Below are 57,671 nucleotides of genomic sequence, written 5' to 3' on the forward strand. Positions count from 1 at the left end.
GGTGGTGATCAGCGTCGCCATGAAGGCGGCCCGATCGGCACCACGATCAGAACCTGCAAACAGCCAAGCTTTCCTGCCGAGAGCAAAACCACGCAGCGCACGTTCGGCGGCGTTGTTGGTGAGGCAGGTCCGGCCGTCGCTGAGGAGTAATCATCCGGTGAGGACCGCGGTACCTTAGATTTGGTGCAAGCGTCCGTGAAGGCGGAGTTGGCAATCCGGCTGCTAGGGGCTGTTCTGTTCCGCTCGCATCAGCAGGCGCAGCCAGTCTGCGAACGAGTTAGAAATCACTTCCGGAATCCGAGCGGTGCCTGCTTCGTGGTCCCAAAAACGATACGATGCTCGTTATCGATGACCACGCTGGTATCCGGGCAGTGCTGATTGCCGAAGCCGTCATTGTAAAAGGTCACGAGGTGCGGTGGCAGAGGAGGATGCATCTCCGTGCGTTCGGATAGCGTCATGTCTTTCAGGCGGCGCCAGGATTCGAGGCTAGCACCCAAGCCATAAAGCTCGCTCGACCCGACGGTGAGCCAGCCGTATCGTCGCAAGTACTGAGCAAAGCTTCCAATGAAGCGGACGCCAAGGTCGCTCTCGCAATCGGCAATCTCCTCAGCTGTCGCACCCTGACCGTGCTCGATCTCGCCTGAGAAGTCTCGCAATATGACGTCAATCACGTCTTCCATGGATCGCTCGACTTCCAGTTCCAGGGGAGTAGTTCGTCGATCCGCTGTGCGGGGTGGGCTGGGATGCGCGCGAGGACGTCGGCGAGCCAAGCCTAAGGGTCGATGTCGTTCAGCTTGGCAGAGGCGATCAGGCTGTAGAGGACGGCGGCGCGCTGTCCGCCGCGATCGGACCCACAGAACAGCCAGGACTTTCTCGGGCCCGCTCGGCCGCGTTGTTCGAGAGGCAGGTCCGGCCATCGTCGAGGAAGCGGGTGAAGGACGACCATCGGCGTAGCATGTAGTTGAAGGCCTTGCTCAGATCGTGTCCGCGCGAGAGCTTGTCGCGCGTCTCGATCATCCAGCGCTCGAGTTCGGTGACAGCGGCGGAATCCAAGTAAAGAAAATTCTAGTTTGGTTTCAGATGCTTATTGGAAGGCCAAAACAGCTGTTACCAACAGAAATACCAACAAAATATTTTTGTGGATAGGTTCGGTTTCAGGACCGTCAGTCCCATGCCACTCTGTGTTAGATGGCGCGGGTGGGTCGAGTCAGAGGACCGCTACATCGCAAGACCCACTCTCGAAGAAGCACTCTTCTGCTATCGGCGACGCTCAACATAGAGCGTAAACGTCGCCGAAGATCGCTCGGAATTAGGGTGGCTTGGCTCACGGTCTCGATTGGCTAACTGCCTCTGACGGCGCGCCCGAGGTTGACGCACCGACAGCTAGCCTTCACTAAGCCCTAGGCTTTCGTTTGGCAGGCACCTTTCGGGTAGGTTGCGGTTTGCGTCCGAGCCCCGCCGCCTTCGCGAGCGTAGATCTTTGGGCCGCGTAGTTCGGCGCAACCATCGGATAATCTGGCTTCAATCCCCACTTTTCGCGGTATTCGTTTGGAGTGAGCCCGTAGTGCACCGCGAGATGACGTTTTAGCGATTTGAATTTCTTCCCATCTTCCAGGCAGATGATGTAGTCCGGCGTTACCGACCTTTTCGGATTGATTGCGGGTTCATGCTTAGGCGGCTCGGCCGTATTCGGCTGACCAAGGCCGGCCAGCGACGAATGGATCGACGCGATGAGATCTGGCAACCCAGTGACGGGCAGGGGATTTTGGCTGACATAGGCAGAGACAATGTCTGCCGTCAGCCCGACGAGATCGGCCGTCACGGCTTCGTTTTGATCGCTCAAGTATTCGCTCCTAGCAGGGGTCAAATTCACTTCGCCCATTTGTCGTATATCGCAATTTTGAGCGATGCCGAGATAAATAGCACTGCGGAAGCTGTGAGACTGGGCTCTGGGCAAGCAGCCAATCCCGGAGGGCATCTAATCCGCCTGGGGCTCCTGGAAGCTTTTCGAACTTTTTGCATCGCTCGAGGCTGGCCGATCTCTCAGATCGACCAGCTCATGCCGTGGAACTTCAAGGCCTGAAAGGCCTAACCATTGGATCGCCGATGGAGAAGATCGACAGATCGTTGCCTGTCAGCGCTCAGGCCTGACCGCATCGATCAGTTCGGTGGTAGCGCCTCCGGAATCTCCTGCGCCTCGCTCGCGTCGGCAAAGACCTCATCGCGGATCACGCGCAGCGTCACCTGATGAAGATAGGCCTGCAGGGCCTGGTCAAGTTCGGAGAACTCCGGCCACAAGACTTGATCGAGAAATCGTTTGGGTGCGCGAACCATGACCGTGTTGCGCCGTTGCCGATAATAGCGATAGGGCTTCATGCCATAACGCCGGCACAAGGCGAGAAACAGATGGCGCGACCATTGATCCGGCATCGAGAATTGCATCTCAATTGAGGGATCTTGCCGCCCAAGTTCCGTCAAACGCTCCCGCACACGTTCCAGCGCCGCCTCCGCCGCGAGCCGCTCGCCGGCCGTTCCAGCACCCACGAAAAGGGCCTCGATCTTCCGCAACTTCTCACGCAACTGGGATTCGGTAGACATCGGCAGGGCTCGCGGCTGAGTTTAAAAAACCCACCATTCGGCGATATCGACGTCAATCGCCGGGCCATCGATATCCACGTCATTTACTCGCCGTGGGGCAAACGATCGCTATCCCCCCAACGGCCTCAGCTCGACGCTTACATCTATTCAAACTACCCGCTGTGATGACGCCCATGCGCTTGAAAGCGAAAGGCGAAAAGGCCATTTTTTGGCGGCGCACACATGTCGACTTTACGGGCACGGTCGACGGCAGCGGACGCTGATGGTGTTTCGCCAAATGTACTGGACTTATGGCAAGCGGTCTGGTGTCGGGTTCTCGGCAAGTGTGCCAGCGAAATGCTTCGATCAGGGAAACAGATATGAGGCGATCGTCGCATCGACCACGCGCGCAACTGGAAAGACCGACGGGTCGGTCGCGAATGGCTGATTCTGGAAGACGACGACGAATTGTCGTTGCGTCGTGTTCTCCTGAATAATCAGGGCCTCGGAAGCCACCGCGAACCCCGCATTGACCGGTCCCAGCCCTATCTTGCTATGCGTCGTGACGTACTGGACCGTCGTGTCCCGGTTGAGGAAAAGATGCAGCCGGACGACGGCCTGCTGCAAGAGGTTCAGCATCGCCGCGTCGCTGGCCGGATCCACCAGTTGCGCATCCAAGAGTAGGGTGAAAAGCTTGGCCATCTGATAGGCCGTCGCGCCCTGTGCCGTCGGCCCGTCATTGCTGCAGGAAATCCGCTGCGGCGGATACCCCAAGCCGAAATCGCCACAGAGCCACATGCCGAGATTCGTATCGGCATCGAAGAAATTCGCCTCCGACGCCGCAGTCGTGATGTAGCCGAAGCCCAAGCGTTGGATGCACCGACCGGCGGCGGCGTTGTTGCCATCGGCGATCGCCGAAAACAAGTCATCCCAGAATGCCTGTGAAAAGTTCACGGTATTGGACGCCGGGTCATAGGTGAAAATCTGATTGTATTTCGGCAGCAGATGGAGGTCGTCCAGGTCTGCAAGCTTCGGCAGGCGGTTAGCTCGGATCACGTCGTCGAAACTGCTACTCACCGTTTGAAAGACATCCCCTGCCACGCCGCCCGCCACCAGGTCGTTACAGGCCTTGCGCAGTTCGAAAGCGGCATACATGGCGGCAACCTTCAGCAGGCTGGCCGAATAGCACTCGATATATTCCAGACGCCCGGCATAGCTGCGGGTCCCGTCTGGGTTAATGGAAACGATCACGATCGGCGCGCCGTTGGGTGGATTGGGCGTCGATGCCATCGCGCCATCCAGCGCCGCCTGCAGCGCCTCATCATGGACAATGGGATCATCTTTGGCATTCGGAAAGGGTGTCATGCAATTCTCCCAAATCCTTCACAGGAATAGCCACATAGCTACTGAGATAACGTCGTCGGACCGCGCCGACCGATGGGATCGACCACAGCCAGTTCATAGCGTGCGCCCGGCGGAACCGGCGCGGCGTCTGTCCAGGTAAGTTCTGAAGCCACTATGTCGATCGTGTCCCGACGGACCGTAGCAACGCCCGGGTCCTTACGATAGACCTCCAACCTGTAGGGTGCACCGCCAGCATGGAAAATAGAGAGCTCGGCGATTGTGATCTTCACCGAGCCGTCTACCTCCCGGGTGATTGCCGGCTCCGGTGGAGCATCTGGCGCATGGGGTGGAACGAGCAGCGACCCCGCGGCGAGCGATGGTTCACTCCAAAGCCTTTCTGAGGCATCGCCCATCGCTCCCCAGAGGGGCCCGACACCCCCATCCGCCGGCAGCGGAGCCTCGCCCGGTGGAATGGCCGGCTCTGGCGGATAGCGAACTTCGGCATACCAGGACGCGCCGACAAAAGGCTCGAGTTGGTCGAGCGGCACCTCAACTGTGGCGGTCCAGTTCCCCGCGGCGTCCGGGCCGGCCATGTCGCCGGCGGTCCAGACCGGGGCAAATCGGCGGTCAACGTTGCGGCTGGTGCGACGTAGGCGGAACTGAGCCGGTCCACCCGGCGCGGCAGCAAGCAAATCGGGTCTCAGGCCTTGAGCCCGGATCGTCAAGGTAAGCCCCACAGCCGGTTCGGTGAACGCATCGAGCAGCGGTGGTGGCGGACGGTCGATCGTCGGGACAGCTACCGGCACAAGGCCGCAGGAGCCAAACGCGGACTCGGCGCCGCCTGCGCTGACTGGAACGACGCGGACAAACTGCACCGACCGCAGCCCTCCGGGGATGCGCGTCGAGAAATGGACCAAGCCGTCGGATGCGGTCGAGCCGGGGGTTTCACCAAGGAAAGTGAAGGCCGCTTTGTTCGTCAGCTGTAAGCTGGCGAGGTGGATCGGTTTCGCCTGCGCGGCACGGATCGGCGACTCTGGGAAAGGCGCGCCAAGTTCTCCGGCCAGGCGACGTGCATCGCCGAAGTAAACCCGGTAGCGGCTGGCTCCCTCGCGAGGCGGCCACCGCAGCGCGAGCTCGGCCTGTCCAGTAGCATCAATTTGACCGCTCCAGATGACCATGGGCGAGGTGGGGATGGCCTTTGGGGCACGCGCATCATAAGCAGCGCAGGATACCCGCCGCGCGGCAGACGGTGTACCTGAAGCATCGACGTAGGTGCCTACAATCGGAACGTCTCGCTGCTCCCCGACGCCAAAAGGCCTGGGCTCTGCCTCGACGATGATCGTGCCACCGGGTGCTGCCACCCTTTCTGGAAGGTCGACCCCGTCGACGCTCAGACGAAGCCTGGCCACGGGCAGGCCACCAGGCTCGGTGCGAGCAAGTTCCGGGACGTCGATCTTGAGGCGCAGGATACCGGGAATACGCGGACCCAGCGAGTCGTCGTCAGGCTTGGCGCGGTAAGTGGCCTCGACCACGGGCTCGGGCGGACTGGGTCGTGGCGGCGGAGGCTGCGAGAAACCGGCGCCATCGGACCACTGACCGAACTCGTCAGCCTGCCAGATCGTCCAGCTCGCTCCATTTGCATCCGCGGGGACATTTCGATCCTCGACGATGCGTCGGTTGTTGCTGGCCCAGTTGGGGACGATCGGAAGAGCGCGGGAAACGAAGCCCTCACCCGTCGGGGGTTCCAAGCGGTGGAGGGGCAAGGGACCATCGGGCTTGGTGCGGGCGAAGCCCACCATGCCGCGGGCCGGGCTGGATCCAAGTGAAATCACCTGCTGCCATGTCTCAGGACCCGGATTGGCGGGGTCGGCCTGCGGGTTCCAACTGCCGGCGCCCGCGGAGGCCAGTCGGAAGGGGTCGGGCGGATCCGGCGGCGCGTCGCCGGCAGCCACCGCGACGGCGAGCAAGGGAAGATGCGTCCACGGTCCGTGACCTTCTTCCGGACGGTTCGGCAAGTCGGCGATGATGTCGTCCGCCTCCGGAAAATAGCCGCCCATAATGCCGTCGAGCCAGCCGGCCGGCGCCAACGAACCCTTGAGCAGGTCGCCAACGGTTACAGGAACGCCGAAGGGATTGCTGGCTGGCTGGATCACGCGCTTGAGCTGTACGGCCCAGCGCGCCGCGATGATCCAGGTGTTTGCAGGATGAACAGGCTTCGTCTCTCCAAAGGGAATGATAGTCGAAAGGCCGATGTAGCGGGCAATCTGAGGATCAACCGCCATGGTCAGCAATGACGGCGTGATCGGTGCATTGGCCTCTAACCGCTGGTTGTCTGGCGTCGTCGTGGTTCCGCGCAGCACCGCGTGGATCGGTGCTTTGCCCCCGTCAGCCCAACCTTGCTTCATCCAGGGGTCCACGAATTCCGGCGCGATGCGTTCCATGATGCGCCTTGTTTCCTCGCCCGGGTCAGTGTCGTCCGGCAGTGTGCCTGCCGGATTGTCGGGCGGGCTGAGGCGGATCGGTGCTGCAAGCTCGAGCCGCCGGCGGGCCGCCTCGAGCGGATCAAGGTTCGGATCAGGAACGAACCAGTCGTTGCGGCCGAGCGGCAAGCCGAATGTGAGGTCGGGCTTGCGCTCGATGAACTCGCGAATGGCGAGCCGCGCCTGCGACATGGCGCGAACTCCATTGATCGTCCCGGCGCCCTTCGCGCGAAGTCGCATGATGCTGGTATGACCGAAGCGGAACGGGCTGTGGCTGCGACTTGCGACGAGGCGCGCGCCACCGCTTGCCCCGACATGGCCTTCGAGCAGATCAACGCGAAGTCCCCGGTCGTCCGCGTCGATCTCCATCCAGATGTAGGGTTCGTCCGCGGGGACGCCGAACACGGACGCTTCGGCATAGCCGCCGACACCTTCCAGGTCGAAGGGCATTGTCAGGGCGTTACCGCGCTGATCGCGCCATTGCAGCGTCGGCCCCTCGGTCTCGAACACTTCAAGCCGCCAGGCTGCGAATGAATGAAGGGGGAAGCCTATCCAGGGATTGAGCTTGACCCGCAGATGGAACCCATCGGCGACCCAAGGAACTCCCGAAGCAGCGATTGCGCTCGCGCGAAAGAACGAGGCAGGGGCAACATTCGTGGTCATGTCAAATCCTCCGCGAATGCGGGCGATGCGGATATCGGACAGGCAAAGACACCATCCGCCGCAGCCGTCGTGCTTTCCAGCGGGATGGACTGCATCGTCACCGCCAGGTTGAGGGAGGCGGCGGGAGCAAAGGGGTTGCCGGTCAAAAAGAGCAGACGGTCACCCGATGACGAGCGCAGCACCGCCTCGAAGGCATTGCCGCCACAACGCATCGCGTTCACCTTGATCCTGCCGCCGAAGTTGGCAAGTCCGAGCGCATCCGGACGATGGATCGGCTCCGGTGCTTCGAGCAAGACGCCATGGAGCGCCCAGGCAGGTCCAACCTTGGTCCAGAGAGCGATGCTGCGAGCCTCGCGCACGGGCGCCAGCCGGCCAAGGCCGAGCGCGCCAAGGGCGCGCTGGACCGCGCCGTCCGCCGTGACGTCGCCGGCGCCTGCCGCGAAGCGTTTCACCTCGATGTCGCCGGCAAGTGTCCCGGTGCCGAAGCCGAGGTCGGCCAGAAGGTCGTTCGGCGTTGCGTAGCGCGAGGTACCGAATACTCCACCCCGGATGGTGGTGCCGCCCGTCAGCCCGCTGTTAGCGGAATCGAGGAAGGGGAAGGCGAGCGAGAGCTCATAGTCGGAGAGAGGCTGCAGCTTGGGGCGCCCTCCCAGGGTCGCGCCCGGCGACGGATACGGGCAGGCCCCGGCGACGATGGAGGCCGCGTGGAGACGGAGATCCGATTCCGGATGCAGCAGGGAAACGGCGGCCTGCCAGATGTTTGACTTGCCGAAATCCTGCACTTCGAACGGATCGGGGCGCCCTTTGGTTGGATCGGTGCGATGCACACGCACGACGGTATCATGGTCGTATGCCGCCGCGAGGTCCGGAACGTGATTGACTTCGAGCTGCACCCCGACCGGGTCATCCAGGAACCAGTGACGGCTCTTGTCCTGCGGCATCCAGGAGAGGATGTAGCGCTCCAGATAGACGGGATCGAACCGGTCCTTCCTCTGGTGCACGGCCGGAGCGAAGACGAATTCCTTGTAGTGCTGCACCGCCTCGGCCGCGGGGACACGCTGAAGGTATTGCTTGCCTTTGCTCGGCGCGGGACCGGACATGTCGGCGGTCCGGAACCAGTAGGATTCGTCATGCGGGACATCGTTGCCGGCGGTCCCCTCGCGTTGTCCCTTGCCGTTGAAGCCGGCATCGATCCGATAAATTCTGTCTGGCTTCAGCATCGCTCGAGGCTTGACCGCCGTTGCCTTCTTGGCGACATCGTCGGCAACGGTGTTGGTGGCCTTGGTCGCGGCATCGGCGGCCTGAGCCTCGCTTTCGGTCACACCGCACACGCCGAGGACCTGCGGCGCAAGGGCCGCGTGATATTCGAGCTGGAGTGCGGTGAAGGGACCGCCTGCCTGTTCGTAGCCGCGGACGACGCTGTCACCGATCCCGGGCCGGTCTTCGCCGACCATGGGAACCAAAATCGTGCCATTCGGTCCGAAAAGGGTCACTCGCAGCCGATCTGCCATCCCAGGTGGCCAGAGCGGAAGGTGAAGAGCAAGCTGGATGTCACGCAGCGGCTCCGAGAAGCTGAGCATGACGTGAACCGGAACCTCGCCGATCCCGCGAGCGATCTCGTCAGGACGACGATCGAGGGGAAGATCCACCACGTGAAGCAGGTCGAGTGCGCCGTCGAAGCTGCGACCCATGCCCTCGATTGGCATACGAAAGACAAACGGAGCCGGCAACCGGAGCGGGAAGCCAAGCGGTATCATGGGGGTGGTGAGAACGTCGATTTGCACTCCCCACCACTCGGTGGCGACGGCCACCGAGAATACCGACGCGAATGGACCTGGCTGTGGTTCTGTCGGCAGCTGCCAGCTGTCGCCGGGGGCGTGGCGATTTCCGAGACCGCCGAGCGCCCAGCCGGGCTTTGCGAAATACCTGTCGTGGCACCTGTTGGGAATGGCGGGAATGGGGTCGTTGGGGTCGTTGGCAGCACCGTCGACCAGCTTGCGTGTCCACAGATGCGATTCCCATGTGAGCAGGGCGAGTTCGCGCGCGCCCGGCTCGCCGAGCGCGCCGGCCTTTGCCTGCTGCCAGGCAGCTTCCAGTGGGCCCGCGACGACAGTCTCGGCGCCGGTGTGCGGATTGATTTCGGTCAGGGCCAGGCTGGTGAGCGTATAGGTGTAGCTCAGCCGGTCATTGCCGACGACGCCCGCTCCGACTGCCGCTGCGTTCCAGGAGAGCTTGTCCTTGAAGGGTCCGGCCTGCAGGCCGTTGGCCGGCCCGTTCGTGAACTGCAGGATCGGGATCACGTCCGGCCATACGGTGGGTAGCTCCGCGATCGGAGGGCGCGTAGGCGAGCGGACCGCGTCTGCCAGCTTGGTATAGCGATGGTCGGCAAGCGCGATCGATTCCAGCGGCCAATCCTGCGGATCGGGTACCATGCTGCCCTTCTCGCCGAGCTCGATGGTGACGCAACCCTCAAGGCTGAAGAAGAACAGGTCGACCTCGCCGCAGACTTCGAACTTGACCCAGTTATCCCCAAGGTCCGGGGCGATCAGGAAGGAAATGTCGGCGCTCGCGCCGATCGATACGGGTCCCAGATGGAGGCTTCCCGACAGGTGGCCAAGGCCGCCGAGCAGGAGCGGCCGGGTGCCAAGCGCGAGGATCACCGAAGCTGAAACGTCCAGATGGATCAGCGGGATGCCGTAGACGGCGGTAAAGCCGGCGCCGAACCCAAGCGCGAACCCGGTCGGGGACAGCCCCGAGACGCCGCCCAGACTCGGGATGCCGTCGCCCTCCATCATGAAGAAGGCCCAGGCATTGATGGGGAGAATGCCCGGTAGAATATTGGCCTGTATCGGACCTGGCCCACGGCCCTGCTGCCCATCTGAACCGAGCCGCACAAACCAGTTGCGCCCGCTCTTGGGAAAGCGCGCGCCGAACGGAACGTCGATGGTCAACAGGAACGGCACTTTATATTGGCCGCGCATGGCGAGCGTGACCGCGCTTGGTTCTACCGCAAGCACGCCCTTGAATGACAGACCGGCCGCTGCGTCCGAGAATTCCTCGGTCATCATCACCCGCGGCGACAGCACACGTCCCTGGAGGCTGGCGCGGAGCGCGAAGTCCGGCACGCCGATGACCACGACCCCTTTGGCGCTGAAAGTGAAGCCGAGATCGGGCGCCGTGCCGACGACGGCGCCAAGCCCAAAGATGCTGTTGCCTGGCAGGCAGGTGTACAAGCTGGTCTTGAGTGGATTCTGCCCCAGATAGAAGTCGATCGGGTCGGCATTGGGCGCGGGTGACGGGAAACCGGAGTTGACGCCGAAGATGCCGCCCAGCCCGTAGAGCCCCAATCCACTGTTGGCGAGCGGGATCGGACCGGGCAGGTCCACCCCGAGCGCGAACAGCAGTTCGTTGATGCCTTCGCCGCAATCCACATATGTGACGCTGGCAAAGGCCGCGACGTTGAGCGGAACGATCTTGGCCGCGAGCGCGAGGTCCAGTTGGCCGGCGCCGAGAGATGCTTTCCCGCTCGCTTCGAACAAACCCGGCATGACCATCGACGCGTCGAGCCCCCGCAATTCGGGGTCGAGCGGACCGTTCGCACCGAGAGTGACGCGCACGGTGGCGCCACTAACCTTCACCGGGCCGAGTTCGAGCGCGAAGCGCAGGTCGACCTCGAACCATTGTGAGCCGCGACCGGAGCGGCTGCCCAGAACGTCGAAAAGGTCCTTGAGCGTGCCCGGCGACTGGACCTGCCAGCCGCCGGGGTCCTCGACGTCGACGTCTGCTTCGCCAAAAGACAGATGGAAGCGCTCGAGGCCGGTCTGGACGAAGTCGACCAGGAGGCGAACGTTGCGATAGCGAAGACGCATCGGCACTCGAGGCTTCATACCGATGCTCATGAAACCCAGGTCAATGGTCTTGACCATTACGTCGACGCTATAGTCGACGCGCAGCGTCAGCTTGGTTCCGGCGGAGCCAAGGCCCGCATCGATCTCGACCGCATGAACGACGACGTTGCCGTCATCGAGGAAGGCGCTGAGACCAGCGGCCGCCACGAGCAGCGCGTGGAGGGTAGCCCCGAAACCATCATATTTGGGCTGGCTCGCCGATGGCGGGTTCGCATCCGCGATGAAGGCTGTCGCGAGTGCTGCGGCAGTAACAACGACCTTGCCGGCGGCGGACGAGCCCTTGACCGAGAGCAGCCCCTGGTCTCCGCCCGCTTCGACGACGAGACCGAGATCAAAATCGGACGTGCCGGGCTTGCGCGCGAAGCGGGCCGTGACACGCAGCGGCCGGCCGCCAAGCAGTTCGATGTTGCCGACGCCTGATGGATCGGCGGCGGTGTCCAGATTCCAGCTTGTGCGGATTTCGACCATCGCCGGCAAGGCCGAGGCCAGGGAGGTTGCGCCCGGGTCGTCCCACACAATGGTCGCGTCGAAAGCAGGCCTGGGACCATTCTCAGCAACATGTGCTTCTGTTCGCCCATAGAGGCCGTTCGGCATGCCCAGATCGAGTTCCACCGGGATGGGGCCGGCGCCGACAAGCGGCGTATCAGGGGGAAGGAAAAGCTCGGCATTGCGAATGGCGACGCCTTGCCAGGCAGAGGTCGCTGACGGCGCTGGGCCGCCGACGCCGCCGGTGACAGGCGCTGGAGCATTCTGAGAGGAGGAGTCGACTGTCAGGCCACCGGCCAGATGCAGGCCGAAGCCTTGCGCGCCGAGGAAGAAGGCTGCTGGGTTCGTTCCGACACTGAGGACCCCGGACTCCGCAGCATCCAGGGCGACGATCCCCTGCCGCGCCGGTTGGCCGATGCTTCCTTCGATCCTGATCGCGAGCGGGTCGGCGCCGTTGAGTGTCAGCTTCACCCTGCCGCCTGCCGTTGGGTCGGCCACCAGCATGCGCCCGTCAGGTTGGACTTTGGCTGGAGCGCATCCCGCAGGGAGCTTGAGAAGACCGTCGGCTGGTTTCAGGTCCAACTGAAATCCAATTGGATTTGCCGCAGGGCCTAGGACACGCATGTCGAAGGAGATCTCAGGTCCGAGAGGGTCAATGTCGAGACTGGCGAAACCGCCGGCCGAGTCGTTGGCGGAGGCTTTGACGTTACCCGAGATCGGAGCTGCTTGCGGTCCGGCAGGCGGCGCCAAATCCGTCGACAGGTGATTCAGGATCTCGCGGACTTCGGAAGGGAATACGATCTGCTCCAGAGTGCCTGGGATCAGCGACTTGAGGAAGTCAAACATCGCAACGGCCATGGCATCCGCCTTTCTGACCTATTTGAATTCCAAGCTTCGGCTCTGCCGAGCGTTCTTGGGAAATTCACCGGCGTGGAGACGCCGATGCACCTTGTCGCGAAAGCAACAAATCAATGGGTCAAGGCCAATGGCCCGCCCACTTTGATCCTGTCGGGGGCGCCAGCTGGCGCAGGACCATCGTCGACCTACTGTGCCCGCTGCTTAAGGGTATCAAGTTCCTGACGCAGCCGGCCCACCTCCTGCTTCAAGGCTTCCGCCTCCTCCTGCCGGCCGCTGTCCTCAAGGCACTTGCTGAGGAAGCCAAGCGCCACGAGCACTGCCGCCCAAGAGAGCCACATCCTCAACGCCAGCGCCGGCTCGAGGGGCGGAGCAACGGCTCCAAAAGCGACGCCCGGCGTGGACACAACAGCGTTTCCCAAAGCGACGATGACGCTGACTTTCTGAATTTCACAAGCCATCTTGCTTCCCCCGGACTCGAACGTCCCTTGGTGTATCGCCTGTCAGTTGTTGCCGGTATCGACGCCGAGGTCGGCGAGGTAGGCGTCGGCACTTTCATCCGAGGCGTGGCTCGCAGCCAAGGTCAGTCCCGGCAGGTCGGAGATGTCGATCGAGCGCTCCTCACTGGCCTCCGGGCCCTCGAGCACGGACCATGTGGCTTCATCGACAATACCGCTGGCGACCAAGCCAACCGCCTCCTGGAACAACATGACCGCATCCACGGTCGATTGCCCGAAAGAGCCATCCGCCACTTCGGAAAAACAGCCCACGGCAATCAGATCCTCCTGAAGCCTCGTGACTTCGGACCCGGCGTCACCGAACTGGATTGTCGGTTGATCAAAAGGCATGTCTAACCCCTCCGCACTTCGCACTCGGAATGGCACAGGCGGACGCACGGAAGTAAACCAGCTAACAAGTCTGGCTATGTTGCCCAAGGAATGGGCATGCGTCTCGAATATTTAAGATTTTAGCTTTTGGCCGCCCCGATATTTCAATCTGAGACTTGATTAGATTAACAAGATCGTATCATATATTGCGGAAGGTGCCTACATAATTCTTTCTGTTTTCAGATCTCTTCTCCCCCGAAATTGGAGCTAGAGCATGGCTGCTGTCGTCTTCGCGAACCCGGACAATCCAATTACCCCTGACAAGGCGATCGTTCACGACAACGAGGCTTTTCGCGTTCAGTGGTCGGCCTTCAACGCCGGAGACGCCGATCTAATGGCGTTCATCGATCGTTTGGTCATCACCAGCATTCCGGAGGGTTGTCCGGGCTCGGACGATGTCGAGCATGAGGTCGTGTTTGATAGCGACACAGACGGCGATGCGGCGGACTACACCGAAGAGGAGCTGTTGGCAGGTCAGACTGGTTCGCTAATGGAGCCATCTGTCGGACCTTTCCCGGCCGGCAGCTATCGGCTGACAGTGACCCTAGCATCCGATATCGCGCAAGGCGACACTACCTTTAGGTGTATCGAGATAGTGCCGGCGATCTAGTGTTGTGACGCTTACGCTTGTTCGCGCGGAGACCGCGGCCGCCAAATGGTGGACCGAGTTCGGTCTCCATAGTTCTCGGCCAGACAGCTGATCGTCAAGGCCGCGGATGAGATCAGCCGCATCGGGGAATGAGCCAATCAAAATTCTCATTGCCCTTGGGCAACAGCCTGTCTGGTTAGCAACCCAAACGCGCGCGCAATGGAGGGAATATGAGTGTGCTTGGATGCAAGATTGCTGGCGCTGCTTTGCTGCGCGCGCTCTGGGTAGGGACGCTGCTCGTATGCCATGCGGCCGCACAAGGGTCCTCGACGTTCACAAGTCCGATCGACATCACCGGCGGCCGGATCACAATTGAGGCCGTTGCCCCAGATAAGGACACAGGTGTTGTCGGCGCGGTACAGTCTCCCCTCGTACAGGGCATGGCGGCGCTCGCGAGAACGCCGATCAACTCGCTGTTCGACGGGCGATGGAACGGCACGCCGGATCAGCAGGCGGCGGGTGCCTCGCCGCGCCAGACTTCGTGCGACGGCCCCGGCGGGATCAAGGAGACAATCGAGGCCAAGGCCGCCAAAATGGGCCACACCGCTTTCGAGATCACCTGTAATTTCGCGACGGCTGGGTCAGTGTTTGTCAGCAAAGCTGCCGAAGGGCTGTATGTGAGTTACCAGCTGTTCAACAACAAGGGCAGCTTCAAGGTCAGAAACGACGTCGCCGACGCGCGATTCTCTCTAACCTTTGCGCTCGAACTCACGACGCTGATCCACACCGGCAACACGATCTGCAGCCTCCGCGCTGACGCGCCGGTAGTGTTGCTGCACGGAGTGCAGATCGAACCCGAGAACGCGGCGGCGAGCATCCACGACTTCCTCAATCCGTCGGACCTCACGAAGATGGAGCTAGATGCCCAGGCCAAGGAACGAACGACCTCGATTTCGGTGAACGACGTCTTCCAGCAGCTCCAGGATGCCTGCAACCGGGGCGACATCGTCTCCAGGGTCATCGCCAAGTTCGCCCAGCTCGAAACCGATATCAGCCTCCCCCAAGGGGTGACCTTCCGGGCGGTTCATCCCGGCATCGCGGCGCCTCGCTTCCAGAACGTCAGCCTGCCATTCGGCCAGTTCACCTGTGTTGCCGGCTACGTATGGCGCAACGCCTATGAGGGCGATGTCGTGTGTGTGACCCCGCAGCGGGCCTCGCAGGTTCAAGACGAGAACGGTCTCGCCAAATCACGGCGCGACCCCAATGGCGGGCTCTACGGCGAAGCGACATGCCTCGCCGGATTTGTCTGGCGGGTGGCCCGATCCGATGACCTCGTTTGCGTGCCGCCCGCCAGCCGCGACCTTATTGCCCAGGAGAATGCCGATGCGGCCTCGAAATGGGTGACGGGCAGCACAGTGCCGAGCCTGACGCGTCCCTCGATCTCGGCTCCGCCGGTTGTGGCGGCAGGGGCGAACTTCAATGTCAGCGGCCAGTTCTTTCCACCAGTTGCTGACCCGACCCGGCTGAAGCTTTCATTCAGTCGAGATACGACCTCCGCCTGCATCGGCGGCAGCTCGCAATTGGAGGTCACCAAGGCCGGTCAGGTCGCGGCGCCCGCAACCTTAAAACCCTCTAGCAACATGAGCAGTTGTTCCTACAGCTACGACGTTGTCGGTCTGACCCCGTCGACGGCCTATAGTTTCCGGCTGCGCGACTGCGACTACGTCACCTGCAGCCCGTGGAGCGCGCCCTTCGCTACGACGACCCTCGGTCCGAATAATGGCCCCGGGCCGGTCGCGATCGTCCTCGACACCGGGGCAACGCTCGGCACCGTGGCCGTCGATGCGGCGGGAGGGTTCCTGACGTCAGTCCGGTTGCCAGCCGAGACGGCGCCGGGCGTGCATAGGCTGACGGCATCGACGGGGGGACGCGGCGACACGATCGAGCTGCGGGTCACGCCGGCGGGCGGCGAGACCGCCACGCTTATGGTGACGATTGCCTTTTTTGGCGATGTCGGCTGCCCGATGCGCGAGCTCGACCCGCCCAAGATCGCCGCGGACTACACCTTTCCACTATTTGGCTCCGGCTTTAGCCCTGGCAAGGTCAGGATCTATCTCGACAGCAGCAACGGCGGATTGAACCTGGGCAGCGCGACAGTGGGCGCCGACGGCACCTTCTGCAGCGAGTTCAGGGCCATCCCAATGGACAAATTGGGCCAGCGCAACTTGGTCGCCGTCCAAGGTGGCACGGAACGCTCCGTCCTGCCCGTCGAGGTAGTCTACGTCCCATCGGTGCACTGAGAGAGCGCAGCCTCGGCACGATCGCCACGGCTCGCGGGCTTCTCGGCCTACAATGCAGGTCCCGCCCGTTACGCGCCGCGGCTGCATCTGGTCGGCCACGAGGCGACCGGATGGTCAGCCTGGCTGCATCGCGAGCTCGATGCCGCGGCATGCCGATGGTGCTCCTGGAGACGCATCATTCGGCCCGCATGCTGGAGGCGCAGCGCAACAAGACCGACCGCAACGACGCCCGCGGCCTGGCGCATCTGGTGCGCTCCGGCTGGTTCAAGCCGGTGCACGCCAAGAGCGACGCGGCCATCCGGATGAAGCTGATGCTGGCGCATCGGCGCACGCTCAAGCGCAAGCTGATGGACATCGAGACCGAGGTCCGGCACTCGCTCAAGATGTTCGGGCTGATGGCCGGCCGGCGCGTCCAGCGCGCCTCCTTTGTCGCCCGCATCCGCGAGCTGATCGCCGGCGATCGGCTGCTCGAGACGGCCACCGAAAGCATGCTGAGGTGCTGGCAGGTGCTGTGGGACGAGTATCGCAAGCTGCACAAGCTGATTGTCCAGCTTGTCGGCCGGGAGGAGCTATGCCGGCGCTGGTGCGAGGTTCCCGGCGTCGGTCCGGTGGCGGCGATGACCTTCCTCGCCGCCTTCGACGATCCGCATCGCTTCGCCAGGTCGAAGACGCTCGGCGCGCATTTTGGCCTGACGCCGAGACGCGAGCAGTCGGGCACCTCGATCGACCGCGCCGGCCACATCTCGCGGCGCGGCGACGGCGGGTCCGCACCGCGCTCTAGGAAGCGCCGAGCGCGATGAACACCCGCTCGAGGACGCACAGCACGCTTCAAGCCTGGGCCTGCGGCTGGCGGCCAAACGCGGCCACAAGCGCGCCGTTGTCGCCGTGGCGCGCAAGCTGGCGACGATCATGCACCGCATGTGGATCGACGGCTCCAGCTTCCGCTTCTCGGACGGCCAGGCGGCGTCTGGCGGCCGGGCGCTGAGCGCGGTGGCGGCAGCATGAGCGCAGCCTGTGAGGCAAACGACCGACGGTTTTACGGCCCGGCGCCGACACGAGCTCCGCCACCGCGGCGGGGAAGACAGGTGGATCGAAGCGGATGCAGCGATCACGATATCTTGCCGGCGACAACACCCTGGAAGGGGTGGCGATCGCGCGTGATTGGATGTGTGGCCCTGCCAATCCGACGCAGATCTGTGCGCCCGCCGGCGTCGCGGGAGCGAGCACGAACGACGGCACGGACCACCCGGCTTTCCTGATCGCACGGCGGCGTGGCGTGGCGCGCTCCGGTGTAGTATTATCGAAGTATAGAGACGGATACCGACTGTGGCGACGAAGATCAGGAACAGTCGCCCAATTGTGACGGCAAGATAAAGCGAGCCCGCGCTCGCGCCTCGCTATTCTCGGCAAGGTGTTGTCTGCACATTGTTTTCGCCTGCGAAAACGAGGCGCTTTTGGAATTCTGAGATGTGTAAGATGGGGCGGTCGCGTCGCTAGCGCCTTGGTAATGCTCGCAAGTCCGTAACGCCGCCGCAACGTGCGATCCGCCGTCTCTACGCAGCAGCCTGTCTTTGCGCGCTGGAGCGCGACGGGTGCTTGAAACGTCTTGCAGAGCCCAAATTCGCTGCCGATCCTGCCGCCATGGTCGATCGTGACGGTAATGATTTCCGTGTCAGGCTGGGACGCGCGCGAAGCGGCGGGACGCGCGTCAATCCGCGCTCGCTGCCGTTCGTTGCCCAGGTCAAGATCGCCGTTCGCAGGGCTGGCGGCAGCCCAGGCCGGAGCGGCGGTCTGGCGGGGAGCAAGAAAGGCGGCAGGTTCAACGCCAGGGGCAGGGGCGCCAGCATCGCCACCGGCCTCATGCGGGACGGTGGCGGCTGGGGCCGGGAAGGGGGCAAGGGCCGCTTCCGGGCACGCCGAGTGATGGTCAAGGCGAGGGTGGTGAAGTTTACCTCCCAGCGCGGCGCGCGCGGCCCGAAACTGCGCGGTATGTCAATCCGGGCGGTGGATGCCCATCTGCGCTACCTCCAGCGCGACGGGGTAACGCACGACGGTGAGAGGGGAAAAGTCTATTCCGCCATCGAGGAAGGTCGCGACCGCGAGGAGGGGAGCGCCTTCATCGAGCGCTGCCGCGGAGACAAGCATCAGTTTCGTTTCATCGTCGCACCCGAGGATGCCGCCGAGATGGAGGATCTGCGCTCCTTCACGCGCGACCTGATGCGGCAAATGGAAAACGATCTCGGAACGCGGCTCGACTGGATCGCCGTCGACCACCACAACACCGGCCACCCCCACACCCATATCCTGGTGCGGGGCGTCACCGAGGAGGGTAGGGTGCTCAATATCGCCGGCGACTATATCGCCCACGGCATTCGCCATCGCGCCGGCGAACTGGTGACACTGGAGCTCGGACCACAGACCGAGATCGACATCGCCCAGAAGCTCAGGGCCGAGGTGGCGGCCGAACGCCTGACCCGCCTCGACCGGATGATGCTTGCCGAGCAGGAGGAGCGTGGCGTTGTAGACCTGCGTCCCGGTGTGAGCGAGAGCTACACGTTGCGCGCCAACCGCCATCTTCTGATCGACCGGGCAAAGCACCTGGAGCAGTACGGCTTTGCCTCCGAGACTGAGCCCGGCCGCTTCGTGCTCACCGACAATGCCGAACAGGTCCTGCGCGATCTCGGCATGCGCAACGACATCATCAAGACCATGCACCAGGCGCTCGCCGATCATGGCATCGCCGACGAACGCGGCCCGAACCAGTATGTCACCCACGGCAAAGAGATCAGCGAACCGATCGTCGGACGGGTGCTCGACAAGGGGCTTGCCGGCGACGGGCTGGATGGCGGGCTCTACGTCGTCGTCGATGGCGTCGACGGGCGTACCCATTATCTCGAGACAAGCGACGATACAAAACTCGGCGAGCTGAGGCGCGGCCACATTGTCGCTCTCGAGCCAATCTCGACAAAGGCCGAGCCTCGCAAAGCTGATCTCAGCATCCATGAGATCGCGGCAAGCTCCGATGGGATCTACCGGCCGAGCGAGCATCTCGAAGCAGCTCGGACCCAGATTGAGCGCATCAAGGGCGACCCCGACGCCTTCATCCGCTCGCATGTGCGCCGTCTGGAGGCGTTGCGGCGGGCCGGCATTGTCGAGCGCATCGATGCCGACCATTGGAAGATTCCCGACGACATCGCCGATCGCGGTGCAGCCTATGACGCCCGCAACCGGGGCGGGGATTTTGCCGTCCGCAGGCTCTCCTTCCTCGATCTCGACAGCCAGGTAACCAGCGATGGTGCGACCTGGCTCGACCGGGAACTGGCCTCGGCCAACCGAACTTCGCTCGCCCAGGTCGGGTTTGGCCGGCAGGTCAGCGACGCCCTGGACCGGCGCCGGCAGAACCTCCTCGACATGGGCTACGCGACCAGACTACCCGATGGTACGGTTCGAGCGTCGCGCGAGTTGCTCCAGCGCCTCGAACAGACCGAAGTCGCCCGCGTCGGCCGTAGGGTGGCGGCCGAGCGCGGGCTGAGCTTCATCGAAGCCAAACCCGGGGAATACGTCACAGGCCGACTTGCCGGCGCCGCCAACCTCGCCTCCGGCCGCTTCGCCATGATCGACGACGGCGTGGGCTTCTATCTCGTGCCCTGGCAGCCGGTCCTCGACAAGCGCATCGGGCAGCACATCACCGGGCTCGCTCGCGACAGCGGCGGTATCGAATGGGGCTTCGGTAGGAAGCGAGGGTTAGGGCTGTAAAAGTGCTCCGCGGGTAGTCCTCATACCTCAAACCAGGCTTCGTTTCCGCAGGCGCCTACTCACTGCGGCGCGCCGAGACAGCTGGATAGTCCACCATGCACAACCGGAGAGCCCGGGGCCGGGTTTGTTTCTTACTGCGAGGGTTCCCGTACCCACCCTCGCGCTTCCGCCTGCCCGGGAGTGGATTGGGCAATGTGGGGCGCTTCAGAATGGCTGCTCCAATCGTCAGCGAGACGCGGAATTGAAAGCCGGCTTGCTGCGACCGTGACGGGGACGGTATCTGATCGCGGCCGTGTCGTTTGAGCTGACTGACAGCAGTTAAAAAGCTTCGGCTGGTTGCCGGGCCGGTCGTCGCATCTCAAAGGCCACGGTGACGAAAATGGACACGGCAGCCACCAGAGCGACGCCGAGGGTCGGGTGCAAGCCCATAGCGCGGGATGCCTGTAGGACGGGCACGTGAGTGGCATAGAGCGGGTATGACAGCGCGCCGGCCCAAATAACCCACCTCATGCGAGGCAATCCAAGCGACGTTCTGATGATGAGAGGGCAGGCAACAAGCGCCATGATTTCGAATGAGGCACTGATAGATGCCAGGCCGAGCGCGAGCGCGAAAGCGCCGATCGCCAACACGGGTTTATCGCCTAGCGGTCTGTCGCCATACTGTCGAAACATCCAGATGCCGACGAGGTAGCACGACAGCTCGCGCGGTGTGAGCCCCACGATCGCGGTGATCCCCGGCCCCCAATGCGTGAGACCATTCGTTGAGAAAGCGGCGAAGAGCAGGATGCTCGCCGCGGTGGCCACTATTAACTGCATGTTCGATAGCTTCGAGAAGATCGAGCCGTGGAGGGCATTGCAGATGATCTCGATGAACAGCGACCAGGCGGGCACGTTTAGAGGAAACGCTGCAGGACCAACCGAGGGCAGGAAACAGAGGACCAGCACGTAGGATGCAAAGACTTGCGCGAAAGGGCCATACACGGCCACAACCCACGCCAGACCGACGGTCGAGCCAATGGCTAGCGGTAGGAACAGACGCCGATATCGAAGGACAATGAAGCCCGGGTACTCAGATCGGTGTGCAATAGATCTTCGTAAGTCCTGGTCATCACGAAGCCGGACAGGATGAAGAATAGATCAACCGCGATTGAAGGGCTTAGGGGTAGCAGCGGAAATCCGTAGACGGTTACGAGATGGTGTGCCGCGACAGCAATCGCCGCGACACCTCGCAGCGCGTCAAGTCCGTAAAGTCGTCTAGTCAAGGCAACATCCCGTCATCAGCGCATCACTCGGCGCCATCGCACAGCCCGAGCCCATGGCACCGCAGGTCATGGGCGTCTTCGCGCGTGAGAAATAAATCCGAATCGAAGGCGCCGGCCGCCATCGCTACCCGTCCCCGAGTCACAGAGTCACAATGTAGTAAAAATCCATTATGGAAAACTAATATCATTTTCACGTCGCCGATAGGTCTTTCTTTTTTAAGTAATAAAAGTAATGTAGTTCTGCTGAGTTGGGAACCCCATCCTTCAGCGATTATGCGGCTAAAGAGCAATTTGGAAGAACGTTTTGGCTCACCTAGAAGTGCGCCAATCGTGTGGTTGTGCTTGATAGCCGATGGAGATTGGCGGTGTTAAAGCGAGGCGCTCTTCTTGTTTTTGCAGTTGCGTGTGCGGTTGTTGTTAGCGGCAGCACACGGGCGGCCTGCACACTTCCGAACACGCTCACTAATGGTCAGCCGGCCGATGCCGCCCAGGTCATGGCCAATTTCAATGCGCTACAAACTTGTGCCACAGCACAGGCGCCGGCCGGATCAGTCGGCTCCGTTCAATACAATGCTGACGGGGCACACTTTGGCGCGGCTGGCCCGCTGGCAAACGGAGAATTGATTATCGGCTCGACGGGCAATGCCCCGCAGGCGGCGACGCTTACCGCAGGTCCGGGCATCGCGGTGACCAACTCAAGCGGAGCGATTACAATTACCGCCATAGGAAATGGCGGAGTCCTCCCAACCATCAGAGGCTCGGCCATACAGGGAGCATCCACAGGATCCAATCTGACCGTGACGTGGCCCACAGGAAGCGCCGCAGGTGACCTCGCCATCATCTTCATCGGTTCAAGTTGGGCGATGTCGGCAACGCCCGCCAACTGGGCGTTGATCGACCAGAAGATTGGGAGCTATTGGAACGGCGCCGTCATTGCGAAAATACTGACCGCCTCGGATATCACAGCGGGATCGGCTGGTATCACCTTGGGCGGTTCAAGCGATTGGATTGCGTCTACCATCTCCTTCCAAGGGAATACAACAGGGGTAGGCGGCCTTACTTCGCTACAGAATTCATCCGGTGTCGCTAAGCGATCCATCCCGGCGCCGACTACAATTGCCGGGGCCCTATATGTTCTTTTCGGATCCGGCAGGACGAATTCTGCTGTCACGATCACCGAGGGTACGCCACTGCAGTCGATGAATGACGGGGTGGCGGGATCGGGTGCGCTTTACCAGTCAACGTCCCATCCATTTTTCGGGTCCGCGGTTGTCAATTTTGCGTCGACCCCTGCTGGCGACTACGAGGCAATCATAGGCGTCACCGGGCCATAGCCTTCTACTTCTGCGGCGATCGCAGCATTTTGGAGAGGAAAATGCATGCCTAGACCTAAAGAAAGCCTGGTGTCGCGATGGAGGTGCGCAGCCCCACCCAACCCGATCGATAGCCAATGGAGATCGGCGGCGTTCAATCGAGGCGCTCGTCTTATTTTTGCGACTGCGTGTGCGGTTATCATCAGTAGCGGCGCACGAGCAGCCTGCACGCTTCCGAACACTCTCACCAATGGCCAGACGGCCGATGCAACGCAGGTTATGGCGAATTTCGGTTCGTTGAGTAACTGTATCGATGCGGCGGGCAGTGTCGGAAGCGCAACGGCCGGTCAACTAGGCTATTATGACACGTCAGGTAACGCGATACTGGGCAAAAGCCTGACAGACGTCCTCGACGCCGCCGTCGGATCCGGCCGAGGCAGTATCCTCTATCGCGGTTCTGGCGGCTGGGTTTCGCTCGCTCCGGGGACAGCGGGATATGTGCTTCAGTCGGGAGGGCCGTCTGGCGACCCGTCATGGGTTCCTGGTGGCGGATCCGGCGGAATTGGCACGATTGTGGGTGCGGGTGTTTCTTCGACCGGTCCCGTGGTCGCTCTGCCGGCACCGGTGGTTTCCCGCCCGGCATTGTCGTCGCTGACCTGGCTCAATCAAGCAAGCGCCACCGCGACTGACAATGCCAACGGCCCTCTGGTACTAAAAACCACTCAAAATACCTCGGCGAGCAGCAATCTCAATGCGCTTACAAAGAGCGTTGCGGGTGGAGATTGGACGGTCACTATCCAATATGCTCAAGGAAATCATACGTCCGGATCGAATACCGATATCTTCGGACTAATTGTTCGGAGCAGTTTCAATAACCGCATCTATGTTTGCGGTCTCAACGGCTCTTCTGCAATAGCGATATGGTCATATTCAACAGCAACTGCATGGAATTCAAGTGTTGCCAGTAAAACGATATTACCTAATTACAGCAATGTATGGGTAAGGGCCAGCTATACAAGTGCGACGACGACGCTAACTTTTTTCTATTCGATTGACGGGTACACATGGGATCAAGTTTACACGACCGCATCTCCATATACCGGCGCGCCGACAGACTATGGGATCACGGTTGGGTCGGCCGGAAACAGCACTGGCGCAATACTTTCGCTAAATTATATGGCGGAAAGCTCTCCGTGAAATGTCAAATTGAACACGTCATTTGGTATCGTTGCGGCTCACAGTTTGAAGGATCACCAAATGGTAGGAAGTTGGAGTGTAAATATGGCGGGAACAATACTTCTTCAGAGACGGAGGAGTGTTAGGATATTCTTCCTGGCTATTATTTTGCAGCCAACAATCGCCAACAGTTCGGTCAACTACGGCTACGACGCGCTTGGGCGTGTTACATCCGCGCTTTACGACAACGGGCTCTGCATCGCCTACACCTACGATGCGAACGGCAACCGAACATCGCAGGTCAATTCGACACAAACGGCGGTGTGGGGATCTGGCGCCTGGGGTTGCTTCAAATGGACCCCTTAGCCTTCCGCGCAGGATCTGTTCGCGCAACCGCAATTACCTCTGGGCTCAACCCAATTGAGCAGGCAGGAAATTTTCCGGAGACGGAACAATGAAGACATTCAGGTGGTCAACGCTAGCCGCTGTCGGGCTTGCGGCAGGTCTGCTGTTTTTGCCCAGTCTCTTCCCGCCAGCGCGGGCTGCGATCATCGGAAATTCCGAACCCATTGCTGCCGTCATCGCAAGTTCGCATTTCGAAGAGCCGCTCGTCGCGGTGGGGCCAACCAGCCCAGCGGAAGATGAGAGCCTGAAGCAGGCCCTGAAGGCATATGGGCGGCGCAGTCAACCTGGTGACCGCGGCAGCCTCGAGGTTTTTTTGTCCCAAAACCCACGTTCCGGCTGGGCGCCGGCGCTCTGGACCAATTTGGGTCTTTCTTATTTGCACGATGGATTCTTTTCTCGTGCGATCGAGGCCTGGCAGAAGGCATGGCTGACGGGCAAATCAGCGACAGACCCACGCGCCAAAGCTCTGATTGACCGTGCGATTGGTGAACTGGCGCAGTTGTATGCGAATCTCGGCCACAATGAACAACTGGCAGCGCTGTTTGAAGAAGTTGGGCAGCGGCCGATAACAGGGTCTGCAACGGAGGCGTTTCAGAACGCGCGAGAAGAGCTCGACCTCACGGAGAAAGATCCGAGGCATCTGTTTATCTGCGGCCCGCTTGCGCTGAAACAGCTGATGCTGGCTCGAAATGTCAGCCCCGAAAAAGTCGACTTCCTCCAATGGTACCGGGCGGGCAGCACTGGCACAAGCCTGGCCGAGGTCGGACGACTTGCCGACAAAGCCGAACTGGGGCATCTGCTGATCCTGCGCGAACCGGGGCAGGCTGTTCCTGTGCCATCGATCGTCCATTGGAAGGTCGGGCACTTCGCGGCGATCGTCGGTCAGGCGAACGGCCGGTATCACGTCAGGGACTCGGTGTTTTCGGGCTCTGATCTTTGGGTCACGCAAGCGGCGCTGGATGCCGAAGCCAGCGGCTATTTCCTTGTGCCCACGGATGTTCTCCCCGATCCCCATTGGAAACCAGTGGATGCAGAAAAAGCATCCGTGATTTGGGGGAAGGGACCCACCAACGGAACACGGCCTGGTGGCCCGAACGATCCCCCCGCCAACCCTCCGCCAGACTATCCGGCGCCGCCAGCCCCACCGCCTGCCAATCCGCCTCTGCCGCGGGCGGGACCACCCCTTACACCCCCGAACCCGAACTGTCCGCTCTGCGGCTACAACATCAAGGAAGCGAGCGTTGCTGTATCCTTGTCGGATACGCCGGTTGGCTACGCTCCGCCGATCGGCCCGTCCGCCAAGGTTGAGATCAGCTACAATCAACGCGAAGACAGCCAGCCGGCGGTCTTCAGCTTCTTCAACGTCAGCCCCAAATGGACCATCAGCTGGCTGTCGTATGTCACCGATGACCCGACCAATCCGGGCGCCAACGTATCGCGCTACATGCGTGGCGGCGGGGCTTTTTACTACCTGGGTTACGATGCGAACGCGGGTACCTTCGCAGCTCAGGATGACGATGGTTCTATCCTCGTCCGTGCCTCCGGCTCGCCCATCACATATCGGCGTCAGCTGGCGGACGGCAGCACCGAAATCTACGCCCAGTCCGATGGTGCGACAGCTTATCCGCGCAGGATATTCCTTAGCCAAATCATCGATCCGCAAGGGAATGCCCTCACGCTGACTTACGATGGCCAGCAAAGGCTGATCAGCCTCACCGACGCGGTTGGCCGGCTGACGACCTTTACCTATGGGCTGGCCGGGCGTCCCTTTCTCGTCACCAAAATCACCGACCCGTTCGGACGCAGCGCGACACTGGCCTATGACGCCAATGGTCGGCTGAGCTCGATCACCGACATCATCGGTCTGACCTCCAGCTTCACCTATGACGCCAATTCCCTCGTCAATTCTTTGGCGACGCCTTACGGTACGACGACCTTTGCCTATACGGCACCGGGAACAAGTAGTCCGCCTCGCTTTGTCGAGGTGACGGATCCGCTTGGCTACCACGAGCGCGAGGAATGGCTGGAGCCATCAGTTATTCCGAATACCGATCCGGCGAACACCGTGCCGCAGGGCATGGCGGTGGTGAACAACTATCTGACCTATCGCAACAGCTTCCACTGGGACAAGGACGCCTATTTGGCTGCTGGCTGCACGCCGACTGGCGGTTGCGACTACACCAAGGCCCGGATTCGGCATTTTGTTCACATGCCGAATTCCTCGATCAAAGGCACGGCAATCGAGAGCGTCAAATATCCACTCGAGAACCGTATCTGGTACAACTACCCTGGCCAGGTGAACAGCATATATGGCGGAACGTTTGACCGCCCGACAGCGATCGGTCGCGTCCTGGACGACGGCACGACACAGCTCAGCAAGTTCTCCTACGACACCAACGGATTCTTCAATCTCACGCAGGCCATTGATCCGACGGGACGCACGACATCATACGCCTATGCCAATCAGGTCGACCTCGCCGCAGTGAGCCAGACGACGCAGGCGGGCATTCAAACCACGATCGCGCAATACGTCTACAATAATCGCCACCGGCCGCTGTTCTACACGGATGCCGCCGGCCAAATGTGGCGTTACACCTACAACGCTGCCGGTCAGGTAACCTCTTCCGTGGACCCATTGGGCCACACGACCACCTACCACTACGACTCGTCCGCAAACCTGACGTCGATCACGAACGCGAACAACGCCACCGCGGCAACCTACACGTATGACGGCTTCGATCGCGTTCGCACCTACACCGATTCTGAAGGTTGGACCGCCACCTACGACTATGATGCCGCCGACCGGCTGACAAAAATCATCTATCCGGACGGAACAACCGACCTCTACACCTACAATAAGCTCGATCCTGCTTCCTACACGGATCGCTTGAACCGGCTGTGGAGCTATCAGTACGACGCCAATAGACGCCTAACTAACGTGACAGATCCGCTGAATGGCCAGACGCTGCTTGGCTATGACGGCATGGGCCACCTCTCCAGCCTTACCGATCCGAAGACCAATATCACGACCTGGACCTATGACATCCAGGGCAGATTGAAGCAAAAGACCTACGCCGACAGCAGCACTGTCACCTACACCTACGAGAACACGACAAGCCGGCTGAAATCCGTGCTTGATGCGCTCGGCCAGACGAAGCAGTTCAGTTATGCGAAGGACGATCGGCTAACGGGCATCGCCTACCTCAATGCGGTGCATGCGACGCCGAATGTGAGCTTCGTCTACGATACGTATTTCCCGCGCCTTGCATCTATGACGGATGGCACCGGAACGACGCAATACAGCTATTTCCCGCCCTTTGCTCAAGGAGCTCTGCAGCTCCAGCAGGAGAGCGGGCCGCTGCCAAGCGCCACCATCACTTATGGCTACGATGAATTAGGGAGACCGACCTCGCGAACAGTCTCCGGAGCTGGTGCAGAAACTTTCGCCTATGATGCCATTGACCGCTTGACTGGCCATACCAGTGACCTGGGAGCTTTTGTCATTGGCTATCTTGGTCAAACCGAACAAATCACAAGTCGCCAACTGACTGGTTCGACGTTGTCGACTACATGGTCTTATCTCCCTAACTCTGGCGATCGGCGACTTGCTGGGATCAGCAATGTGGGCCTGTCAGCGGCGCAATATTCGACGTTTCTGTATACGACAACTCCTGAGAACCAAATCTCGTCCGTCACTGAAACGAGTGATGCCACAACCGTTTATCCGGCCGCGCTGACGCAGACCGCCGCCTATAACAATCTCAACCAGTTGACCAATTTGTCGGGGCAGGCGCTCTCGTTCGATGCCAACGGCAACCTGCTGTCAGATGGCCAGAGGACCTATGGTTGGGATGCCGAGAACCGCCTCGTTACGATCTCCTACCCTGGACAACCCGGCAAGGCGACTACATTCGCCTACGACGGGCTGGGGCGACGCACGGCAATTACCAGCACGCCTACCAGCGGAAGTGCGGTAACGACTTCTTACATCTGGTGCGGGTCGCGCCCCTGCCAAGCACGAAATGCGGCTAACGCTGCGACACGCGGCTATTACGATGAGGGCGAGTTTGCGCTCGGGTCACCATCGCAGGCTTATTATTATGCGCCGGATCAGATCGGCTCTGTTAGGCGCGTTTTTGCGACCAACAGCAACGCGCCCAGTTACAGTTATGATCCCTACGGCAACTCTCTTCAAGGCACTGCAGCGCTCACGGATTTTGGCTACGCCGACCTGTTCATCAACCCCGATAGTGGACTGTACCTGACCAAGTATCGCGCATACGATCCCGTTGTTGGACGGTGGTTGTCACGCGACCCATTGGGTGGTCCCTCACTACAACTTGCCCCCATTCAATTCGAGAATGAGGAGGTAAATCTTATTCGCGCTACCTCGGCGAATCCATACCGGTACGTCGGCACCGTCGAGGCAGGCGTTAGTATGAGCTATTTTACCGAGTATCAAACGTGGCTAAACGAAGTAAACCTATATTCATATGTACATAATAGCCCGGTTAACATAATTGATCCAAGCGGCGAAGGCAGCCTAGGGAATTTCATTCGAGCCTGTGGGATAATAGCAGGTTTGTCAGGCCCACCGACCGACAACGGGCCTGCGACAGCAGCTGGAAATCAGTCAGGGCCCTATCAGATGCCGCCCCCGGTAGTTGAGATACTCCCATCGGGACCTGGGCCAAAACGAAGATAGGACATAACCAATCACACTGAAGCGTTAATTGCATCCCAATGTCCATGAAATTATGCTAAGGAGCGAATCGCGATGCAAGTTTAGATAGTTATTTCAATAAAGTATCCAAATGTGCGGGTGGCTTGTGGGCAAAAAGGTACTTTGAACAAATGAATATATTGATCCCACTGATATCCTTGCTCGGCCCGGTTTATTTTGGATTCAGCGGCTATTCCATTGTTGCCGTCATAGTTTGGGCCGTAATTTGGACAGCACTTCGTTTTTTTGCGACTTGGAGGTCGGTGTACTCGACGCTTCAACGTCGTGATGGTGACGGTTCCGTAACGTGGTCCAATCGCCATCCTTATTTTGCAATGCTTTCTGCTTTTTTTGCGACGCTTGTTGGATTTGTGGCTGTACATGGAGCCATTTATTGGATCGTGTGGCGATCGACCCAAAGTTTGAACTGAGTATAGCTCCACATGCGTGATCTGCATGTCCTTCGCTGAAGGCCGAAGCGAAAATGGCTTCGCAAATCATAGGCGCTTACAAGACGATGGACTGACACGAGCGCGGATTCAGCGCGGCGCTGCATGCCGCATTGCCGCATTTCCTGTCTGAAAGTCAGAAACGCTCCCGGATGGCTTCAGATTCAGACGATTCGAAGCAATGCACCGGTAGATCAGGGCGCCGCTAGTGCCGCTTGGCTAAGCGCACACCAGGGCCCCCGCCGTTTTCTGCAATGAACTCCACGCCGGCGGCTTCCAGCACTGCACGCATATGATCAATCGTAGACTGCTTTAGGTCCTCGCCTCGTTCGAAGCGGACCACCGTGTTTGTCGATACGCGAGCCAGCTTTGCTAGCTCGATGACTCCTAACCCTAGAGCGGCTCTGGCCATCCGGCATTGTATTGGTGTCATTAAATCGGAATCGCTATATTATGGCGAAAACTGTTGATCTTCTCACGCCATTCACCTAAGATGGCTGGCATAGAACGGCCGGAAGAGGTGCTGGAACACCGACTCCGGCCTGACCACAACCAAGCTGTTGCGGAGCTCGGATCATGGCTGATTCCGACAATACCACGCCTTTGCGTCTCGTCACCCGGAGGATGATACTTCGTAGTGCAACGGCGATTCCAATTGCAGGATGGCAGCCAAAAGCGGTTGCCCACAACGATTTGGAAAAGGACCAATCCATTGATCCCGCGGTGGTGGTGTGGCGCAAATGGCAGGCGGCTCAAGAGCAGACTGAGCGGCTGTGCCGTCAGCAGCAGTACCTGGAGCGGAAACTCGCCGAAACGGTTGGATTTCCTTGTGCAACCATCCGGCTGCGTGGCGGCGAGGGCGTGAGGATGCATTCCCTCAGGGCGATTCGTGAAGTGCTCGATCTCGGTCCAGAAGACCTGACAGTGCACGCGAAGGCTGAAGCTGATTTTGCAGCTCATCAGGCGCGCTGGGATGCCGTCGATAGGGAAATTGGCTATTCCGCCGCGCTGCACGCCGAGGGCGAGGCCGCCGACCGGTCGGAAGACCTGCTTGAGATGTTGTCCGAGACCCCCGCTCTTTCCCTTGGCGGTGTGGTAGCCAAGCTTGATGCCGTGCTGAGGGAAGGAGAAGTTTCCGAAGACAGCAATGAGTTTCCCTGGCCGCAGATCCGCTCGACACTCGATGATGTCATCCGCATCGGCCAGCAGCTCGTTCCTGAACAGATGCTTGCAATCGAGATGCTCCAATTGAAACCGGCTCGAAAACGGAAAGGTAGAAGCTTGCGCGTCTGGGCCGAGGCGGATGGAGGCACAGCATGAAAAAGCCAGCCGGTGGATCGCCCATTATAATCGACGATTCTCGTTGTCACCGGGAGACTGCAGATAGCGCCGCGTTGCTTGGCGAGTGGTCCGTTATCGAAGTCGCCGATGCGGCAAGAGCGTTGTGGGGCGATTTAGCAGTAACGGCGATCGCTTGGGGCGCTCTGGCGGCGAATTGCGATGGCGATATGCCGGAATACCGCTTCTGGTTTCAGGTTTTTGATTGTCTTCGAGCGGACTCGCCAGAATCCGAGTTGGAAGGCATGATGGCCCCGGTCAACTGACGTTCCTTAAATTGAGCGCTGTCATATACAGGTTGTGCGTGGTCGGCTTTGAGGTCGGAGCGGAGCCGGCCGCCAGCCAATCGAGGCCAAAGCCGTTCTGCGCTGACACTCGCCGCGTCAACCTTGACCGGCTGATTCCGACCCGGTCGAGGTTTGGGAAGCAGACAAAGGAGGGGTGCGAGCGGGATCGCTCGACCATTCCACAAGCCAGCCCCGGTCATTTGTCGCCGGCGTACCGGCATGAGTTCTGCATTTGCGAAATTCGACTGCGGCGACCTTCGCTCGCCAATCTTGTCAGGCCGGCATCTTTCCGATTTCTACGCTGCAGTGTCCCGATTGCACGATCGATGGAACGCACCCCTTTCCGCGCGGCTCGTCATGGTGATGCGCGGCTTCGTGAAGCCGGCACAAGACAAATGCGATGCGCCATCCCACCGCAAACAGGTACCTGCGGTAACGCCGGAAGAGCGCCGCAGAGCGATGCTTGAATTCGCCGAAGCGCTTGCCATCGCCGATGCCAGGCGCGATCATCTCATCGACAACGGCGTTTCGATCGATCGAAATTCCGCGATTGATGTGGATCACACCCAGAAGGCTCCTGAGACATGATGCGGGCCGCCATTTACGCTCGCTTTTCGACCGAGCTCCAAAACGAAAAGTCGACGGAAGACCAGATTGCGCTGTGCCGTGCTTACGCAGTTCGCAATGGTCTTAGCGTTGTTGCTGTTTATGAGGACAGGGCGCGCTCTGGAGCGTCGGTCTTCGGTCGCGACGGGTTGACAACTCTGATGGAGGCGGCACGTCAGAATACGTTCGACACGGTAGTCGTCGAAGCGCTCGATCGCCTGTCACGTGACATGGCAGATCTCGCTGGGCTTTACAAACGGCTCTCTTTCCTCGGCATCGAAATCCAAGCTGTCCATGACGGCACCGCCGATGCAATCCTCATCGGTATTCGTGGACTTGTCGGTCAGATGCAAAGGGAAGACGGCGCCAAGAAAGTCCGTAGGGGCATGGCTGGAGTTATTCGGGACGGACGTCACGCCGGAGGCCGGGCCTATGGCTATCGCGCAGTCCCGGGTCGCCCAGGCGAACTCGAGATTGTCAAAGAGGAGGCAGAGATTGTCCGGCAAATCTTTGCAGCCTATGCATCCGGCCGTACCCCACGCGATCTTGCCAGGGACCTCAATCGGGAAGGCGTTGCGCCACCACGCGGAACCCGGTGGAACGGTTCCACCATCAACGGAAATGCGCAACGCGGAGCAGGGGTGCTCTTCAACGAGCTCTATGTGGGGCGCCTCATCTGGAACAAGGTCCGGATGGTGAAGAACCCTGATACCGGCAAGCGCGTCTCCCGGGCAAACCCAAAGGACCAGTGGCAAACAAAGGAAGTTCCGCACTTGCGGATCATTGACGACGAAACGTGGCAGAAGGCGCGAGCCCTCAAAACTGAGAGGGTCAGGGTATTTTCTCACATCAAACGGCGACCCTCTCATCTATTGTCCGGCCTGCTCCGGTGCGGCGTCTGTGGGTCAGGCCTGTCAGTCCACGATCGCGACAAGTCAGGCAAGACGCGTGTCCGGTGCTCGGCGGTTCGCGAAAGCGGAAGCTGCTCCAACCGGCGCATCCTTTACCTGCCTGAGATCGAAAAGGCAGTCCTCGACGGCATGCGCGAACAACTGAAGGCTCCAGAGCTGATCGAAGCCTACGTTCGCAAATACAATGAAGAGCGTCGGCGCCTGGCCGCGCAGGCCAATGCAATGCGCACAGAACTGGAAACCAAGCGCGATCGCATTGAAGGCGAACGGCAGCGCACGATCGACCTCGTCATCAAGAGCGTCATTGCCGAAGAGGATGCCAAGCAGAGCATTGCTGAACTCAAGACACAGCGGCTTCAGGTCGAAGCGCAACTTGCCGGCCTCGATGACCCGCCATCGACCGTGGCGCTCCACCCTGCCACCTTGGTGCGCTACATCGAGACTGTCGATGCCCTTTCAGTGGCATTGGCAGACCACGCAACTGCCGTGGACGACCGTGGGCCGCTCACCAAAAACTTCCGAGCGCTTGTTCACAGCGTCACAGTCCAACCCAAGCCTGCACGCGAGGGCTTCGAGATCGAGGTCAAAGGCAAGCTTGCCACCCTTATTGGTGGGCGCGCATTCCCCGACGCGCGCTATACCGAAAGGCATGCCGCATCAGGCAGCCACCACAGCCCAGCTATTACGTACGATAGTGGGTTTGAGGTGGTAGCGGAGGAGGGACTTGAACCCCCGACCCCAGGATTATGATTCCCGTGCTCTAACCAACTGAGCTACTCCGCCAGGAGTGGCGAAGATGCTCGATGAACCACCCGGCATCGCGGGCAATTTCGAGGCGTTCGCCAAGGTCGCGCGGATATAAGGTTGGCAGGGCAAAGCTGTCAAGCCGGACGCACCTCTATAATCTCATCCCCGAAAAAGCTTTGCCGGGCAGGCTCACAGCGCATGCGGCGGGGTTGAGTTCGACGGGGCACGTCGCTATGTCTCGGCGATGAAATTCTAGAGTTTGAGCGAATGAAGCCGCGCATCGCAGTCCTCGGTTGCGGATACTGGGGCAGCAACCACATCCGCACCCTCAAGGCGCTCGGCGCGCTCCATGCCGTTTCCGACGTCAACCGCGCCCGCGCCGAAGGCTTCGCCAGCGAGCAGGATTGCCTGGCGATAGAGCCGGACAAGCTGTTCGAGCGCGCCGATGTCGATGCCATCGTCATGGCGCTGCCGCCGCAATTCCATGCCGACACGGCTGTTCGCGCCGTCGAGGGCGGCAAGGACGTGCTGGTGGAGAAGCCGATCGCGCTGACGGTCGCCGACGCCGAGCGCGCGGTGCAGGCGGCCAGGGACAATGGCCGCGTCTTCATGGTCGGCCATGTGCTGCGCTTCCACCCCGCCTTCGAGACGCTGAAGGCGCTGATCGACAATGGCGAGCTCGGCGAGGTGCGCTACATCCATTCGCACCGGCTCGGCCTCGGCAAGTTCCACACCGAGAACGATGCGCTCTGGGACCTTGCGCCGCACGATCTGTCGATGATCCTTGCCATCACCGGCACCGAACCGATCGAGGTCAGAGGCGAAGGGGCGGCACTTCTCGACAACCTCAGCGACTTCGCGCATCTGCACATGCGCTTTCCGAACGGCGTGCGCAGCCATCTCTTCGCCTCGCGGCTCAACCCTTATCGCGAGCGCCGGCTTACCGTGGTCGGCACCAAGGCGATGGCGGTGTTCGACGACGTCGAGCCCTGGGAGCGCAAGCTTGCCGTCTATCGGCATGCGGTCTGGCAGGACAGCGGCCAGTGGGCCTTCACCGCCAATGAGCCGTCCTATGTGGCGGTCGGCGAAGGCATGCCGCTGACGCGCGAGCTCGCCCATTTCATGCAGTGCATCGAAACGCGCGCCGAGCCGCGCACCGACGGCGAGGAAGCGATCCGGGTGCTGCGCATCCTCACCGCGGGCACGGTGACGCATAGCGGCTCGTCAGCCTGAGCCTTGGCAAAGACAAGCTTGCGCTGAAGCAGCCGGCCGAGCTGGGGCTGGCTACTCGGCGGGGACCTGCGCGGGGCGTTGCGCAAGCCTGGACAGCATGGCCTCGGCCTCGGCGCCGCGCTCGGAACGCTCGATGAAGCCGCCGCCATAGACGCGTGCCTCGTTGCCGTCATCGGAATAGAGCACGCAGGCCTGTCCGGGAGCGATGCCGGATTCGCCGTCGACCAGCTCGACCGACGTCACGCCGTCGCGGTGATGCAGCACGGCCGGGCGCGGCGGCCTGGTCGAACGGACTTTTGCGAACAGCTCGATCCCGCCTTCCGGGACCTCGGAGAGCGGTCCGTCACCGAGCCAGTTCATGGCGCGCAGGTAGATCTTGTGCGTCTCCAGCGCCTCGCGCGGACCGACAATGACGCGGGCGCGGTCGGCATCGAGATGAACGACGTAGAGCGGCTCGCCTGAAGCGATGCCGATGCCGCGGCGCTGGCCGATCGTGTAGCGCAGGATGCCTTCATGGCGGCCAAGCACGCGGCCGTCGATATGGACGATATCGCCCGGATTGGCGGCTGCCGGCTTCAATTTGGCGATGATGTCGGAATATCTGCCCTGCGGCACGAAGCAGATATCCTGGCTGTCCTGCTTGGCGGCGACCGTCAGCCCCATCTCTTCGGCGATCGCTCGCACCTGCGGCTTGGAGAGACCGCCGAGCGGGAAGCGCAGATAGTCGATCTGCGCCTGCGTGGTGGCGAACAGGAAATAGCTCTGGTCGCGGCCGGCATCGACCGGCCGGTAGAGCGCGCGATGCGCGCCATTGGCGCGCGAGCGGATGTAGTGGCCGGTGGCCAAAGCGTCGGCGCCGAGATCCTGGGCCGTGGCCAAAAGATCGGCGAACTTGACCGTCTGGTTGCAGGACACGCACGGAATCGGCGTCTCGCCGGCGACATAGCTCTCGGCAAAGGGATCGATGACCGCCTTGCGGAAGCGCTCTTCGTAGTCGAGCACGTAATGCGGGATGCCGAGCGTCTCGGAGACGCGGCGGGCATCGTCGATATCCTGGCCGGCGCAGCACGAACCCGCCCGGTGCGTTGCCGCGCCGTGGTCGTAAAGCTGCAGGGTGACGCCGACGACATCATAGCCTTCGCGTTTCAGGATGCCGGCAACGACCGACGAATCAACGCCGCCCGACATGGCGACGACGACGCGGGTGTTTTCTGGGCGTCCGGGAAGGTCGAGGCTGTTCATGGTTCTTTCAATCTGCGTGGCGCTGGCTGCCAATGGCCGGAATATAGGTCAAGCGGTCCGGGTGCGCCAGCTTGCCTGCCAAAGCGATTTTTCCCGGCAAAATCAGGGCCGGGGCCGCGATTATCTCAAATGCCGAACAAAAGGCTAACGTGACGTTCACGATCCTTACCTAGTCATTAGGGTTCGCTTAGGCAATTTTTAAAGCTGTGGCGGTACTGTGGCGGGGATTGGGTCTTTGAGTTTTTAGTAGAGAGTACGATGACCGATCTGGTTAGACCTAGAGTCAAGTATGTTATCGGGCCTGACGGCAGCCCTCTTACGATAGCCGATCTGCCGCCGACGAATACACGGCGCTGGGTTATCCGGCGCAAGGCGGAAGTGGTCGCTGCGGTGCGCGGCGGACTGCTCAGCCTCGAGGAAGCCTGCCAGCGCTACAAGCTGACCACCGAGGAATTTCTCTCCTGGCAGGCATCGATCGACGAATATGGCCTTGCCGGGCTGCGCACGACGCGGATCCAGCAATACCGGCACTAGGCTCTGCCCACCGGAAACGAACAAGGGCGCGGAAACTCCGCGCCCTTTCGCTTTCTGAAGCGGCCTTCCAGTCAGACCGTCAACACGACCTTGCCGATCGGCCGGGTCGCGAGGAAGGCTTGGGCGGCGCCCGCCTCATCGAGCGGGAAGGTTTTCGCGACGTGGGGCGACAGCTTCTTTCCCTCGACCAGCTGGGCGAGTTCGACCAGGCCCTCGCGGTCGGGGACGACCGAGATGCGCTCGATCCGAATGCCACGCGCGCTGGCCTTCGCCCTGGTGGCGTCATGAACGTTGAGCAGTGAGACCAGGACGCCGCCGTCGCGCAGCACCTTCAGCGATTTGTCGGCATGGTCGCCGCCAAACGCATCCAGGACCAGATCGACATTGCTGACCTTCCCGGTGAAATCGTCCCTGGTGTAGTCGATCACCTCGTCGGCGCCGAGCGAGCGCACGAAATCGAGCTTGTCAGGGCTGGCGGTCGAGACGACATGGGCGCCGACTGCCTTGGCGATCTGCACCGCCAGATGGCCGACACCGCCAGCGCCGGCATGGATCAGCGCACGCTGACCGGACTGGATGCGGCCGTGCCGGACGAGGCCTTGCCAGGCGGTGAGGCCAGCCAGCGGCAGCGCCGCGGCGTGGATATGATCGATGCCGGTGGGCTTGATGGCGATCTCGTCAGCCGGCGCCACGGCGAGCTCGGCAAAGGCGCCGGCCTGTCTGGGAAAGCGCGGCATGCCGAACACCTCGTCGCCGACCTTGAAAGCGGTCACGCCGGCGCCCAGCGCTTCGACGGTTCCCGAAACATCCCAGCCGAGAATGAAAGGCGGCTCGCCAAGCAGCGGATAAAAGCCGCCGCGCACGGCGCCGTCGACAGGGTTGATGCCCGCTGCCTTGACACGAACCAACACCTCCCCGGCCTTGGGTGTCGGCTCGGGCTGTTTGGAAACGAAAAGGACGTCGGGTCCGCCGACGGTGTTCTGGATAACGGCACGCATGGAAGCCTCCTGCTGAACGAATATGCCGCTATCATTTGGATAGTAATATCCTATTGTCTAGTATGTACCTTTTCTATATATAGGCACCTCATGGATAGTAAAGACAAATCCCCATTCGGCTACGACGCGTTCCGGCGTACCTGCCCGTCGCATACCGTGCTCGAGATGCTGGCCAGCAAATGGGTCTACCTGACCGTTTGCGCGCTGCGGCGCGGCCGGCAGCGTAATGGCGAGCTGGCGCGCAAGCTGGAAGGCATCACGCCGAAAATGCTGACCCAGACGCTGCGTGTGTTGGAACGCGACGGCCTTGTCCGGCGCGAAGTGTTTCCGGTCATCCCGCCGCGAGTTGAATATGAGCTGACCGAGCTTGGCCAGAACCTGGCGGGTCTGCTCAACCAGATCCGGTCCTGGGCGGAAGAGCATGCGCCCGACATCAAGGATGCCCGTGCCAGGGCATCGGCGAACCATCAGGACGATGTGGCAATGCTACCTTGAAGCGGGATCGCGAGCAGGAGCTGTTCCGGCGCGGATTCAAGGGCGAAGCCGGCAGGCGCCGGCGGTAGCGGCAAAGCGCGCCGGCTCACCCGATCATGGCGCTGCGGCCGCCCACTTCCGCATCGCGGATCTTGCTGTCGCGCGATTCCAGCATCTCCGCCTTGGAAAGCTCCGCTTCAGCTTCGCCGAGTAATGATTCGGCCATGGTTCGCTGCTGGGCGAGGTCGCCCTGAGAGTTCCTGAGGTTGTCGCGGCGCAGGCGTGCCGCCTTGGCGAAGGTCGGATAGGCAAAATGGTTGATGTCGGTGATGCCGGCTTTCTTCTCTTCGGCGACGATCTGCGCCTCCAACTCGACGGCCATGCGTTCGAATTCGGCGATCATCATGTCCAACTGCAACAGCTGGCGCCGTTTCTCATTCACCTGAAACTGCTTCAGCCGAACGAGGTTTTCACGTGACTTCATGACTCGGTACTCCCGAAAACGCACACCTGCATATCGTCCCATCAGCCTGGAGAGACCCAAGCGTCGCCCGTTTCCCCCGGCTTTCCCCCCACTATGGGAAACAAAGCCCTAAAGATTTTTGCCGGCGGTAACCATTCGTTTACGGGCATTGTTAATCATACGGGCGAGGACTTAAGGCCGGGTAAAAATTCCGGCTGCGACGGAAAGCCGGCCTGCGAGTCTCTGGAGTCACTTAGGCTGACTAATTAATGTGGCACATGAGCGATTTGGGTCTGTGATTCGTTATTAGATTCAAGTGGGTGTAGAAAGGGGTTAAAAAATCTGATATCGTGGCGAACACGAAATTAGGATTTGTTAACCAGTCGGTGGCACCTTCTGTTCAGGCAATCACTGCTCCGGTCCCGGACGGGTCGTGACACGGTCCGGCAGCAGAAAAGGGGAATGAAATGCGTGTTCTGCTGATTGAAGACGACAGTGCAACCGCACAAAGCATCGAGCTGATGCTGAAATCGGAAAGCTTCAACGTCTATACGACCGATCTTGGCGAAGAAGGGGTCGATCTCGGCAAGCTCTACGACTACGACATCATCCTTCTCGATCTCAATCTTCCCGACATGTCGGGCTACGAGGTGCTGCGCACGCTTCGCCTCTCCAAGGTCAAGACGCCGATCCTGATCCTCTCCGGCATGGCCGGCATCGAGGACAAGGTGCGCGGCCTCGGTTTCGGCGCCGACGACTATATGACCAAGCCTTTTCACAAGGACGAGCTGGTGGCGCGCATCCATGCGATCGTGCGCCGCTCCAAGGGCCACGCCCAATCGGTCATCACCACCGGCGACCTGGTGGTCAATCTCGACGCCAAGACGGTCGAGGTCGGTGGCCAGCGCGTGCACCTGACCGGCAAGGAATACCAGATGCTGGAGCTGCTCTCGCTGCGCAAGGGCACGACGCTCACCAAGGAAATGTTCCTCAACCACCTCTATGGCGGCATGGACGAGCCGGAACTGAAGATCATCGACGTCTTCATCTGCAAGCTGCGCAAGAAGCTCGACGCGGCCTCCGGCGGCCAGAATTACATCGAGACCGTATGGGGCCGCGGCTACGTGCTGCGCGAGCCGGAAGACATCCGCGTCAGCGCCTGATCTGCGGGCGAGCAGTTAACAGAAACCCGGCGCCGGCCGGGTTTTTGTGTTTCTGAGCGTCGAAAACTCAGGCTGCGATCTTCAGGAAGCGGAAGCTCTCGAGCAATTGCGCCCGGTTGAAGGGCTTCAGCAGATAGCCCTGGGCGCCGGCCCGTTTCGCCCGCATGATCGAGGCGACGTCGACTTCGACGAGCGAAACCAGGATCTGCGGCTTGACGGGGCTTTCGATGGCGCGGATGCGGCGAATGAAGTCGACCGCCTGCATGTCCGGCAAGCCGCCGTCGACAACGATGACATCGGGCATATCGCCGGAGCAGATCTCCATCGCATCAAGCCCGGTGGCTGCTTCGAAGACCACGATGTCCGAGCCGCCAAGGATACGCTTTGCGACCTTCCTGATGACGCTCGAATCGTCCACGAATAGGCAGCGCTTCATTTCCGGGCCCTCTTTGCCATCTGCCGGACCGGCAACCTCCGGTAACCGGGAGACACCCTAGAGCAATCTGGTAAAGAAGCCGAAAAGCCGTTAGGTAAAGTTTTTCCAAACAGGCGCATCGTGGGGCTTTTCGGCGCCAAGCCAATACGCTGGAAAAAGCAGAGATTGCTTCGTTCGCACTGCAAGCGGCAATAACAGCGCAACTAAATACTTGGTTTATTCTTGGCCGTTGCCTCAGGCCGCCGACAACACGATCTCTTCGGCGGTCGCGTGGATCGAGATCGTCATGTTGGCCTCACGCGCCAGAAGCAGCGTGTAGTAGGGCTGGACCGAATGCGCGTCGATGGGTTCTTCCGGCTTGTGACCGGAATGCAGCTCGAGGAATTTCGGCGGCACGCGCAGCATCGGGCCACTGGCCGATAGCGAAAAACGCGGCTCGGTCTCGAGGTTCTCCAGCGTGACCATCAACTTGCCGCCGCGCGGTATGGCCGCGTTGGCGACAAGAATGAGATTGAGCAGCAGCTTGACCTTGTTCTTGGGCAGTAGCGCGCGGGCACCGTTCCAGACCAGTTCCGGCTTCTCGTTCTTCAAAAAGGCAATTGCCACGGCCTCGGCATCGCCGGTGTCGATCATCATGCCGGCAGAGCCCGCGGCGCCGAAGGCGATGCGGGCAAACTGCAGGCGCGCCGAGGCGTTCCTGGCGCTCTGGCGAATCAGTTTCATGGCGTCTTCGTCGGCGCCGCCTTCGTCGAGCAGTTCGAGGCCGTTGTTTATTGCGCCGACCGGCGAAATGATGTCGTGGCATACGCGGCTGCACAGGAGCGCCGCCAGATCGGGGGCGGAGAGGGTGAAGAGCTCGGCCATCGGAGAATCCCTGCTAGTTCACATATTCATGGCCGAGCGACCGATTTCGCGCCCGCCACGCGAATCACACTCTTTCCAAGGCTTTCTGAATACACAGCGCCCGCCCGTGCATCAACAAATCCGCGGCCGAGGATGGCGAAAATGCTGCTGTCACGCCGGGAAAACGATGCGGAAAGAGGCTGTGCCGGGCCTCCAGCCTTTGAACCGCCATCTTCCTGCGTCAGCTTAATGGTTGAAAAAGGATTACGGCATAGTTTGCCAGTGATAGTCATCTCGAAGCGGCCGCCAAGAGCCGCGGGGATGCGAGGCGTCGGCGAAAGTGCTCCCTGACGGAGATTGGAAGCATGTTTTCCCGATTCTATGACCGGACTTTCGTCCGCGTCCTCGCCATGACGATCGCCCTCATGGGCGCCCTCATTGTCTCAACCTCCGCGTCGCGGGCCCAGGAATACACCGCGCAGGAGATCATCGATTCCGGCCACAAGTTCTTCGGCGCGACGTCAGGCGGCCTTGCCACCGTGGTCGAGAAGATCTTTGCGTCCTACGGCCTGCCGAACGGCTATCTGCTCGGCGAGGAGGGATCCGGCGCGCTGATCGGCGGCCTGACCTACGGCGAGGGCACGCTCTACACCAAGAATGCCGGGGACCATAAGGTGTTCTGGCAAGGCCCGTCGCTCGGCTGGGATTTCGGCGGCGAAGGGTCGCGCGTGATGATGCTGGTCTACAATCTGGACGACATCAGCAGCCTCTACAACCGCTTCGGCGGCGTCGCCGGCTCCGCCTATGTGGTGGCGGGCGTCGGCTTCAACGTGCTGCAGAGCAACAGAGTGCTCATCGTTCCGATCCGCACCGGCGTTGGCGCCCGGCTTGGCGTCAATCTCGGCTATCTGAAACTTACGGAACGGGCGACCTGGAATCCGTTCTGAGCAGACAGGATTGCCACAACCGCTCGGATAAGACCGATCGCGCCGCGGCATGCTCTTGCCGCGGCGCTGGATTTCCGCCATGCCAAGGTGGCACAGTCGGCATTGGCGGGTTAGCGCCTCGCACACGGAATAGTCCACCTTGGTCCAGTCGATCCTGTTCTTCGCACTCGGCTTCCTCTGCGCCGTCTTTCTGGTGTCACTGATCGCGCCAGCCGTGTGGCGGCGAGCCGCAGTCCTAACACGCAGGCGCCTCGAGGCCTCGATGCCGCTGACGCCCGCCGAGATCGTGGCTGAAAAGGACCGGGTTCGCGCCGAGTTCGCCATGACCACGCGCCGGCTGGAGATGAACATCAAAAGCCTCAAGGAAAAGGCGGCCGAGCAGTTGGTCGAGATCGGCCGCGGCCGTGAGGCGCTGAAGGGACTGGCGGTCGAGAAGAAGGACAAGGACCAGGCGCTTTCCGACCTGCAGGCCAAGAACGCGGAGCTCAGGCAGCGCGAGGAAGAACTGCGCAGGCTGTCGGAAAAGCTGGCGCAGACGGAGCGCTCCCTGGAGAAGCGCGCGCTGGACCTGCAGAAGCTGGAGCAGATGTATGACGATGCCAGCTTCTCGTCCTCGAACCGCCAGATCGAGCTCGTGGCGCGTGAATCGGAACTGGACAAGCTCGCCAACGACATTGCGGTATTGCGCAGCCAGCGCAAGGAAGCGGACCGGCGCAGCCAGGAACTCGCGGCCGAAGGCAAAGCTGCCAGAGACATGCTCAAAGCTGAGAAGAAGCGGGCCGCCGAGCTGGACAAGAAGGTCGAACGGCTGCTTGCGACGCTTGCCGACCGCGAGGAGAGGCTCGACAGGCGCGAGAAGGAGCTTGCCCGGATGCGCGAACGCCCAAAGCAAGGCCCTACGGCAAACGGTGGAATGCACCAGGCCGCCGAAGTCGAAGGCATCGACAAGGCCATCGCCAAGCTTGAAGGCGATCGCGAGCGGCTTGAGGCGAGGCTGACGGCGCTCGCGCGTGAGAACAAGCGGCTCAAAACCGATCTCGCCGCCCTCGAAACGGCAACGCCCGAGCAAGCCGGCGACGCGGGACTCGCCGGTGCTGCGCTTCGCGAGCAGATGAACGAACTGGCGGCCGAGGTGGTCAATCTGACGATGAGGCTGGACGGGCCGGATTCGCCAATTGCCAAGGCCTTGGAGACCCCTGGCGACGGGTTGCAGGGTGCTGGCGAGCGCGGCATCAGCCTCGCGGACCGTGTCAGGGCCCTGCAGAAGGTCAGTCCAACCAACTGATCCAGACGCTGGCAGTCAGTCAGGCAGCGCCCTCCCGGAGCGGTTGATCATTTCACGGAAACGCTGATCCGCTCATCTCTTTGTTTGAAGCAAGTCCGGACGGAAAACCGCTGCGCACTTTTTCCGGAATTGCCCTTGTCGGGCGGCTATCGTTTCGAGAAGTGATGCATGGCGACGGCCGAGGCGGCGGCAACGTTCAGGCTGTCGAAACCCTCCGCCATGGCGATCCGTACCGTCCGCAGCCGGTTGAGCAGAGTTTCGGGCAAGCCTTCGCCTTCAGTGCCGAGATAAAGCGCCAGGCGAGACGTTCCTTCCGCCGTGCGGATATCGGTTTCGCCGCGCGGTGAGAGCGCGAATTGGCTGAAGCCCAGCCGGTCAAGCGTTGCGGTCAGCCGGGAGGTGTTGTCGAAGGAGCCGAACGGAACCTTCAGCGCCGCGCCGACCGAAACGCGGATCGCCTTGCGGTAGAGCGGATCGCAGCATGTGGGATCGAGAAGCACGGCGTCCGCGCCAAAGGCAGCGGCGTTGCGGAAGATCGAGCCCATATTGTCGTGATTGGATATGCCGACCAAAACCACGGCCAGCGCGCTTGCGGGCAGCGTTTCGAGCAAGGCTTCGGCGGATTGGGGAGTACCCCGAACGCCGATCGCCAATATACCGCGATGCATATGGAAGCCGGCGATCCGGTCCATGACCTCACCGCGGGCGACATAGACCGGGAGGCCGGGCGGCGCTTTGCGCAAGATGCCTTCCAGGCCCGCCAGCCTGTTTTCCAGAATGAGGGCCGACTCCGCCGCGAAGCGTCCGCCCGACAACAGAAGATCCAGCACCACCTTGCCTTCCGCGACGAAGCGTCCGTGCCGGCCGACGAGATCGCGCTCGCGGATGTCGAGGTAGGCGGCGACGCGCGGGTCCTGGGGGTCGTCGATGGGAACAAGGTTCATGCAAATCTCGCCGGCAGAAACTGCCAGCGAGGTAAGGGGCTTCGGATGACGCGGGTCAAGCCCCGGCGCGGCGCATCCTGTAGGCCATCTGGGACAGGTCGCCGTCGCCGAAAATGCCTTCCAGCATGCGAAGCAGCTCGCGCGCCGCGTCGGACTTGCAGGAATAGTAGATCATCTGGCGATCGCGGCGCGTCTCGACGAGATCAAGCGCTCTCAGCTTGGCCAGATGCTGTGACAAAGCGGACTGGCTCAACTGGACCTTCTCGGCGATGGCACCGACCGACATTTCGCCTTCGATCAGATAGCTGACAATCAACAGACGCTTTTCATTGCCCATGAGCGTCAGAAACGCGGCAGCCGATTCGGCATTGGCGACTAGCTTGCTCGAGATCATAGATCCCCCATGGTTTCTAGCTCATCCAGCCGCCATGGGGGCAATGGTGGCTGATTCCACGATGTTCAGGTCAGGAAGCGCCGATGAATCAGCGCTGCAACGAAAGGTAGATCATTTTATCTAAATCTCAAGAGTTGCTTTCGATCTAGAGCGATGAACTTTCGCTACTGTGCCTGACCGGCGGAGCGTCCGGTCTTTGCCATCTCGACCAGCACTGTCCGCAGCTCGCGGGCAGCGCTGAGAGGCCGCGGAAAGAAGATCCTGCAGATGGCATCCGGCGAAGCCAGGTCCATGCCGTCGGCGTCGAAACCGGTGACGATCCAGCCATCGCCTTCGGCCCGGCCGAAATGGCGCGCATAGACGGTGATCGCATCGCGATGGTCGGCGTTCATATGGTCCAGCGCAGACTGCTCGCTGGCCGCCAGTTCCTCGACGACCGGGCCGCCGGTGAGCAGGTCGGCGCGATCCAGATGATAGGCCTTGCCGAAACCGCCGTTCAGGCTGGCGCGTTCAGGCTCGAGCCTGAATATCGAGAAGTCGCCAAGCCCGACATAGAGCTTCGCCTTGGGGTTGCGGTTGAGATAGCGCCGTTCGGCGCGGGCGTGTTCGGCCGAGCCACGTTCCAGCTGCAGCGCCCGGCTCACGAGCGTGATGCGCGGATGCGCAAGCGGATCGCCCTTGCCAGGTTCGCCGACGAGCAGCGAGCAGCGCGGGTCGGCGAGAATTGCGCCGGTATGGGCCGACAGCATCGAGACCAGGATCAGCGGCGCGCCGTCGATGTCGGTCGCAACGCCGACCCGGCTTGCCAACGGCGCCCCGGTGCCGGGCTCGATCACCGCGAGCGTGCCGAAGCGGGCCGAGCGGATCAGCGTCTTCGCCAGCCTGATGGCCTCGGCGTCGGTCTCGCGGATGACATCCTTCCTGGTTTCGGTCAAAGCGCTCACCGCGATAAGTTGATTTCTGCTGTCCCGTTTATTGGCCAAACAGGCCCGACCTGACAAGGGTTTCGATTTCACTTTCGTCGACGCCGAAGCGCGCCAGCACATCGGCAGGTCCACAGTCGGTGACGGTCGGCGCCGCGGCAAGCATCGGCGGGGCGTGCGAGAAACGGGGCGCCGGCGCTGGGCGCTGGAGCTCATCCGACTTCACAAAGCTTTGCCGGGCGCGGCCCTGCGGATGGTCCCTGGCTTCCCTCAGCGACAGGACCGGCGCGACGCAGGCATCGGTGGAGCCAAAGACATCGGCCCACTCGTCGCGCGTCTTCTGGCTGATCCTGCCGGCAATGGCCGCGCGCATCCCGGGCCACAATGTCCTGTCATATTGGCCGCGGACAAAATGCTGGTCGAGCGGCAGCAACGCGGCGAACTCGGCAAAGAACTGCGGCTCGAGGCAGCCGATGGCCACGTGCCGGCCATCGGCGGTTTCGTAAGTGTCGTAGAAGGGCGCCCCGGAATCGAGCAGGTTCTCGCCGCGCCGGTCGCTCCACAGGCCTGCCGCCATAAAGGCGTGGATGGGAGCGGCCAGCATCGATGCGCCTTCGATCATCGCAGCGTCGACCACCTCGCCCTTGCCGGTGCGCGAGCGCTGGAACAGGGCGGCCAGCACGCCTGCGATCAGCATCATGGCGCCGCCGCCCTGGTCGGCGACGAGGTTGAGCGGCGGCACGGGCGGCTCTCCTTGCCTGCCTATGGCGTGCAACAGGCCGGCATAGGCGAGGTAGGTGATGTCATGGCCGGCGCGGCATGAAAGCGGCCCGTCCTGACCGAAGCCTGTCAGGCGGCCATAGATCAGGGCCGGGTTGCGATCGAGCACGATGTCGGGTCCGAGACCCAGCCGCTCCATGACGCCGGGACGAAAGCCTTCGATGAGAATGTCGGTCCTTTGCGCCAGACGCAGCAGCAACGCCGCGCCATCCGGGCGTTTCAAGTCGAGCTTGAGGATGGAGCGGCCGTGGCGGTCGAGGTCGCAGGCTTCCGGCAAGGACACAAGCGGCGCTTTGGCGTCCGCCCGCTCGATGCGCAGCACCTCGGCGCCCATTTCGGACAACATCAGGGCAGCGAGCGGCACTGGGCCGAGGCCCGCCATCTCGATCACTTTCAGGCCCGCCAGCGGTCCTGTCTTGACGGTGGAGGCGCCTGTCCGCGGCGTGGTCATTACCTTCTATTTCGGCCCTTCTATTTCGGCGCCATGCGAATCGCGCCGTCGAGGCGGATCGTCTCGCCGTTCAACATCTGGTTCTCGATGATGTGGAGCGCGAGCGCGGCATATTCGGAGGGCTCGCCGAGGCGGGGCGGGAAGGGCACCGAGGCTCCCAGCGAATCCTGCACCTCCTGCGGCATGCCGGCCATCATCGGCGTCTTGAAGATGCCGGGCGCTATGGTGCAGACGCGGATGCCGGAGCGGGCGAGGTCGCGCGCCACCGGCAGCGTCATGCCGACGACGCCGCCCTTGGACGCCGAATAGGCGGCCTGACCGATCTGGCCGTCATAGGCCGCGACCGATGCCGTGTTGACGATGACGCCGCGCTCGCCGCCATCGAGCGGGTCGAGTTTCGCCGCCCGGTCAGCGACGAGACGGATCATGTTGAAGGTGCCGATCAGGTTGATCTCGATCACCTTGCGGTACTGATCGAGCGGGTGCGGACCATCCTTGCCGACCGTCTTCACGCCAATGGCGATGCCGGCGCAGTTGACCAGGATGCGCGGCTGGCCGAGCTTTTCCGCCACCTCGGCAATTGCGCCCGTGGCGCTGTCGCCGCTGCTGACATCGCATTGAACCGCGATGCCGCCGATATCGGCAGCAACCTTCACCGCGCGGTCGATGCCGATATCGAGTATGGCAACTTTGGCGCCGCTGGCGGCAAGGGCTCGCGCCGTGGCCTCACCGAGACCAGAGCCGCCGCCGGTGACGATCGCGATCTGGCCATTCGGATTCATACAGGCGTCCTCCCAGGATTCGTGATCATGCTACGAAGCACGCTGCTGGGGCGCAACCTGAATGACCGGATCGATCGAGACCTGCTGATTGACCGGCGCCCGAACCGCAGCCGGGGCCAGTTCCGCAACCTTGGCCATGTCCGCGTGGCAGACTTCGCCGACGAACCGGGCCACGGCGCCGGGCCTGATTTCGTGGTGGAGCAGCCGGTCAAGGTCGACGGGGCGGGGCATGGTGATCTGTCCGCGCGGAAAGCGCTTGAAGCCGAGCGGTCCGTAGTAGGGCTCGTCGCCGACCAGCATCACGGCCGGTGCGCCGGCTTTCGCCGCCGCTTCCAGCGCGATCGCGACCAGCCGGCGGCCGATGCCGAGATTCTTGAAGGCAGGCCGTACGGCGAGCGGTCCGAGCATCATGGCGCGGCCGGCGCCGGCGGCGACGCGCGTCATGCGCACCGAGGCGATCACCGTATCGCCCTCGACCGCGACAAAGGACATCGAGCGGTCATGCCCGCCGGACTCGCGGATCTTGTAGGCGGCAAGCACGAAACGACCGGGGCCGAAGGCCTCGTCGTTGATGGCTTCGATCTCGGCATCATGCGCCGGGGCTTCCGGCAGGTATTTCACGTCGGCAAGGCTCATGGTCTTTGCGTTCCGGTATGCGAGGAAAGGTTGCTGCAAGCGGCAGCGTTCGCCAGTCAGCGCTTCATCAAGCGCGGGCGTCCTTTCGTCGTCGGTCGAACCGGATTGTGGCAAAGTCGAACATGGGCGCCTCCGCTAGCATCAATTTTTCCCGGCTGCAATCGGCGCTTTTCGCCTTTCTGTTCGTTGTATGACGAACTTGTCCGTCGTTTGACGAACTGTTCAGCGCGTGAGGGCTTCGAGTTTCCGGTCAGAAGCCTAAATGTGTGTTGGACCCGCAAGGAGATTTCGGATGGGATTGCTGATTGAAGGCAGATGGCAGGACCGGCCCGTTGCCACAGACAATGGCGGCAGATTCGTGCGGGCCGAAGCGCAATGGCGCGATTGGGTGACGCGCGACGGCGCGCCGGCGCAAGGTAGCAAGCGCGGCTTCAAGGCCGAGCCCGGGCGCTACCATCTTTACGTCTCTCTTGCCTGCCCATGGGCGCACCGGACCTTGATCTTCCGCTCGCTGAAGAAGCTGGAAGACATCATCTCCGTCTCCGTGGTGCATCATTTCATGGGCGAGAACGGCTGGACCTTCAAGGCAGAGGACGGCGCCACCGGCGATACGCTCTACGGCCTCGAATACCTGCACCAGATCTATGCCAAGGCCGATTCCGGCTATTCGGGCCGGGTGTCGGTCCCCGTGCTGTGGGACAAAAGGCAGGAGACGATCGTCAGCAACGAGTCCTCCGAGATCATCCGGATGCTCAATTCCGCTTTCGACGAATGGGGCGATGCGAGCCTCGACTTCTATCCGCCGGCGCTGCGGGCGGAGATCGATAAGATCAATGCGCTGGTCTATCCGGCGATCAACAATGGCGTTTACCGTACCGGCTTCGCCACAACGCAGGAAGCCTACGAGGAAGCGTTCGGCGAATTGTTCTCGGCGCTCGATAGGATCGAGGAGCGGCTTTCGAAGCAGCGTTATCTGGTGGGCGAACGCATCACCGAGGCCGACTGGCGGCTGTTCACCACGCTGGTGCGGTTCGATCCGGTCTATGTCGGGCACTTCAAGTGCAATCTGCGCCGCATCGCCGACTATCCGAACCTGTCGAACTATCTGCGCGACCTCTACCAGGTGCCCGGGGTGTCAAGAACGGTCAACCTGCATCACATCAAGGCGCATTACTACGGCAGCCACAAATCGATCAATCCGACGGGGATCGTCCCGGTGGGGCCGGAGCTCGACTATGCCGCGCCGCACGATCGCGGCCGCTTTAAGAAGGCGGCTTGACCTACCAGTAAGCCGAAAACTGCTTACCGCCAAAAATCTCCGCTATCCGGCGCAATGTCGCCGGCGTGGTGGTTTCCGGCAACCGGTCGAGCGGAAAGAAGGCCGCCTCGGCGATCTCGCGATCGGGAAGTTTCGGCATGGTCTGGCTGAAGGCCTCGACCAGGTAGAGGCCGACATGGTCGCGGGTGCTGGAGCGGCGGTTGAAGTGCATCGATTTCAGCACCGGCGGCGCCGTCAGCGCGATGTTGCCTTCCTCAAGGAGCTCGCGGGACAGCGCTTCCTCGAGCGTCTCGCCATTCTCGACGCCGCCGCCCGGCAATTGCCAACCCGGAACATAAGTGTGACGGATAAGGAAGACGCAGTTGGAGGCGCGGTCATAGACGAGGCCGCGCACGCCAAGCGTCATCGGGCGCCGCAGCAGGAAATAGAAATGGAACAGCCTTGCCCGCAGCCCCGGCCAGCCGGTCTGGCGGAATGTCCGTTCCGGATCGCTGGCGCCAGTCATCCTGCAATCCGCGAGCGAACAGCAAACGGTGAGTGGAAAGCCTGAACCGTGTCGCTTAAGAAGGGGCTATGCTCAGGCTCGCACATATTTCCGATGTCCATTTGGGGCCGCTGCCCGATGTAACCTATCGCGACCTCGCGTCCAAGCGCGTGCTCGGTTACGTCAACTGGCAGCGCAACCGCCGCCGGCATATGCATGACGCCGTCATCGACACCATCGTCGCCGATATCAAGGCCAACGCGCCCGACCATCTCGCCGTCACCGGCGACCTCGTCAACCTGGCGCTCGACGGCGAGATCGAGATGGCGAAGCACTGGCTGGAGACGCTTGGCTCGCCGGACGACGTATCGGTGGTGCCGGGCAATCACGATGCCTATGTGCCGGGCGCTTTCGACAAGGTCTGCCGGTCATGGGCGCCGTGGATGACGGGGGACGGCGCCAACAGTCCGGTCGACCGCAATTCGTTTCCCTATCTACGCGTGCGCGCCGACGTCGCGCTGATCGGCGTCACGACCGCGCGGGCCACGGCGCCCTTCATGGCCAACGGCTTCTTCATGGAGGGGCAGGCGGAGCGGCTAGCCAATATCCTCGACGCCACGGCCAAACAGGGGCTGTTTCGCGCCATCATGATCCATCATCCGCCGGTACGCGGCGCGGTTTCGCAGCATAAGCGGCTGTTCGGCATTGCGCGCTTCCACAAGGTCATTCGCCGGCATGGCGCCGAGCTTGTCCTGCACGGTCACTCGCACCTGCCGTCGCTGTTCACCATCGGCCCGCGCGGCGCCAAGGTGCCGGTGGTCGGCGTGGCCGCCGCCGGCCAGGCGCCGGGCAGCAAGCATCCGGCGGCCCAATACAACCTGTTCGAGATAGACGGGGAAAAGGGCAGCTGGAGCATTCGCCTGACGCGGCGCGGCCTGACCGGTCCGGCACTGCCGCCGTCGGATCTCCAGGTGATCGAACTGGGCGCCGACGTAGCGGCGGCCCGTGAACTCGTCAGAAGCTGATCTTTATCTGGGCGATGCGGTCCCAGAACAGCAGGAGCGATACCGCCAGACCTACCAAAGCACCGGCGGTGATCAGGCCAAGGCCGGAGAAGAAGGTCGTCCAGCCGTTGCGGCGCTTTGCGGATTGCAAGGGCGGCTCCGCTTCCAGGACCCCGGCTCGATGCAGGCCAGGCACGGCGCTCTCGACCGAACCTTCCATCATCCGCTGCCGCTCGACGACACGCTCGGCCACGTATCGCGTCACGGCATCGGCGACGGGCCTCATGTCGGTCGATTCCGCCAGCACCACGCGGCCGATGCGCGTGTCCTTCAGGAAACGGAAGGTGCGGCGATCCCGTCCCATCGCGACATGGCTGACGGCGTCGATCCACAGTCGCGGCTGCAGGCCCGACGAGACGGCGAAGTCGAAATTGTCGATGTCCACCGGCACTCCGGCGAACACAGGAGCGAGCTCGGCAGCCAGAAGGTCGAGCCGCATGCGGTGCGCCTCACGCATGTCGACCACAACGTCGTCGCGGTCGGCGAAGGCATTCTTGACGTCGCGGATCGCATCCGCGAGCTTTTGCGACGGCTCGATCGGGGTGATTTTGTCGCCTGCGTCCTTCATGGCGGCTGCCTCACTGTTGGTAAACAGCGAGTTAACACAGTCGGCGGCAAAATGCACTGCGAGATAGGGCTCAGTCCGCCGCCGCGCCGGATACAGGTGGCTTGCCCCTGCCGCGGCGACGCGTGTTGCGGCGTACAGCCTCCGCAACCAGGTCGGGCGCCTCCTCGACCAGCATGTGGCCGGCCTCCAGCACGTGGTGCAGGTGGAAATGCGCCGGCAAACCCTCGGCCTGGCCGACGGGCAGGACGGGATCGTCCGTACCCCAAACCACCATCACCGGCATATTGAGGGTGTCGAGCTGTTCCCGCGGGATGACGCCTTGCCGCTCGTCCCTGGTCATTGCCGCTGCCGTATCGACCAAGGCCTGCGACTGGCCCGGCCGTTCGCGCATCCGGAAAAGCGCGTCCACCACGTGTTCCGGAGGCACGCTCGCCGACCCCGACATGGCGGCAAGGCAAGCGCTGATCTCGTTTCTGTCGTCTGCGGCGGCATAGCGGCGCAGCAGCGGACCGTTGATCTCGGGGCCGAAGCCGCCCGGCGCCAGCAAGGTCAGCGAGGCAATCCGCCCAGGATCGGCGAGCGCCATCAATGTCGCGATCGCACCGCCCATGGAATGGCCGACGAGGTGGACCTTGCCCAGCCGGCGATCGGCAAGATCCGCGAGGATGGCCTGCGCCGCCGGCCTGGCACCGCCATTTCCATCGTACCCCAACGAGTTTCCATGGCCCGGCAGGTCGTAGGCCAGCACCCTGGCACCCGGCAGCAATGCGGAAATCACGTCGCGCCATATCTCATGGCAACTGCCGAAGCCGTGCAGCAAGACGATCGTCTTCGAGCCTGCACCGTGTTCGACGACATTAAGGGATGGGAGCATGAAATCGATCGGCTGCGAGCAAAAGAAGGCTATTCCAAATGGTGGCTGCATGCTCCCCGGCCGAGTCGATAGCCAGTAAATTCTTCGCGACCGGCGGCGAGCAGCAACGAGCCAATTTTATTAGTCTACTCTAATATTTTTTGGTCGTCCTCATGCCATTTGGGCGGTATCCGAGCAGCCGAGGATCGAGGTCGACGAGGTTGAACCGGGCTTGCGGGGGTCAGCTCGGATTTCCGATACCCGCCGAGCGCAAGGACTGCACCAGCCGATCGGTGAGATCCGCGGGATATTTTCTGTCGACGAAGGTCGCGCGCGGATTGGCGGCGAATTTCGGGAATTCGGCCGTCAGCTCGTTCGCCAACTCGTCCGCGAGCTGGTCGCGGCCTGAGATCTTGGCGCCGATCAGGCGTGCGGCCAGGTAATGCGATTTGGACTTCGTGGTCCTCAGCGACTCGCTGGCGATCACAGCCCTTTTGGTGTCGCCTTGCATGAAGGCGCCGACAAACAGGCCGTAGTCCCACCAGGTCGGGTGGCCGCTGAAGGCTTCGACGGCATGGCCCAGGATCGGCGTTCCTTCCTGATATTTGCCGGCGAAGATCAGGCCGTAGCCATAGGCGGCGGCCATGCCGAGATCGTAGGTGTTGAGCTCATAGGCCTTGCGCATCCAGCGGATCGCTTCGTCCGTATTGCCGAGGCGTGAGTTGAGGTAGCCATAGGCGCGATGCGCGTGGGGGCTCATCGGCCCCATCTGGATGGCGCGGTGGGCATACGACATCGCCTGTTCGATCGTGGCATCAGGCGGATAGGCGTAGTGGTTGTTGACGGCTTCCAGATGCAGGGAAGCCAGTTCCGAGTAGACGAGCGATGATTTGGTGCCCGTACCGGCGAGTTTCTCCAGGCAGCGATACGCCGCCTCATGCGTCTTGGCGCTCTGGTCGAGATAGTAGCGGTCGTTAAGCACCAGACATCCGATCTGGCTGGTCCGGACGTCGCTTTGGTCGATATAGCTGTAGATCGCGCCGGAAGCGGGGATGGTCGAAGTCAGGAGATTGGCGACGCTGCTTTCCACCGCGCCCGGCGCGCTTTCGGCCGATGTCAGGTTGCGCGACAGGAGAACCCGTCCCGTTGCGACGCTCTGCAGTTCGATCGTGACGTCGCCGGCGGCAGGTCCGGGAACAAGATCGAAAACGAAACTGATCGGATCGGCGGACCCGTCGCGCGTTGCGTCGGCGTCGCGTCCGATGAAGTCTATGGTGTCGAAGCCGGCGAGACCGGCGCGCAGCGATGAGGCGACACGGGCCGCCTCCGGTCCATCGGCCCTGACGGCCATGTAGATCAGGGGCAGGCTATCGAAAGTCTGCGAAACGACGCTGCCGGTCGTACCTGACGTTTCGACCGGCGCGGCTGCATCGTCGTGGAAAAAGGCATTGCCCTGGCGAACCACAAGCACCCCCAGCATGGCGATGACCAGAACGATGGCAGCCCAGAAGAAGCGCAATTGGCTCGTCAGCGATGAGGCGGACACGGGTGTTGCCGGGCTCGTCATCAGCGGCGCGGCATCGGCAGGCTTGGTATCGGCAGGCGCGGGGTTTTCGAAATGCTCGGCCGAAGGCGAAGCGACCTGGCCGGCATCCGCAGGCTTGGCCGCCTCGGGCAGCCGGATGGCATTCAACTCGTAGGAAGGCACATATCCGCCGCGCGGGATTGCGATGCGCACCGGCTCGGCAATGCCCTCATTGGCGAAATAATGCTCCAGGAGCTCACGCAGCCGCCCGGCTTGGACCCTGACAACCGCATCGGTCGCCGAGTCGAAGTCACCGTCCTTGCCGAAGACGTCCATGGCGATGGAAAGGCCCTTCAGCCTGTCGCCTTCGCCGGCCTGCTCGCGCTCCACCAGATAGCGCAACAGCCTGCGGGCGCGCTCGGACCGTCCGAACGTTTCGCTGGCAAGCAGTCGCTCCAATGTCTCGCGCACTGCGGGGGCGGCAGGCGTGGCAGGCTCCAAGTGTCGATCCTTCCGAAGTCGGCACAGGTTAGGACGTGATCATATAGCGCTCGCGTCAACGCACAAGAATGCTTCTGTTATGCGATCGCGTAAGCCACCGCAAATTTCCCTGCCGGTTAATGAATGGCAGGAAAATCGCGGCGGTTTTGCAGCATTGCGCGGCTCGCCAAAGCGCCGCGCCAAGGTCAGGTGTCAGCCCGCCTTGCGGCCAAGGATGCGGTTGGCGGCCGACACCACGGCCTCCAGCGAGGCGGCGACGATGTTGGTGTTTATTCCGGCGCCGAACAGCTTGCCGCCCGGATATTCCATCTCGACATAGGAAATGGCCGAGGCGTTCGAGCCGCGCTGCAAGGAGTGTTCGGAATAGTCGAGCACCGACATCTCCACGCCGACGTGGCGCGACAGCGCATCGACGAAGCCATCGATCGGGCCGGTGCCGGAACCGGTGATGGTCATCTCCTTGCCGTTGTCGAGGATGACCGCTTCGACCACGCGCCGCCCCTTCACCTCGGTGTCGGGGTAGGTGTGATGGTCGAGGAATTTCAGCCTGGCGCCGGGCTGGTCGACATAGGCTTCGAGGAAGCGCTCATGAATGCGTTTGGCGGGCACTTCCTTGCCTTCGGCATCGGTGATGGCCTGAATGTCCTGGCTGAACTCGATCTGCAGGTTGCGCGGCAGGTTGAGGCCGTAGTCGGCCTGCAGCACATAGGCGATGCCGCCCTTGCCGGACTGCGAGTTGATGCGGATGATCGCCTCATAGGTGCGGCCGACATCGGCCGGGTCAATCGGCAGATAGGGCACCTCCCAGACCGGCGTGTTGGCCTTGCGCAAGGCCTTCATGCCCTTGTTGATGGCATCCTGATGCGAGCCGGAGAAGGCGGTGTAGACGAGCTCGCCGACGTAGGGATGGCGCTCCGGAATCTTCAGCTGGTTCGAGTATTCGTAGACGTCCTTCATCCTGTCGATGTCTGAGCAATCCAGCCCGGGATCGACACCTTGCGTGTACATGTTCAGCGCCAGGGTGACGATGTCGACATTGCCGGTGCGCTCGCCATTGCCGAACAGCGTGCCCTCTACGCGGTCGGCGCCGGCCATCAGGCCGAGCTCGGTAGTGGCGATGCCGGTGCCGCGATCGTTATGCGGATGCAGCGAGATGATCAGCTTGTCGCGATTGTCGAGGTTGCGGCACATCCATTCGATGCGGTCGGCATAGACGTTGGGCGTCGACATCTCGACCGTCGAGGGCAGGTTGATGATCAGCTTGTTGTCGGCCGTCGGCTTCACGATCTCGGTGACGGCGTTGCAAATCTCCAGCGCGACCTCCAGCTCGGTGCCGGTGAAGCTCTCCGGCGAATATTCGAACCGATAGCCGCCGCCAGCCTTGGCCGCCATGTCGGTGATCATCTTGGCGGCGTCGGTGGCGATGCGCTTGATGCCGGCGACGTCCTTTTCGAAGACGACGCGGCGCTGCAATTCGCTGGTCGAGTTGTAGAAATGCACGATCGGCCGGTGCGCGTCCTTGAGCGCTTCGAAGGTCCGCGTGATCAGCTCGGGCCGGCATTGCACCAGCACCTGCAGCGACACATCGTCCGGCACGCCGCCTTCCTCGACGCACCAGCGGGCGAAGTCGAAGTCGGTCTGCGAGGCCGACGGGAAGCCGATCTCGATCTCCTTGAAACCCATGTCGAGCAGCAGCGCGAACATGCGCGCCTTGCGCTCGTGGCCCATCGGATCGATCAGCGCCTGGTTGCCGTCGCGCAGGTCGACGGAGCACCAGATCGGCGCCTTCTCGATGACCTTGGACGGCCAGGTGCGATCGGTGAGGTTGACGGTCGGGTAAGGCTGGTACTTGCGGGCGGCATCCGCCATGTGCCCGCTCGCTTGCGCGCCCGTTTCGGCCTCGCCGGCGCGGATTGCTTCTCTTCTGTTCATCGTCGTTTCTCCCCGGCGGCTCGCGTGACCGCCTTCAGGCGGATTGGTGCCGAGCGGCGCCTTTACCAAAATTTCGTTCGCTTGATGTGACTTGCCAATCTGGCCAAGGAGCATGCGCCTCGAGCGGCGGGTATCGACCGCCGGGCGCTCCTTCAGCGAACCCGGCGATCGCCGATAAGGCCGAGAAGAAGCAGGGTCGAAGCAAGCGCGCGCACGGTCTCGCCGGCAAAGCCGGGGCGAGGAGAAGCGACGGAGCGGGTGCGCGTGGTCATGCCGGCTCTCTTACAGGAGCGGCCATCAGGAGGCAAGTGCCGGGCCGGCCGCGTGGAGCGCGGGCTCTTCCCCGCGCCGGGCAAATGCGCCACACTCGCTTCCGGAGGACCTGATCTCAGGGGGAGGTCGTGCATGAATTTCGTGTTCTTCTCGCCGCATTTTCCGGCCAACGGCGCCGATTTCTGCGACCGGCTGAAGAAGGCTGGCGCCACCGTGCTCGGCATCGGCGACGCGCCCTATGAGATGCTGGGCGCCAAGCTACGGGCAGCGCTTTCGGAATACTACCGCGTGGCGGACATGGAGGACTACGATGCCGTGTTCCGGGCGATGGGGCATTTCATCCACAAATGGGGCCGCATCGACCGTTTCGAGTCGCTCAACGAGCACTGGCTGGAGCTGGAAGCCAACATCCGCACCGACTTCAACATCTTCGGCACCAAGCTCGATTTCGTGAAGAACCTGAAACGCAAGAGCCGCATGCGCGCCTTCTTCCGCAAGAGCGGCGTCGAGACCATTCCGCAGCGCAAATGCTCCGACCGCGCCGGGGCCATGACCTTCATCCGCCGCGTCGGCTACCCGGTGGTGGTGAAGCCGGATTCGGGCTCCGGCGCCTCGAACACCTTCAAGATCTCCAACACGAAGGAACTCGACCAGTTCTTCAGGGACAAGCCCGAGGGCGTCACCTTCGTCATGGAGCAGTTCATCGAGGGGCTGGTGGTCACCTTCGACGGGCTGGTCAATCGCGCCGGTGAGGTGGTGCTGGCGGCCAGCCATCGCTACGACCAGAGCATCATGGACGCGGTCAATCGTGACCGCCACATGAGCTACACCTGCTTTCCCGAGATCACGCCTGCGGTGGAAGAGGCCGGCCGGAAAATCCTGAAAGCATTCGACGTGCGCGAACGCTTCTTCCACATCGAGCTGTTCGAAACCAAGGACAAGCGCATCATCGCGCTCGAGGTCAACATGCGTCCGCCCGGCGCCTGGATGACGGATGCCATCAATTACACCTTCGATGTGGACGTCTATGCCGCATGGGCCGACATGGTGGTCAAGGACGCCGCCGGCGGCCCCTACAAGGGCAAGTATTTCACCGCCTATGCCAGCCGCAAGCGCCATATCGACTATTTGCACAGCCATGCGGACGTGCTAGCCGCGCACGGCGACAAGATCGTCCACCACCAGGCCATCGAAGAGGTTTTCAGCCGCGCCATGGGCAACTACGCCTACCAGATGCGTTCGAAGGACCCGAAGGCGCTGCGCCAGGCGGTCGACTATATCCACGCGGAAAAGGCGTGAAGCGATGGACGTTTCCTATCACAAGGGGCATGCCCGCAATCTCGGCCGCGACATGGAATACAAGCGCTACGGCCATGCCGGCCGGCCGGTGGTGGTGTTCCCGACCTCGCAGGGGCGTTTCTACCAGTTCGAGGATTCGGGCGGCGTCGGCGCGCTCGCCGAATTCATCGACACCGGCCGCATCCAGCTGTTCACGCTCGACGGCATCGATTCTGAATCCTTCTTCGACAAGCACGGCGATCCGGCCGAGCGCATCGCCCGCCACGAAGCCTATTTCCGCTATGTGCGCGAGGAGGCGCTGCC

At 61.9% G+C, this 57,671-nt stretch carries 49 protein-coding genes, 1 tRNA gene and 2 pseudogenes (1 of these 52 running past the window's edge); 21 read left to right on the forward strand and 31 right to left on the reverse strand.

The window, feature by feature from the left end; translation table 11 throughout:
• The 10 genes and pseudogenes from EN853_RS26070 to EN853_RS26115 form a co-directional block, all read right to left on the reverse strand.
• A pseudogene (locus EN853_RS26070) lies at window positions 1-144 on the reverse strand (transposase); the annotation flags it as partial.
• Between the two features lie 140 nt (window positions 145-284).
• Complete coding sequence (locus EN853_RS26075) at window positions 285-680, reverse strand: SMI1/KNR4 family protein (protein WP_127858301.1); 396 nt, start codon at window positions 678-680, stop codon at window positions 285-287.
• Window positions 668-1,038 (reverse strand): annotated as a pseudogene (locus tag EN853_RS26080) (transposase domain-containing protein); the annotation flags it as partial. The pseudogene EN853_RS26080 and the gene EN853_RS26075, both read right to left, overlap by 13 nt.
• 355 nt (window positions 1,039-1,393) lie before the next feature.
• Window positions 1,394-1,843: a MucR family transcriptional regulator gene (locus EN853_RS26085; RefSeq protein WP_127858302.1), complete on the reverse strand. Its 450-nt coding sequence runs from the start codon at window positions 1,841-1,843 to the stop codon at window positions 1,394-1,396.
• Window positions 1,844-2,160: 317 nt separating this feature from the next.
• Window positions 2,161-2,598 carry a hypothetical protein gene (locus EN853_RS26090; protein ID WP_059185728.1) on the reverse strand — a complete coding sequence of 146 codons (438 nt, stop codon included), beginning with the start codon at window positions 2,596-2,598 and terminating at the stop codon, window positions 2,161-2,163.
• 345 nt (window positions 2,599-2,943) lie between these two features.
• On the reverse strand, window positions 2,944-3,942 hold the full coding sequence (locus EN853_RS26095) for a hypothetical protein (protein ID WP_127858303.1): 999 nt from the start codon (window positions 3,940-3,942) through the stop codon (window positions 2,944-2,946).
• Between the two features lie 38 nt (window positions 3,943-3,980).
• Window positions 3,981-7,064: a hypothetical protein gene (locus tag EN853_RS26100; RefSeq protein WP_127858304.1), complete on the reverse strand. Its 3,084-nt coding sequence runs from the start codon at window positions 7,062-7,064 to the stop codon at window positions 3,981-3,983.
• Window positions 7,061-11,956: a hypothetical protein gene (locus tag EN853_RS26105; RefSeq protein WP_127858305.1), complete on the reverse strand. Its 4,896-nt coding sequence runs from the start codon at window positions 11,954-11,956 to the stop codon at window positions 7,061-7,063. Before EN853_RS26105 ends, EN853_RS26100 begins: the two co-directional genes overlap by 4 nt.
• A gap of 545 nt (window positions 11,957-12,501) precedes the next feature.
• A complete protein-coding gene (locus tag EN853_RS26110; protein WP_127858306.1) occupies window positions 12,502-12,774 on the reverse strand; it encodes a hypothetical protein in 273 nt (90 codons plus the stop codon).
• A 42-nt stretch (window positions 12,775-12,816) separates the two neighbouring features.
• Window positions 12,817-13,161: a peptidoglycan-binding protein gene (locus EN853_RS26115; RefSeq protein ID WP_127858307.1), complete on the reverse strand. Its 345-nt coding sequence runs from the start codon at window positions 13,159-13,161 to the stop codon at window positions 12,817-12,819.
• A 253-nt stretch (window positions 13,162-13,414) separates the two neighbouring features.
• Here EN853_RS26115 and EN853_RS26120 point away from each other — a divergent pair, with 253 nt between their 5' ends.
• From EN853_RS26120 to EN853_RS26135, 4 genes are all read left to right on the forward strand, one after another.
• Entirely contained in the window at window positions 13,415-13,810 is a 396-nt protein-coding gene (locus EN853_RS26120; protein ID WP_127858308.1) for a hypothetical protein, read from the forward strand.
• 209 nt (window positions 13,811-14,019) lie between these two features.
• Entirely contained in the window at window positions 14,020-16,089 is a 2,070-nt protein-coding gene (locus tag EN853_RS26125) for a hypothetical protein (protein ID WP_127858309.1), read from the forward strand.
• A gap of 149 nt (window positions 16,090-16,238) precedes the next feature.
• A complete protein-coding gene (locus tag EN853_RS26130) occupies window positions 16,239-16,889 on the forward strand; it encodes a transposase (RefSeq protein WP_167524602.1) in 651 nt (216 codons plus the stop codon).
• A 796-nt stretch (window positions 16,890-17,685) separates the two neighbouring features.
• A complete protein-coding gene (locus EN853_RS26135; protein WP_245517188.1) occupies window positions 17,686-19,845 on the forward strand; it encodes a DUF3363 domain-containing protein in 2,160 nt (719 codons plus the stop codon).
• Between the two features lie 318 nt (window positions 19,846-20,163).
• On the opposite strand, the gene EN853_RS26140 is transcribed toward EN853_RS26135, so the two are convergent.
• Window positions 20,164-20,979, reverse strand: coding sequence for an acyltransferase family protein (locus EN853_RS26140; protein WP_127858311.1), 816 nt, complete (start codon window positions 20,977-20,979; stop codon window positions 20,164-20,166).
• 622 nt (window positions 20,980-21,601) lie between these two features.
• Between EN853_RS26140 and EN853_RS26150 the strand changes: the two genes are divergently transcribed.
• From EN853_RS26150 to EN853_RS26165, 3 genes are all read left to right on the forward strand, one after another.
• Window positions 21,602-22,441 carry a hypothetical protein gene (locus tag EN853_RS26150; protein WP_127858313.1) on the forward strand — a complete coding sequence of 280 codons (840 nt, stop codon included), beginning with the start codon at window positions 21,602-21,604 and terminating at the stop codon, window positions 22,439-22,441.
• A gap of 258 nt (window positions 22,442-22,699) precedes the next feature.
• On the forward strand, window positions 22,700-23,617 hold the full coding sequence (locus EN853_RS26155; protein WP_127858314.1) for a hypothetical protein: 918 nt from the start codon (window positions 22,700-22,702) through the stop codon (window positions 23,615-23,617).
• Window positions 23,618-24,050: 433 nt separating this feature from the next.
• Window positions 24,051-28,706 carry an RHS repeat-associated core domain-containing protein gene (locus tag EN853_RS26165; protein ID WP_127858316.1) on the forward strand — a complete coding sequence of 1,552 codons (4,656 nt, stop codon included), beginning with the start codon at window positions 24,051-24,053 and terminating at the stop codon, window positions 28,704-28,706.
• A 672-nt stretch (window positions 28,707-29,378) separates the two neighbouring features.
• Here the strand turns inward: EN853_RS26165 and EN853_RS34790 are convergent.
• A complete protein-coding gene (locus EN853_RS34790) occupies window positions 29,379-29,606 on the reverse strand; it encodes a helix-turn-helix transcriptional regulator (protein WP_127858317.1) in 228 nt (75 codons plus the stop codon).
• Between the two features lie 143 nt (window positions 29,607-29,749).
• On the opposite strand from EN853_RS34790, the gene EN853_RS26175 reads away from it, so the two are divergent.
• The 4 genes from EN853_RS26175 (at window position 29,750) to EN853_RS26190 (ending at window position 33,065) form a co-directional block, all read left to right on the forward strand.
• Window positions 29,750-30,493 (forward strand): hypothetical protein, encoded by a 744-nt coding sequence (locus EN853_RS26175; RefSeq protein WP_189343911.1) that lies wholly within the window; start codon window positions 29,750-29,752, stop codon window positions 30,491-30,493.
• Window positions 30,490-30,777 (forward strand): hypothetical protein, encoded by a 288-nt coding sequence (locus EN853_RS26180; RefSeq protein WP_189343912.1) that lies wholly within the window; start codon window positions 30,490-30,492, stop codon window positions 30,775-30,777. Before EN853_RS26175 ends, EN853_RS26180 begins: the two co-directional genes overlap by 4 nt.
• Before the next feature lie 240 nt (window positions 30,778-31,017).
• On the forward strand, window positions 31,018-31,386 hold the full coding sequence (locus tag EN853_RS26185; protein WP_127858318.1) for a hypothetical protein: 369 nt from the start codon (window positions 31,018-31,020) through the stop codon (window positions 31,384-31,386).
• On the forward strand, window positions 31,386-33,065 hold the full coding sequence (locus EN853_RS26190) for a recombinase family protein (protein WP_348631609.1): 1,680 nt from the start codon (window positions 31,386-31,388) through the stop codon (window positions 33,063-33,065). Before EN853_RS26185 ends, EN853_RS26190 begins: the two co-directional genes overlap by 1 nt.
• On the opposite strand, the gene EN853_RS26195 is transcribed toward EN853_RS26190, so the two are convergent.
• Window positions 33,022-33,098 (reverse strand) — tRNA-Met (locus EN853_RS26195). The two genes, EN853_RS26190 and EN853_RS26195, sit on opposite strands and share 44 nt — an antisense overlap.
• A 231-nt stretch (window positions 33,099-33,329) precedes the next feature.
• On the opposite strand from EN853_RS26195, the gene EN853_RS26200 reads away from it, so the two are divergent.
• Entirely contained in the window at window positions 33,330-34,295 is a 966-nt protein-coding gene (locus EN853_RS26200) for a Gfo/Idh/MocA family oxidoreductase (RefSeq protein ID WP_127858319.1), read from the forward strand.
• 51 nt (window positions 34,296-34,346) lie between these two features.
• Here EN853_RS26200 and mnmA read toward each other — a convergent pair whose 3' ends face one another.
• Together mnmA and EN853_RS34135 are read right to left on the reverse strand one after the other, a co-directional pair.
• Window positions 34,347-35,537: a tRNA 2-thiouridine(34) synthase MnmA gene (mnmA, locus tag EN853_RS26205; RefSeq protein WP_127858320.1), complete on the reverse strand. Its 1,191-nt coding sequence runs from the start codon at window positions 35,535-35,537 to the stop codon at window positions 34,347-34,349.
• A 7-nt stretch (window positions 35,538-35,544) separates the two neighbouring features.
• Window positions 35,545-35,697 (reverse strand): hypothetical protein, encoded by a 153-nt coding sequence (locus tag EN853_RS34135; RefSeq protein ID WP_167524603.1) that lies wholly within the window; start codon window positions 35,695-35,697, stop codon window positions 35,545-35,547.
• 98 nt (window positions 35,698-35,795) lie between these two features.
• Here EN853_RS34135 and EN853_RS26210 point away from each other — a divergent pair, with 98 nt between their 5' ends.
• A complete protein-coding gene (locus EN853_RS26210) occupies window positions 35,796-36,071 on the forward strand; it encodes a DUF1153 domain-containing protein (protein WP_006203587.1) in 276 nt (91 codons plus the stop codon).
• Window positions 36,072-36,142: 71 nt separating this feature from the next.
• Here the strand turns inward: EN853_RS26210 and EN853_RS26215 are convergent, their stop codons facing one another.
• Window positions 36,143-37,069 carry an NADP-dependent oxidoreductase gene (locus EN853_RS26215; RefSeq protein ID WP_127858321.1) on the reverse strand — a complete coding sequence of 309 codons (927 nt, stop codon included), beginning with the start codon at window positions 37,067-37,069 and terminating at the stop codon, window positions 36,143-36,145.
• 90 nt (window positions 37,070-37,159) lie between these two features.
• On the opposite strand from EN853_RS26215, the gene EN853_RS26220 reads away from it, so the two are divergent.
• A complete protein-coding gene (locus EN853_RS26220; RefSeq protein ID WP_127858322.1) occupies window positions 37,160-37,564 on the forward strand; it encodes a helix-turn-helix domain-containing protein in 405 nt (134 codons plus the stop codon).
• An 85-nt stretch (window positions 37,565-37,649) separates the two neighbouring features.
• Here EN853_RS26220 and EN853_RS26225 read toward each other — a convergent pair whose 3' ends face one another.
• On the reverse strand, window positions 37,650-38,027 hold the full coding sequence (locus EN853_RS26225; RefSeq protein WP_126087944.1) for a flagellar export protein FliJ: 378 nt from the start codon (window positions 38,025-38,027) through the stop codon (window positions 37,650-37,652).
• 446 nt (window positions 38,028-38,473) lie between these two features.
• On the opposite strand from EN853_RS26225, the gene ctrA reads away from it, so the two are divergent.
• Window positions 38,474-39,169 (forward strand): cell cycle two-component system response regulator CtrA, encoded by a 696-nt coding sequence (gene ctrA / locus EN853_RS26230; RefSeq protein ID WP_006203583.1) that lies wholly within the window; start codon window positions 38,474-38,476, stop codon window positions 39,167-39,169.
• A gap of 67 nt (window positions 39,170-39,236) precedes the next feature.
• Here the strand turns inward: ctrA and EN853_RS26235 are convergent, their stop codons facing one another.
• The 3 genes from EN853_RS26235 to EN853_RS26245 form a co-directional block, all read right to left on the reverse strand.
• Complete coding sequence (locus EN853_RS26235; protein ID WP_127858323.1) at window positions 39,237-39,605, reverse strand: response regulator; 369 nt, start codon at window positions 39,603-39,605, stop codon at window positions 39,237-39,239.
• A gap of 234 nt (window positions 39,606-39,839) precedes the next feature.
• Entirely contained in the window at window positions 39,840-40,469 is a 630-nt protein-coding gene (locus tag EN853_RS26240) for a histidine phosphotransferase family protein (protein ID WP_127858324.1), read from the reverse strand.
• A 26-nt stretch (window positions 40,470-40,495) separates the two neighbouring features.
• On the reverse strand, window positions 40,496-40,741 hold the full coding sequence (locus tag EN853_RS26245) for a hypothetical protein (RefSeq protein WP_127858325.1): 246 nt from the start codon (window positions 40,739-40,741) through the stop codon (window positions 40,496-40,498).
• 117 nt (window positions 40,742-40,858) lie between these two features.
• On the opposite strand from EN853_RS26245, the gene EN853_RS26250 reads away from it, so the two are divergent.
• Window positions 40,859-41,395, forward strand: coding sequence for an EipA family protein (locus EN853_RS26250; RefSeq protein ID WP_245517192.1), 537 nt, complete (start codon window positions 40,859-40,861; stop codon window positions 41,393-41,395).
• Between the two features lie 139 nt (window positions 41,396-41,534).
• Window positions 41,535-42,680: a hypothetical protein gene (locus tag EN853_RS26255; protein WP_127858327.1), complete on the forward strand. Its 1,146-nt coding sequence runs from the start codon at window positions 41,535-41,537 to the stop codon at window positions 42,678-42,680.
• A gap of 146 nt (window positions 42,681-42,826) precedes the next feature.
• On the opposite strand, the gene EN853_RS26260 is transcribed toward EN853_RS26255, so the two are convergent.
• The 6 genes from EN853_RS26260 to EN853_RS26285 form a co-directional block, all read right to left on the reverse strand.
• Entirely contained in the window at window positions 42,827-43,624 is a 798-nt protein-coding gene (locus tag EN853_RS26260; RefSeq protein WP_127858328.1) for an RNA methyltransferase, read from the reverse strand.
• Window positions 43,625-43,679: 55 nt separating this feature from the next.
• A complete protein-coding gene (locus tag EN853_RS26265; protein WP_127858329.1) occupies window positions 43,680-44,018 on the reverse strand; it encodes a metalloregulator ArsR/SmtB family transcription factor in 339 nt (112 codons plus the stop codon).
• 164 nt (window positions 44,019-44,182) lie between these two features.
• Complete coding sequence (locus tag EN853_RS26270; RefSeq protein ID WP_127858330.1) at window positions 44,183-44,953, reverse strand: HugZ family protein; 771 nt, start codon at window positions 44,951-44,953, stop codon at window positions 44,183-44,185.
• 37 nt (window positions 44,954-44,990) lie between these two features.
• On the reverse strand, window positions 44,991-46,172 hold the full coding sequence (locus EN853_RS26275; protein WP_127858331.1) for a CaiB/BaiF CoA-transferase family protein: 1,182 nt from the start codon (window positions 46,170-46,172) through the stop codon (window positions 44,991-44,993).
• Window positions 46,173-46,192: 20 nt separating this feature from the next.
• Complete coding sequence (locus tag EN853_RS26280; RefSeq protein WP_127858332.1) at window positions 46,193-46,954, reverse strand: 3-hydroxyacyl-CoA dehydrogenase; 762 nt, start codon at window positions 46,952-46,954, stop codon at window positions 46,193-46,195.
• A gap of 30 nt (window positions 46,955-46,984) precedes the next feature.
• Complete coding sequence (locus EN853_RS26285; protein ID WP_127858333.1) at window positions 46,985-47,590, reverse strand: N-acetyltransferase; 606 nt, start codon at window positions 47,588-47,590, stop codon at window positions 46,985-46,987.
• A gap of 292 nt (window positions 47,591-47,882) precedes the next feature.
• On the opposite strand from EN853_RS26285, the gene EN853_RS26290 reads away from it, so the two are divergent.
• Entirely contained in the window at window positions 47,883-48,869 is a 987-nt protein-coding gene (locus EN853_RS26290) for a glutathione S-transferase family protein (RefSeq protein WP_127858334.1), read from the forward strand.
• A 1-nt stretch (window position 48,870) separates the two neighbouring features.
• Here the strand turns inward: EN853_RS26290 and EN853_RS26295 are convergent, their stop codons facing one another.
• Window positions 48,871-49,374 carry an NUDIX domain-containing protein gene (locus EN853_RS26295; RefSeq protein WP_127858335.1) on the reverse strand — a complete coding sequence of 168 codons (504 nt, stop codon included), beginning with the start codon at window positions 49,372-49,374 and terminating at the stop codon, window positions 48,871-48,873.
• Between the two features lie 68 nt (window positions 49,375-49,442).
• On the opposite strand from EN853_RS26295, the gene EN853_RS26300 reads away from it, so the two are divergent.
• On the forward strand, window positions 49,443-50,378 hold the full coding sequence (locus tag EN853_RS26300) for a metallophosphoesterase (protein WP_127858336.1): 936 nt from the start codon (window positions 49,443-49,445) through the stop codon (window positions 50,376-50,378).
• Here the strand turns inward: EN853_RS26300 and EN853_RS26305 are convergent.
• The 4 genes from EN853_RS26305 to leuA form a co-directional block, all read right to left on the reverse strand.
• Window positions 50,368-50,985 carry a hypothetical protein gene (locus tag EN853_RS26305; protein WP_127858337.1) on the reverse strand — a complete coding sequence of 206 codons (618 nt, stop codon included), beginning with the start codon at window positions 50,983-50,985 and terminating at the stop codon, window positions 50,368-50,370. The genes EN853_RS26300 and EN853_RS26305 overlap by 11 nt on opposite strands.
• A gap of 70 nt (window positions 50,986-51,055) precedes the next feature.
• The gene (locus tag EN853_RS26310) at window positions 51,056-51,859 is read right to left on the reverse strand and encodes an alpha/beta fold hydrolase (RefSeq protein ID WP_127858338.1); all 804 of its coding nucleotides are present in this window, start codon (window positions 51,857-51,859) and stop codon (window positions 51,056-51,058) included.
• Window positions 51,860-52,079: 220 nt separating this feature from the next.
• The gene (locus tag EN853_RS26315; RefSeq protein WP_127858339.1) at window positions 52,080-53,864 is read right to left on the reverse strand and encodes a tetratricopeptide repeat protein; all 1,785 of its coding nucleotides are present in this window, start codon (window positions 53,862-53,864) and stop codon (window positions 52,080-52,082) included.
• Window positions 53,865-54,056: 192 nt separating this feature from the next.
• Window positions 54,057-55,733, reverse strand: coding sequence for a 2-isopropylmalate synthase (gene leuA / locus EN853_RS26320; RefSeq protein WP_127858580.1), 1,677 nt, complete (start codon window positions 55,731-55,733; stop codon window positions 54,057-54,059).
• Between the two features lie 468 nt (window positions 55,734-56,201).
• Here leuA and EN853_RS26330 point away from each other — a divergent pair, with 468 nt between their 5' ends.
• Both EN853_RS26330 and EN853_RS26335 read left to right on the forward strand, forming a co-directional pair.
• Window positions 56,202-57,368 (forward strand): ATP-grasp domain-containing protein, encoded by a 1,167-nt coding sequence (locus EN853_RS26330; RefSeq protein ID WP_127858340.1) that lies wholly within the window; start codon window positions 56,202-56,204, stop codon window positions 57,366-57,368.
• 4 nt (window positions 57,369-57,372) lie between these two features.
• On the forward strand, window positions 57,373-57,671 hold the 5' portion of the coding sequence (locus EN853_RS26335; protein ID WP_127858341.1) for an alpha/beta hydrolase-fold protein. It continues 478 nt past the right edge of the window; only the first 299 of its 777 coding nucleotides appear in the window; it begins with the start codon at window positions 57,373-57,375; its stop codon lies beyond the right edge, outside the window.

The sequence above is a fragment of the Mesorhizobium sp. M1C.F.Ca.ET.210.01.1.1 genome (genome assembly GCF_004791585.1).
GTDB lineage: Bacteria > Pseudomonadota > Alphaproteobacteria > Rhizobiales > Rhizobiaceae > Mesorhizobium.

What these genes read in the sequence shown, in the direction of transcription:
- EN853_RS26075 (WP_127858301.1), bottom strand. Translation starts at nt 680, where the DNA reads ATGGAAGACGTGATTGACGTCATATTGCGAGACTTCTCAGGCGAGATC.
- EN853_RS26090 (WP_059185728.1), bottom strand. Translation starts at nt 2,598, where the DNA reads ATGTCTACCGAATCCCAGTTGCGTGAGAAGTTGCGGAAGATCGAGGCC.
- EN853_RS26095 (WP_127858303.1), bottom strand. Translation starts at nt 3,942, where the DNA reads ATGACACCCTTTCCGAATGCCAAAGATGATCCCATTGTCCATGATGAG.
- EN853_RS26100 (WP_127858304.1), bottom strand. Translation starts at nt 7,064, where the DNA reads ATGACCACGAATGTTGCCCCTGCCTCGTTCTTTCGCGCGAGCGCAATC.
- EN853_RS26110 (WP_127858306.1), bottom strand. Translation starts at nt 12,774, where the DNA reads ATGGCTTGTGAAATTCAGAAAGTCAGCGTCATCGTCGCTTTGGGAAAC.
- EN853_RS26115 (WP_127858307.1), bottom strand. Translation starts at nt 13,161, where the DNA reads ATGCCTTTTGATCAACCGACAATCCAGTTCGGTGACGCCGGGTCCGAA.
- EN853_RS26120 (WP_127858308.1), top strand. Translation starts at nt 13,415, where the DNA reads ATGGCTGCTGTCGTCTTCGCGAACCCGGACAATCCAATTACCCCTGAC.
- EN853_RS26125 (WP_127858309.1), top strand. Translation starts at nt 14,020, where the DNA reads ATGAGTGTGCTTGGATGCAAGATTGCTGGCGCTGCTTTGCTGCGCGCG.
- EN853_RS26130 (WP_167524602.1), top strand. Translation starts at nt 16,239, where the DNA reads ATGCCGATGGTGCTCCTGGAGACGCATCATTCGGCCCGCATGCTGGAG.
- EN853_RS26150 (WP_127858313.1), top strand. Translation starts at nt 21,602, where the DNA reads ATGGCCAATTTCAATGCGCTACAAACTTGTGCCACAGCACAGGCGCCG.
- EN853_RS26155 (WP_127858314.1), top strand. Translation starts at nt 22,700, where the DNA reads ATGGCGAATTTCGGTTCGTTGAGTAACTGTATCGATGCGGCGGGCAGT.
- EN853_RS26165 (WP_127858316.1), top strand. Translation starts at nt 24,051, where the DNA reads ATGAAGACATTCAGGTGGTCAACGCTAGCCGCTGTCGGGCTTGCGGCA.
- EN853_RS34790 (WP_127858317.1), bottom strand. Translation starts at nt 29,606, where the DNA reads ATGACACCAATACAATGCCGGATGGCCAGAGCCGCTCTAGGGTTAGGA.
- EN853_RS26175 (WP_189343911.1), top strand. Translation starts at nt 29,750, where the DNA reads ATGGCTGATTCCGACAATACCACGCCTTTGCGTCTCGTCACCCGGAGG.
- EN853_RS26180 (WP_189343912.1), top strand. Translation starts at nt 30,490, where the DNA reads ATGAAAAAGCCAGCCGGTGGATCGCCCATTATAATCGACGATTCTCGT.
- EN853_RS26185 (WP_127858318.1), top strand. Translation starts at nt 31,018, where the DNA reads ATGAGTTCTGCATTTGCGAAATTCGACTGCGGCGACCTTCGCTCGCCA.
- EN853_RS26190 (WP_348631609.1), top strand. Translation starts at nt 31,386, where the DNA reads ATGCGGGCCGCCATTTACGCTCGCTTTTCGACCGAGCTCCAAAACGAA.
- EN853_RS26200 (WP_127858319.1), top strand. Translation starts at nt 33,330, where the DNA reads ATGAAGCCGCGCATCGCAGTCCTCGGTTGCGGATACTGGGGCAGCAAC.
- mnmA (WP_127858320.1), bottom strand. Translation starts at nt 35,537, where the DNA reads ATGAACAGCCTCGACCTTCCCGGACGCCCAGAAAACACCCGCGTCGTC.
- EN853_RS26210 (WP_006203587.1), top strand. Translation starts at nt 35,796, where the DNA reads ATGACCGATCTGGTTAGACCTAGAGTCAAGTATGTTATCGGGCCTGAC.
- EN853_RS26215 (WP_127858321.1), bottom strand. Translation starts at nt 37,069, where the DNA reads ATGCGTGCCGTTATCCAGAACACCGTCGGCGGACCCGACGTCCTTTTC.
- EN853_RS26220 (WP_127858322.1), top strand. Translation starts at nt 37,160, where the DNA reads ATGGATAGTAAAGACAAATCCCCATTCGGCTACGACGCGTTCCGGCGT.
- EN853_RS26225 (WP_126087944.1), bottom strand. Translation starts at nt 38,027, where the DNA reads ATGAAGTCACGTGAAAACCTCGTTCGGCTGAAGCAGTTTCAGGTGAAT.
- ctrA (WP_006203583.1), top strand. Translation starts at nt 38,474, where the DNA reads ATGCGTGTTCTGCTGATTGAAGACGACAGTGCAACCGCACAAAGCATC.
- EN853_RS26235 (WP_127858323.1), bottom strand. Translation starts at nt 39,605, where the DNA reads ATGAAGCGCTGCCTATTCGTGGACGATTCGAGCGTCATCAGGAAGGTC.
- EN853_RS26240 (WP_127858324.1), bottom strand. Translation starts at nt 40,469, where the DNA reads ATGGCCGAGCTCTTCACCCTCTCCGCCCCCGATCTGGCGGCGCTCCTG.
- EN853_RS26245 (WP_127858325.1), bottom strand. Translation starts at nt 40,741, where the DNA reads ATGACTATCACTGGCAAACTATGCCGTAATCCTTTTTCAACCATTAAG.
- EN853_RS26250 (WP_245517192.1), top strand. Translation starts at nt 40,859, where the DNA reads ATGACGATCGCCCTCATGGGCGCCCTCATTGTCTCAACCTCCGCGTCG.
- EN853_RS26260 (WP_127858328.1), bottom strand. Translation starts at nt 43,624, where the DNA reads ATGAACCTTGTTCCCATCGACGACCCCCAGGACCCGCGCGTCGCCGCC.
- EN853_RS26265 (WP_127858329.1), bottom strand. Translation starts at nt 44,018, where the DNA reads ATGATCTCGAGCAAGCTAGTCGCCAATGCCGAATCGGCTGCCGCGTTT.
- EN853_RS26275 (WP_127858331.1), bottom strand. Translation starts at nt 46,172, where the DNA reads ATGACCACGCCGCGGACAGGCGCCTCCACCGTCAAGACAGGACCGCTG.
- EN853_RS26280 (WP_127858332.1), bottom strand. Translation starts at nt 46,954, where the DNA reads ATGAATCCGAATGGCCAGATCGCGATCGTCACCGGCGGCGGCTCTGGT.
- EN853_RS26285 (WP_127858333.1), bottom strand. Translation starts at nt 47,590, where the DNA reads ATGAGCCTTGCCGACGTGAAATACCTGCCGGAAGCCCCGGCGCATGAT.
- EN853_RS26290 (WP_127858334.1), top strand. Translation starts at nt 47,883, where the DNA reads ATGGGATTGCTGATTGAAGGCAGATGGCAGGACCGGCCCGTTGCCACA.
- EN853_RS26295 (WP_127858335.1), bottom strand. Translation starts at nt 49,374, where the DNA reads ATGACTGGCGCCAGCGATCCGGAACGGACATTCCGCCAGACCGGCTGG.
- EN853_RS26300 (WP_127858336.1), top strand. Translation starts at nt 49,443, where the DNA reads ATGCTCAGGCTCGCACATATTTCCGATGTCCATTTGGGGCCGCTGCCC.
- EN853_RS26305 (WP_127858337.1), bottom strand. Translation starts at nt 50,985, where the DNA reads ATGAAGGACGCAGGCGACAAAATCACCCCGATCGAGCCGTCGCAAAAG.
- EN853_RS26310 (WP_127858338.1), bottom strand. Translation starts at nt 51,859, where the DNA reads ATGCTCCCATCCCTTAATGTCGTCGAACACGGTGCAGGCTCGAAGACG.
- leuA (WP_127858580.1), bottom strand. Translation starts at nt 55,733, where the DNA reads ATGGCGGATGCCGCCCGCAAGTACCAGCCTTACCCGACCGTCAACCTC.
- EN853_RS26330 (WP_127858340.1), top strand. Translation starts at nt 56,202, where the DNA reads ATGAATTTCGTGTTCTTCTCGCCGCATTTTCCGGCCAACGGCGCCGAT.